Below are 54961 nucleotides of genomic sequence, written 5' to 3' on the forward strand. Positions count from 1 at the left end.
GCCGCGTCGCCGTCGCCCACGGACCCCGCGCCCGGCCCGTCGCCGTCACCGAGTCCATCGCCTACCGACCCGGTAACTTCGACGCCTTCGCCATCGCCTTCGCCGACCGACCCGGCAACTCCGACGGCCTCGCCCAGCCCGTCGGCGAGTGATCCAACTGCCTCGCCCAGCCCGACGCCGTCGCCGACTGACCCGGCAACTTCAACGTCAAGTCCGACGGCCTCACCCAGCCCGACGCCGTCGCCGACTGACCCGGCAACTTCAACGTCAAGTCCGACGGCCTCACCCAGCCCGACGCCGTCGCCGTCGCCCAGTGACCCTGGTCCAACTCCGACGCCGACTGAACCATCGCCCACCGCTCCAGCGGCCGCTACCCCGACCCCAACCCCGAGCCCCACTCCGACCCCGAGCCCCACGCCAACCCCAACCCCGAGCCCGGCGCAGACAACCCTCGAACCGACCCCAACCCCGAGCCCGGCGCAGACAACCCTCGAACCGACCCCAACCCCGACCCCGACCCCGACCCCGAGCCCCACGCCAACCCCAACCCTGGCGCCTCCGCCGGCAGAACCCGAGCCCACGGCAACCACCTCGTCAACCATGACGCCAAGCGCGACGGCCACCACCCCGCCGGCCTAGGAAATCTTCACTTTGGACCCGTACGGTGGGACCTCGGCAACGAACTGTCCATATGAGCAACCTTCCGCAGACCCGACGGCATGCGCCGCTGTATCCCATCCCGCTGGTCCTCAACGACGGCACCCGGACGGACTTCAGCCAGTTCAAGGGAAAAGTGGTGTTGGTGGTCAACGTGGCCTCCAACTGCGGCTTCACCCCCCAGTACGCCGGACTGGAGGCCCTTTACGAGAAGTTCCGGGACCGCGGATTCGAGGTCCTGGGCGTTCCGTGCAACCAGTTCGCAGGGCAGGAGCCCGGAACCGACCGCGACATCGCGGAGTTCTGCGAACGCAATTTCGGGGTCACGTTCCCGCTCACCGCCAAGGCCGATGTCCGGGGCAGGAATCAGCACCCGCTCTACACCGAGCTCACCAAGTTCAAAACGGGGCTGCTGCCGGGGCTGGTGAAGTGGAATTTCGAGAAGTTCCTGGTTAACCGCGACGGCGAGGTGGTGGCGCGCTTTGCCCCCACCGTTGAACCGGACTCGGCCGAGGTCATCGACGCGGTCGAGCAGGAGCTCGGATAAACGCGGTCTGGCCGAACCGGGTCTGCAAAAGCGCAGTTCTTCCAACTTTTTCCACATCAGCTCCGGCGATTTACCCCAAGTTTGCCAAATGTCTGATTGGATAAATATTACTGAAGGGTACAAGGGAAGAACGGCTTCCCACCGACCATAGAGGTAGCAATGGAGCACATCGAGGCCGAACACCCCCGGCCACGCCACTTCCTACTCCACCTGAGCGATCCCCACCTGTTGGGAGGTCCAGACCCCCTCTACGGAACTGTCGACAGCGAAGCCAGGCTCATCCAGCTCTTCGACGAAGTCAAAGCATCCGGCGCAAGGCCGGAGGCCGTCATCTTCACCGGCGACCTCGCTGACAAAGGCGATCCCCGGGCCTACGTGAAACTGCGGGCCATTGTGGACCCTGCCTGCAAGGAGCTCGGCGCCCAGGTCATCTGGGCCATGGGAAACCACGATGACCGGGCCAACTTCCGCAAGGGCCTGCTCGACCAACCCGGCAGCGACGAGCCGGTGGACCACAGCTACTTCATCAATGGGCTGCGCGTCATCACGCTGGACACCACTGTGCCGGGCTTCCACCACGGCGAACTGAGCGGCGCCCAGCTGGACTGGCTGGCCCGGCAGCTGGAAACCCCTGCCCCGGACGGCACCATCCTGGCCCTCCACCACCCTCCGGTCCCGTCCGTGCTTGACCTTTCCGTGCTTGTGGAACTGCGCGACCAGGCCTCGCTGGAGGCAGTGGTCCGCAACTCGGACGTCCGCACCATCCTGGCCGGCCACCTGCACTACTCCACTACGGCTAGCTTCGCCGGCGTCCCCGTCTCGGTCGCTTCCGCCTCCTGCTACACCCAGGACCTGAACGTCCCGGTAGGAGGCACGCGCGGGCAGGACGGCGGCCAGGCCTTCAACCTGGTGCACGTCTACGAGCACACCATCGTGCACTCCGTGGTCCCGCTGGGCGCTTCACCAACGGTGGGCGAGTACGTGTCACCCGAGGAAACGGCCCGGCGGCTGGAGGCTGCGGGGATCCGGATCCCGGAGACCACCAAGCAGCGCGGCAACGCCAAGCTCGGAGCGTCCACCAGGCGGTGACTACAGCCTGGACCGGGCTACTTCTCCCAGGGCGCCTTGATGGGGAAGTACCTTTCCAGGAAGTCCGTGACCACTTCGGCGCGCTCGTCCGCGCTGATCTCCGGGAAGCTCCCGTCGTTCAGGCAGAAGAAGTCCATGTTCCGCTTGGCCAGCAGCTTGGGCAGGTATTTCAGCCCTGAGCGCATGGTGGTGTCAACGTAGCGGACCTTGGCGGCTGTCTGTGTAACGGCCCGGCCGGTGAGCAGTGCGTAGTAGTGGTAGAACGAGTTGGTCACGGAGATGTTGTCCGCAGCGCGGAAGCGGCTGGCTGCCGTCTTGCTGAACTCCGCGGGGAACTCCTCCTCCATCTGGGCCACCACGCTGCGCCGCAGCGGCGCGGCGGTGTGCTCCAGGTGGCGGGTGGTAATCCGGCCGAACCGGTTCCACAGGAGCTTGCGGTTCACCCTGGCGGCATTCTCAAACCCGCTGCGCTCAGCGGCGTTCTCACCCAGGCCGATCCTGGTTTCCGCCTCGATGAACTTGGTGATGCCGCCGGGCGTGAAGAACATGTCAGGGCCCACGGGGCGGCCAAAGAACATGTCGTCATTGGAGTAGAGGAAGTGCTCGGACAACCCTTCGATGTGGTGCAGCTGGCACTCCACGGCCTGGGAGTTGTGGGTGGGCAGCACGGAGGGGTCCGCGAAGAACTCCTCGCTGCGGACAATGGTGACCGACGGGTGCTCTGCCAGCCAGGCAGGCGCGGGGGAGTCGGTGGCGATGAAGATGCGGCGGATCCACGGCGCGAACATGTACACGGACCGCAGCGCGTACTTGAGTTCATTGATCTGCCGGAACCGGGCCTCGTGGTCGTCACCTTCGCCCAGGACGACGCCCTGCTGCTGCGCGCGGCGGGCAGCAATGTATTCCGGGGAGCTTCCGTCCACCCAGGAGAAGACGAGGTCGATGTCGAAGCTGATGTCGCTTGCGTGGTCGGCGAACATGTTCTCGATGGTGGGCCAGGTGTGGCCGTAGCGTTCCACGGTGCCGCGGACGGCGTCCTGGCGCAGCAGGGTCCTGCGGGTCAGCGAGTTTTCGATGGGAAGGATGAGTTCCTCGCCCTCGAAGGACCAGAGTTCGATCTGCACCCCGGCAGAGGCGCCGAACTCGAAGCCGCCCACCGGCTCCACCCGGGGCCGGTACAGGCGGAAGATGCGGCCCTGCCGGTTGGGCGAGAGCTCCCCGTCGGCCACCAGGACAGACGTCTTCTTCTTGGCGTCCACGGTCATGGAATAGAAGGGCTCGTCCCGGCACGCCTCCACCAGGGCGGCCCGGAGCTTCTTCCGGTCCTTCCAGTCCAGGGCCAGGACAGGGCGGTCGTTGTTGCCACGGACCAGCAGATAGTTGAGGCCCGCGTTCGCCAGGACATTGCGGAGGAACAGCAGGTCCTCCACCATGGCCTGGTACGGAGTCCTGGTGTCATTGATCAGGGCAAAACGGCCCTTGTGCCGGATGACATCGGGGCGGTGCCTGAGCCGCTGCTCTGCCGCCGGAGACGTGATCTCGGCGTGAAATTGTTCCTCCACGGACGCCTGGCCGCCGTAGTAGACCTCGTCCTGGACCGGTGCTTCTGTAATGGTTGTCTCCGAGCTGGTGGAAGTGGGCATTCTTAACTGCATGATAGTCCTGCTGGAGTAACGGAAGGTTTCGGGGCCCGGTTGAAGCCCCTTGGCGACGTTTCGACGGCGGCCCGGCAGGGGCTCAGGCGTCCAGCGCCTCACGCCAGCTGCGCAGGAAGGCCCCGCCGGCGTCGTCGTGGATCACTGTTTCCTCCAGCCCGAGGTCCGCTGCGGTCAGCACCGGATAGGGCTTGGCCGGCACACCGTCCGCCGGCCGCACATCCACGTGCTTCACCGGGTGGTCGTTATGGTGCAGCCAGTCCGCCATGGCGTAGTCGGTGCGGGAATCGCCCACCGTCCGCCACGCCTGCGGCGTGATGCCCTGGGCCGCCAGCAGCTCCACCGCCCGGCTGGCGCCAAGATCCTTCCCCAGCCGCACCGACTCGATGTCCGTGGAAATGATGGTGGGGTCCACGCGGTAGTCCACCTCGTCGTCGGAGTTCGGTGCGTGGTGGTCCAGGCGGACAACGCCCAGCCCGTGGCGCCCCATGAGCGCCATGGCCTCGGCGTCGAAGAGCTTCTGCTCGGCCAGGTAGTCCGCGCTGGGCACATCGATGTGCTGCTCCACGGACACCATGGCGCGCTTGGTTTCGTCGAAGAACATGTGGGCTGCATAGTCCTCCGCCACCAGCCGGCGGATGTCGTCGCCGTACGCCGCCGGAACGGCAAGCTCCCGGTCCACGTGGATGGGGCCGGGGCCGGCAGAGGTGTAGCTGAACCAGACCGCACCCTTTTCGCAGACGGCATGGATGACAGTTCCGGCTGGAATGCCGGCGGCGATCATCGGTTCCATGACCTGCTCGCGGATGAAGGCGTCGGAACGGCCGGTGTTGAAAATGACGGGGATGCCGGCTGCGGCCAGCGCCACCAGGTCCAGGATGATGTCCGGTTTGACGTCCCGCGTCAGCGGGCTGGCCACGGGGCCGTCCACGTCAAGCAGGAGCGCCAGCGGCGGCGCGGACGGCTGGCGGATTCCGGGCACGGGCGCGGCAGGGGACTCGGATACTGTCATGGTTCCATTCTGTCAGCACGGCAGGCGCTGCCGCTGTGTGTCCGCCCTACGGCCGGGGCGCATGGCATATGGTCACTGTTTGGCTACAACCTGGCGCCGGTCCGCCCTGCCACTTTCGCTGGGGCAGCGCGGTGCCTACTGTGGCATGGTGATATTCAAAGCTGTGGGCGAGGGCCGCCCTTACCCCGACCATGGTTACAGCACCCCCAAGCAGTGGGCGTCGCTGCCGCCGCGACCGGTCCGGCTGGACGAACTGGTCACCACCAAGCGCACCCTTGACCTGGAAGCGCTGCTGGCGGAGGATTCCACATTTTTCGGCGACCTGTTCCCGCACGTAGTGCAGTACAAGGGGACCCTCTACCTCGAGGACGGCCTGCACCGCGCGGTCCGGACCGCCCTGCACCAGCGCACCGCGATCCACGCCCGGGTCCTGGTGCTCGATGGCTAGGGGGCGGCCGAAGGACCCGAGTGTCCTTCATGGCCACCATGTTGTTTCCGGCCCTGAGCTGCGCGCCGCCATGGAAGCGGCCGCGGATGCCGATGAGACCGCCCGGGTCCGCCGCCGCGTGCTGCACGGGGTGGTGCTGGTCCTCCTGGCAGGCCTGATCGCCGCAGGCATCATCGTTGCCATGGCCATCATCAACGGCCGGTTGAAGATCCCCGCCGCCGAGCCCGCCCCGGCACCGGTTTCCTCCTGCCCGGCCTCCATGTTCGACTACGTACCCAACGACAAGATCAACCTCAACGTCTACAACTCCACCACCAGGGCCGGGCTGGCGCGCTCGGTGGCGGACGAGTTCCTGGCGCGGAAGTTCGTGGTGGGGAACGTCTCGAATACCAACGCCGGCTACCGGGGTGTGGCGGCCGTGGTGTCAGGTGCGGGCGGACAGTCGGCGGCATTCACCGTGCAGCGCAACGTGCCGGGGTCGGACTACTTCCAGGACGGCAGGACCGACGCCAGCGTGGACGTGATCCTGGCGCAGGACTACAAGGCACTGGTCCCGCCGGATCTGGTGGACCAGACGCCGGGAAAGCTCAGCTGCCCCCGGGAAAGCCGGCGCATAGCGGACACCAACAGACTGCCTGTCACCCCCGCGGCCTGACCTCCAGCCAGCCGGTCCTTAGCCGGCCACTGCGGGAAGCTGCGCCACTGCCGAAAGCTGCGCCGCTGGCGGAAGCTGCGCCACCCGGATGGGCCGCCCGTCGTCGTCGAACCGCGCACCCGCACCCAACTGGATGAAGCGCACCGTCCTGGCCACGCGGGCTTCCAGCTCGGCCGGCTCGTCGCTGCCCCTGGCCGCACTGGAGGACAGGGTCCCCAGGATCAGCTGGGACTGCTGGCCCACGTCCGCCACCGGCAGGTACCCCTGCTCCATGCCGTCGCGCAGGATGTCCTGCAACAGGACGCTCAGCTCGCCTACATGGTCCGAGAGCTTGGCAAAGGACGACGGCGACAGCACCGCCCCCATGGCAGGTCCGGGCGGGAGGTGGCGGCGGCTGAGGTCAACCACCTGGGCGCGGACGTACAGGGCCAGCCGTTCCACGGGGTTGTCCAGCCGGGCCAGCGATTCACGCAGATCGGAAAGGAACTTCTCGGTCTCATCCAGGGCGTAGGAGATCAGGAGTTCTTCGATGTCTGCGTAGTAGTTGTAGACGGCCGTGCGGCCCACCCCGGCATGCCTGGCCACGTCTGTCATGGTCAACCCCGGGAGGCCATGGGTGAAGAGGAGTTCCCCAAAAGCGGTGAGGATGCGCCGCTGGGTGTCCGCGCGTTGTTCGGCATTGCTGGCCGCTGAAATCCTGGGCATGCAGACACTTTACCGCGATGTGTCAGTAAAAGGCGCTACACCGCGCAGCCGTCGGGGCCGCAGGCGCCGCCGTCGGAGGAGTTGACCAGGACCAGCGGGTTGGCAGCCTGCCAGGCCTGGGTGAGGGCGGCGGTGAACGTCTCCGCCGGCTGGGCTCCGGACAGCCCGAACTTGCGGTCGATCACGAAGAACGGAACGCCGCTGATGCCCAGGCCCTGTGCCTCCTGGACGTCGAACCGGACCTCGTCCGTGTACTTGTCCGTGGTGAAGAGCTCCTCCACCTCATCGGACGGCAGGCCAAGATCGTTGCCGAGGGAGGACAGGTAGTCCCGGCTGCCGATGTCCTTGCCGTGCTCGAAGTGGTCGCTCAGGAGGCGCTCCTTGGCCGCATCCTGCCGGCCGTGCGCCGCTGCAAGGTGGATCAGGCGGTGCGCGGTGAAGCTGTTGGCCACCACCACTTTGTCGAAGCGGTAGTCCAGGCCTTCGCCTTTTGCCTGCTCCGCCACGTGCTCAAACATCTGCGCGACCTGCCGTGACGGCATGCCCTTGCGGCTGCTCAGGTACTCCAGCTCGGTCCCGTCGTAGTGTTCCGGCAGGGTGGGATCCAGCTGGTAGCTCCGCCACACCACCTCAACGGCGTCACGGTGAGGGAATGCTGCCAGGGCCGCCTCGAACCGGCGCTTCCCGATGAAACACCACGGGCAGGCAACGTCAGACCAGATCTCAATCTTCATGCCTTGCACAACCGGGCCGCGCCTGCGGCCATTCCGCCGGCACCTTATGAGATGGCACACATCCGCTCTTGTGGCCGGGGCAATCCTGGGCAATAGTCGGAGTTAGGTGAAGCAGACGCCAAACAAAATGAGAACACCACGGGACCCCAACGGTCCCGCGGGTTGATGCGCCTGGCGGCTGGGGAGCTCGGGCCCCTTCCTTGGAGGCCAGACATGCGAATTGGACTGATTGCGGGACCCTGGATTCCCATCCCTCCGTTGACTTACGGCGGCATCGAAAGGGTGGTGGACACCCTGGCGCGTGGCTTCGCGGCGGCCGGACACCAGGTCCTGCTCGCCGCCCCTTCCGAAAGCACATGCCCCGTGCCGCTGGTGCCGGGCATGCGGCCGGCGTCCCGGGACGAGCTTGGCTCAACCATGTCCGAACTCAGCCACGTGATCCGGGCCTACAAGGGGCTGCAGGACGTGGATATCATCCACGACCATACGCTCGCCGGCCCGCTCTACGCCCACCGTCCGGCCAAGGTTCCGGTGGTCACCACCATCCACGGCCCGCTCCACAAGCAGGCAGAGGACCTGTACCGGGCCATGGCGCCGGATGTGGCAATCGTGGCGATCTCCCGCGACCAGGCTTCACACGCTCCCGAGGTTCCCGTCACCCAGGTGATCCATCACGGCATGGACGTTTCCACTGTCCCGGTGGGAAGCGGCCGCGGCGGTTACCTGTGCTTCGTGGGGCGCGCATGCCATGACAAGGGGCTGCTTGAGGCCATCACGATCGCCCGCAGGGTGGGCATGCACCTGAAGATAGCGGTCAAGATGCGGGAGAAGGACGAGGTCCGCTACTTCCGGGAGGTCATCGAGCCCATGCTGGGCCCAAACGAGGATTTCGTGGGGGAAGTGGACGATGCCGCCAAGTACCGCCTGATGGGCGAGGCCACGGCCTTCCTCAACCCCATCCAGTGGTCCGAACCGTTCGGCCTGGTGATGATCGAGGCGCTGGCCACGGGCACTCCCGTCGTCGGGACGCGCGTCGGTTCAGCGCCCGAGATCGTGGAGCATGGCCGGACGGGCTTCCTGGGGCAGACAGAGGATTTGCCCGGATTCGTTGAGGCAGCAGCCGGCTTGAGCAGGGAACGGTGCCGGGCATCAGTGGAGGAGAGGTTCAATGCCCAACGGATGGTGGCGCAGCACCTGAGGCTCTTTGATGAACTGCTGGCGGGCAGATTGCCCGGAGGGGTTCCGGATGCCGCGCCCGTGCACCAAAATCGTTAAGGGGGCGGGCGGCCTTCCGGCTCCCCGGCAGCAAATCGCCTGAGAAGGGAGTCCTTCATGACCGCCTGGAACGAAGACAACGAGGCCTCCGGGTCGGACGTCGGCGCCGTCACCGTCCTGGAGGGTTCTTCGTTTTGCATATCGGCCGGAACCGGTGACATCAGCCCAGACGCCGGCACGAACGGCGCGTTCTTCCAGGACACCCGGATCATCTCCTGCTGGGTGCTGCGTATCAACGGCTCGATGCGGGAGCCGCTGTCTGCCCAGCGGCCGCATCCGTTCGAGGCCACGTTCGTTGGCCGTGCCGCGTGGCCCGGGGGCAGGTTCGACAGCCCGTTGGTGGTCCGTCAGGTCCGCCACATCGGGCCCGGCCTGCAGGATGACATCAGCCTGGAGAATTACGCGGCGGAGCCTGTTGAGTGCGACATCGAACTCCTCGTGGATGCGGATCAGGCCGATCTCTTCGACGTTAAGGGCGGGCGGACCACCGGCCCGGACGATACAACGCGCACCGTGGTGGATGGAAAGCTCATCATCGAGGCATCACGGCATGGCCAGCAGCGGGGCTCCGCCATCGGGGCACGGGGTGCAGAGGTGGACACAGACGGGTTGCGTTTTCACATCACCGTCCCTGCCCGGGGCAAATGGGCCACCAGCGTGATTGTGGTGCCGCTGGTGAACGGGGAGGCGCCGGAAAAGCCCTTCAAGGAAGGGCAGCTTCCGCACCACCGGGAAGGTGTGCGGCGGCATCTGGCCTGGGAAGAGAACGTCCCGCGGATCAGCGTCGAGGACGCAAGCTTCCAGAACGTGCTCAACCGGAGCCAGAGCGATCTTGGTGCCCTGCGGATCTTCGACGCCCATCACCCCGACCGCGCCGCCGTAGCCGCAGGTGCGCCCTGGTTCATGGCGTTGTTCGGACGGGATTCGCTGCTGACTTCCTACATGAGCCTGATGGTCAACCCGAACCTTGCGCTGGGCACGCTGCAGACCCTGGCCGGGATCCAGGGGAAGAAGGTTGACCCGGATTCAGAGGAGGAACCCGGCCGCATACCGCACGAGGTCAGGCTTGGTGTCACCGCCGGCCTGTCGTTGGGCGGCACCGCGTATTACGGCACCGTCGACGCAACCCCCCTGTTCGTCTCCACCCTTGGCGAGTTGAGCCGGTGGGGGCTCTCCCGGGATGCGATCCAGCCCTTGCTGGCGCACGCGGACCGGGCCCTGGAATGGATCGAAAAGTACGGCGACCGCGACGGCGACGGCTTTGTGGAATACCTTCGTCCCAACGACCATGGCCTGGTGAACCAGGGCTGGAAGGACTCCTGGGACGGGATCAACTTCGCGGATGGGACCATCGCGGAGGCGCCGATCGCCCTCTGCGAGGTCCAGGCTTATGTGTACTCCGCCTACCTGGGCAGGTCCTTGCTGGCCCACTGGAGCGGCGATTCGGGGCTGGAACAGCATTGGGCCGGAAAGGCGGCAGCTTTCAAGGAGGAGTTCAACAAGAAGTTCTGGCTGCCGGACAAGGGGTACTTCGCGGTGGCACTGGACAAGGACAAACGGCATGTTGATGCGCTGACCTCCAACATTGGCCATTGCCTATGGACGGGGGTGGTGGACGAGGACAAAGCCACGTCCGTCATGGAGAACCTGATGTCCCCGCAGATGTTCACGGGCTGGGGCATCCGCACGCTGGCGTCGGACATGGGCGCCTACAACCCCGTCAGCTACCACAACGGCTCGGTGTGGCCACACGATACCGCGCTGGTGGCCACCGGGCTGATGCGCTACGGATTCGTGGACGAAGCCAGGCGGGTGGCCATGGGCATCCTCGACGCTGCCGAGCACTTTGACGGCCGGCTGCCGGAACTGTTCTGCGGCTTTGACCGCGGCGAATTTCCCGGCCCCGTTCCGTATCCCACCGCTTGCTCACCGCAAGCCTGGGCTGCGGCCGCGCCGGTGCAGCTCGCCCGGATCCTGCTCCGGTTCGACCCCGTCTTCACCCGCGGGGTGGTGCACCTCGCACCGATCCTGCCGGAGTCCGTGGGCTCGTTCCGGGCGGAAAACGTCCTGCTGGACAGCAGCCGGGTGACCATCAGCGCCGCCGGATCCACCGGCACCATCGACGGTCTCCCGCCGGGGCTGAAACTCCTGGACGAACCGCGTCCGCCGCTGGCCTACCCGGTGGAAAGGGTGGGCGCCGGCGCGAACGCCAGCAGGCTGCACTGACAGCGGCGCTGCTAATCAAGGACCTGGACCGCTACGGCAGTGCGCGCTCCAGCACGAAATCATGCTCCACTGTGCTGCCCAGCCGGAAGGATTTGGTACCCACCCTCCGGAAGCCGGACTTTTCATAGAAGCGGATGGCGCGGGCATTCTGGCTGTTGACACCCAGCCATGCCCCGGCGCCGCCGGACCCTGCGGCAGCCGCCAGGCTGGCATGCATGAGTTCGGCGGCGGCGCCCAGTCCGTGGTAGTCCGGGTGGACGTAGCATTTGCTGATTTCCACGGACGGCAGCAGGGTCAGGACGGACGCCACATCCGGATCCGCGGCTGGCCGGTCCACCAGCAGGCTGTAGCCGTTGAGCCGGCCGTCCGCGTCGATGACCAGGATGGTGGTGTCCGGGTCCGCGAGGTATCCCTTGAAGTGTTCCTCGCTGAGCGTGTTGGCCAGGTGCGCGGCGATGTCGGCAGGTGACGACGACGGCGGGCAGGCCAGCGGAAAGGTGACGGAAGCCAGGGCGGCGAGCGGGCCGGCGTCGTCCGTTGTTGCCCTGCGGATGGTGTGGGTCATGCGTTTCTTCCAGGTCAGGCGGTGAGGGTCCGGATGGGGGCGCCGGCGAGCCAGGCGGTGATGTCCTCAAGGGCGCCGCCGTAAAACAGCCGGTAGCTTTCCTGGGTGACGTAGCCCAGGTGGGGGGAGAGCACGGTGTTCGGCGCGGCCAGGAGCGGATGGCCGGCCTGAAGGGGCTCCTGGTCGAAGACGTCCAGGGCGGCGCCGCGGATCCACCCCTGGTTCAGCGCCGTGACCAGCGCGTCCTGGTCAACCAGCGGGCCGCGGGCGGTGTTCACCAGGATGCCGTCCGGGCCCAGCAGCCGCAGCTCGGCCTCGCCCACGGTGTTCTCGGACCGCGGGGAGAGCCGCAGGTGGAGGGTGGCGACGTCGGCTGCCGTGAAGAGCTCCTCCTTGGACACCAGCCGGGCGCCGGCCTGTGCGGCGTCCTCAGCCGTGAGGTTCTGGCTCCAGGCCACCACGTCCATGCCGAACGCCTGCCCGTAGGCGGCCACCCGCCGGCCGATCTTCCCCAGACCCACGATGCCCAGGGTTTTGCCGGCGAGCTCCACCCCCACCGTCGACTGCCAGGTACCCGCCCGGAGCGAGTTTTCCTCCGCCGGCAGGTGCCGGGCGATAGCCAGCAGCAGGGCCCAGGTCAGTTCCGGCGCAGCGGAGGGCGAACCCGGCGTACCGCACACCGTCACCCCGTGGTCAGCAGCTGCCGCCAGGTCGATGGAGGCGTTCGCCATCCCGGTGGTGACCAGCAGCTCAAGCGCCGGCAGTTTTTCGAACACCTCACGGGGGAAGGCCGTCCGTTCGCGCATCGCGATGACCATGGTGGTGTCTGCCAGCGCCGACACCAGCGCATCCGGGGATGTGAAGGGCTCCCGGTAGGACGTCACGGTGACACCCTTCGCCTCCAGGGCCGCGAAGTCGGCGAAGCCGTGGGCCACGTCCTGGTAGTCGTCGAGGATGGCAAGGCGGTGCGTCATGGCTGTCCTTCGCGGTGTCCTACGTCCTTGGGTCACGTTCATCGTATGGCAGGGTGCCTGAAACTCCCGTCACGCCGGGCATGATAGCAATGGGAGTGATGAATCCACGCCCATTCCCGATTTTGCCCCTGTGAGCGGCCACGTCCTCTCCCGCGTCCCGAAGAGCTGGGTCCTGCTGGCCTGCATCGGCCTGCTGGCGCTGAACCTCCGCGGCCCCTTCGTCGCCGTCGCGCCCCTGGTGGACCCCATGCAGGCGGAACTGCACTTTTCGCCGGTCCTGCTGGGACTGCTCACCAGCATTCCGGTGCTCTGCTTCTCGCTCGCGGCTCCGCTGGCGTCCCTGGCCGCCCGGAAATTCGGGGCCGAGTTCGCGGTCACGCTGACCATCCTGGGCGTACTGGCCGGCGTGCTGGTGCGCTCCGCCGGGGGCCCGGTGCTGGTGGTGGCCGGCACGGTGGTCATCGGGTTGGCCATTACCGTGGGGAACATCGCGGTGCCGCTGATCATCCGCCGTGATTTTGCGCCGCGCCGGCAGGGGACAGCGATGGGAATCTACACCGCCGCCCTGAATATCGGGTCCTTCCTGACCTCGGTGGCCATGGCCCCGCTGGCGGCCGTGACGGGGTGGAGGCTGGCCCTGGCCGCCGTCGCCGTCCTGGCAGTCGCCGCGGTGGTGGTGTGGGTCCTGGCCGTGGGACCGCGGACGGCGTTCCTGGTATCGGGGGACGACGGCGGGGACGCGCCGCTGCCCCGGGCGGCCGGTTCGGGCTGGACCACCTTCGGCCTCACGGCCGGCTTCGGCGGCCAGGCGTTCTCCTACTACGGCGTCACGGCATGGTTGCCCAGCTACCTCCACGACGAGCTCGCCATGTCCACGTCCGAGGCGGGCGCCGCGTCCTCGATCTTCCAGATCCTGGCCATCGTGGGCGGCCTCGGCGTGCCCTTCGCGGCCAAATACATGAGTACGACGGCGGTGGCGGTCACCCTGGGTACGTTGTGGCTGGCGGTTCCCCTCGGGCTGCTTTTGCTGCCTGAGCTCTGGTGGCTGTGGTCCACGGCCGGCGGCATTGCGCAGGGCGGCGGCATTACCCTGATCTTCATCGCCATCATCAAGCTGGCACGCGACCAGGCTTCCGCCGGCCGGATGTCCGCCACCGTCCAGGGCCTGGGCTACTGCCTCGCCGCAGTGGCCCCGCCGCTGGTGGGCTTCGTCCACGACAGCTCGGGATCATGGACTCCCGCACTGCTGGTCATCCTGGTGTCGGTACTGGCCTTCTTCGTCAGCACTACCCTGTCTGTGCGGAAGGTGCCGAAAGGGCGCTGAGGCGGGCGTCCGCCGTCGAACGTTCCGCCACTCAAACGCCCGCCCACTTTCTTTGGGAAAGCGGGCGGGCGTCTTGGTTTTCCCGCACCAAGTGAGCGGGGGTGTGGCGGTTGCTCCGTCGCCGGGCCGGCGCCCCGGATTTCGGGGGGCCTGTTGCGGAGGGCGTGCCGGCCCGGCGGACGGAAGTGTGTGGTGCTGGTCCCTGGCTAGGCTGCGGCCAGCTCCTCGACGGTGGCCTTTTCGCGGGCCTCGGTGAGGTAGCGGGCGTAGGCGGGGAGGGTGAGGAAGGACGGGAACTCACGGGCCAGCGTTACTTCTTCGAAGATGTCCCGGGCGTCCTCGAAGCGGTCGCCGTCGAAGCGCTCCAGCCGGGCGAATTCCTCGTCCAGGAGTTCCTCCACCCATTCGTGGCTGATGATCTCGCCGTGGTCCGTGATGGCCCGGGCGTAGATCCACTGCCAGAGCTGGGACCGGGAGATCTCGGCGGTGGCGGCGTCCTCCATCAGGTTGTGGATGGCCACCGCGCCGTTGCCGCGCAGCCAGGACTCGATGTAGCGGATGCCCACTTCGATGTTGTTCCGGATGCCCTGTTCGGTGATGGTGCCGGTGGTGGCGGCCACGTTAATCAGGGCGCGGTCATCGGGGGTGACGTCCTCGCGGAGCCGGTCCAGCTGGTTGGGCTTGTTGCCGAGGACGCCGTCGAACACTTCGCGGCAGACGGGCACCAGGTCCGGGTGGGCTACCCAGGAACCGTCGAAGCCGTCGTTGGCCTCGCGGGTCTTGTCCGCACGGACCTTTTCGAGTGCGTTGGCGTTGGCTTCCGGGTCCTTGCGGTTGGGAACGGCCGCGGCCATGCCGCCGATGGCCATGGCGCCGCGCTTGTGGCAGGCCCTGACCAGCTGTTCGGTGTAGGCGCGCATGAACGGCTGCGTCATGGTGACCTGGCCGCGGTCCGGGAGGACGAAACGGGGGCCGCGGGTGCGGAAGTTCTTGATCAGGGAGAAGATGTAGTCCCAGCGGCCGGCGTTCAGGCCCGAGGCGTGGTCGCGCAGTTCGTAGAGGATTTCCTCCATTTCGAAGGCCGCGGTGATGGTTTCGATGAGCACCGTGGCGCGGATGGTGCCCTGCGGGATGCCGAGCAGGTCCTGGGCCAGGATGAAGATGTCGTTCCAGAGCCGGGCTTCGAGGTGGTTCTCGATCTTGGGCAGGTAGAAGTACGGGCCCTTGCCCTGCGCCAGGAGGCGGCGGGCGTTGTGGAAGAAGAACAGGCCGAAGTCCACGATGCCGCCGGCGACGGGCTGGCCGTCGATGAGCATGTGCTTTTCAGGCAGGTGCCAGCCGCGGGGGCGGACCACGATGGTGGGCAGGTCACCGGCGGGGCGGAGCTTGTATTCCTTGCCTTCTTCGCTGGTGAAGTCGATCCGGCGTTCCAGGGCGTCGGTGAGGTTCAGCTGGCCCTTGATGACGTTCCGCCAGGTGGGGGTGGAGGCGTCCTCCATGTCCGCGAGCCACACCTTCGCGCCCGAGTTCAGGGCGTTGATGGTCATCTTCTTGTCCACCGGGCCGGTGATCTCCACACGGCGGTCCTCCAGCCCGGGTGCCGGGGGAGCCACCCGCCAGGACGGATCATTCCGGATCTCCTCGGTCTCCCGCAGGAAGCGGGGGTCCGCCCCGGCGGCAATGTCGGCCCGCCGTGCCCGCCGTGCCTGCAGCAGCTCCTGCCGCCGCTCAGCGGTGGCCCGGTGCAGCTTGGCAACGAACGAGAGGGCGTCCGGAGTCAGCACCTCGTCCTGCCGGCAAATGGGCTGGGCGGTCAAGGTAATGCCATTGATCGTAAAGCTGTCAGTAAAGCTGTTCATCTCAGTCTCCTTAAAGACGAAAGGGAAGTTCGACGGCGGGTAGCAGCAGGGTGGCGACCGAGGCACGAGGCCGAGGAGCCGGTGTCGCGGCAGCCTGCGTAAAAGGGGCCCTGCGTCCGGCCTCGGCGAGTTCTACGAGCCCAAGGCCGGACGTGGGGAATAGCAGGCAGAGCGATGCCGGTCCGAAGGCCGGACGGAAGCGCCGCCGTCGTAAGCGTTAGTGGAACTGGCCCTCTTCGGTCGATCCGACCAGGGCGAGGGTGGAGGCGTTGGGGTTGAGCGCCGTGGAGATGGTGTCGAAGTAGCCGGTGCCGACTTCGCGCTGGTGCTTGGTGGCGGTGTAGCCGCGGGATTCGGAGGCGAATTCCTTTTCCTGGAGCTCGACGTAGGCGCTCATGCCTTCACGGGCGTAGCCGTGGGCGAGGTCGAACATCGAGTAGTTCAGGGCGTGGAAGCCGGCCAGGGTGATGAACTGGAAGGTGAAGCCCATGGCGCCGAGTTCGCGCTGGAACTTGGCGATGGTGGCATCGTCCAGGTGCTTGCGCCAGTTGAAGGACGGCGAGCAGTTGTAGGAGAGCATCTGGTCCGGGAACTCGGCCTTGACGGATTCGGCGAACTTGCGGGCCAGCTCCAGGTCCGGCGTGCCGGTCTCCATCCAGATGAGGTCGGAGTACGGGGCGTAGGCCTTGGCGCGGGCAATGCAGGGTTCGATCCCGTTGCGGACCTTGTAGAAGCCCTCGGCGGTTCGCTCCCCGGTGATGAATTCCTGGTCGCGTTCGTCGACGTCGGAGGTGATCAGGGTGGCTGCCTCGGCGTCGGTGCGGGCAATGACGACCGTGGGGGTGCCGGCGACGTCGGCTGCCAGGCGGGCGGCGTTCAGGGTGCGGACGTGCTGCTGGGTGGGGATCAGCACCTTGCCGCCGAGGTGGCCGCACTTCTTCTCCGAGGCGAGCTGGTCCTCCCAGTGAACGCCGGCCGCGCCGGCCTGGATCATGGATTTCATGAGTTCGTAGGCGTTCAGCGGGCCGCCGAAGCCGGCCTCGGCGTCCGCGACGATCGGCACCATCCAGTCCTCGACCGTCTGGATGCCCTCGGAGAACTCGATCTGGTCCGCCCGGAGCAGGGCGTTGTTGATGCGGCGGACCACCGTGGGAACGGAGTTGGCCGGGTAGAGCGACTGGTCCGGGTAGGTGTGGCCGGAGTTGTTGGCGTCGGCCGCCACCTGCCAACCGGAGAGGTAGATGGCACGCAGGCCTGCCTTGACCTGCTGCACGGCCTGGTTGCCCGTCAGGGCACCAAGGGCGTTGGTGTAGCCGCCGGTCTTGTGCTCCTCGGTGAGCTGCTTCCACAGCTTCTCCGAACCACGGCGGGCCAGGGTGTGCTCTTCGGAGACACGTCCCCGGAGACGGACGACGTCGGAGGCTGAGTAGTCCCGGGTCACACCTTCCCAGCGGGGGTTGGCGGCCCACTCGAGCTCCAGGGCGGCGGCCTGCTGTTCGGGCGTCTGCTGGGTGGGCTCAAATGCTGCAGTCATCGTTGATCTCCTTGATTGAGCTCCGGATGGGGTAGGTGGGAACCGCGCCGTTGCGGTTCCCACCGGCTTTTCCGGTGCGGTGTTTCTTTCCGTAGCAACTACTTTTCAGCACTTCCAACCCCCTTTCTAGAGAAAAAGGGTGGAAAGAAATGCAGTTCTTCACGTATTCTTCAGAAATGTCACCTTCAAGCTGGAATAGGGACGTTTCCCAGCCGTCGTCCACCGCCGCCCCGGAACTGGACGTCATTGCCCTGGGTCGCCGCGTCCGCCATCTGCGCAAACAAGCCAGGCTCACGCTCGATGACCTGAGCGCCGCCGTCGGCACCGCTCCCAGCCAGCTCAGCCTGATCGAAAACGGCAAGCGTGAACCCAAGCTGACCCTGCTCCAGCACCTCGCGGGGGCGCTCAATGTCACCATCGACCAGCTGCTGGGGGCCGAGCCGCCCAGCCGCCGCGCCGCCCTGGAAATCGAGCTGGAACGGTACCAGCGCGGTCCGCTCTACGAATCCCTGGACCTGCCGAAAATCCGCATCAGCTCAAGGCTGCCGCTGGATGTGCTGGAGGCCCAGGTGGGGCTGCTGCATGAGCTCGAACGGAAGATGAACGAGCAGGTGGCCACCCCCGAGGAAGCCCGCCGCGCCAACGGGGAACTGCGGGCCATGATGCGGGAACGTGGGAACTACTTTCCGGAGTACGAAGCCGAGGCCCAGAAGGTCCTCAAGGAGGTGGGCTACACCACCGGTCCGCTGAGCCAGCACGTCATCGCAGACATCGCCGCGCACCTCGGTTTCACCCTGCACCACGTGGGTGATTTGCCGCACTCCACCCGCTCAGTGACGGATTTGAAGAACCGCAGAATTTACCTGACCCAGAGCCAGCGGCAGGACCACGACCCCCGCTCCGTGCTGCTCCAGGCTCTTGGCCACTACGTCCTGGGCCACGAAACGCCCCGGAACTACGGCGACTTCCTGGCCCAGCGGGTGGCCACCAACTATTTCGCCGCCGCCCTGCTCCTGCCCGAGCAGGCCACCGTGGAATTTCTGCAAAAAGCCAAGGCGGCCAAGGAAATCGCCGTCGAGGACATCCGGGACGCGTTCGCTGTGTCCTACGAGACCGCCGCGCACCGGTTCACCAACCTGGCCACCAAGCACCTGGGCATCACCACGCATTTCCAGAAGACACACCAGAGCGGCATCATCTACAAGGCGTATGAGAACGACGGCGTGAACTTCCCGCAGGACCATACCGGCGCCATTGAGGGCCAGCCGTCGTGCAAGGCGTGGACGTCGAGGGCGGTGTTCGACGTGCCGGACAAGTTCAGCGCGTACAGCCAGTACACTGATACGCCGTCCGGGACCTACTGGTGCACCGCCCGTACCGAGCGCTCGGCCGCCGGGGAGTTCTCCCTGAGCATCGGGGTCCCGTACCAGCACGTGAAGTGGTTCCGCGGCCGGGAGACCACTGCGCGGGCCACATCCAACTGCCCGGATCCCACCTGCTGCAAGCGGCCACCAGCCGAACTGGCCACGCAGTGGGCCGGCAACGCGTGGCCCTCAGCGCGGGCGCACTCGCACCTGCTCGCCGCCATGCCTCCGGGAGCCTTCCCGGGCGTGGACGAAACCGAGGTGTACAGCTTCCTGCAGGCCCACTCGGGGAGCTGAACAACGCCCGCTCACTTCTGGCAGCTTGTCGCTGAACGCCCGCTCACTTTCTTGACCAAAGTGAGCGGGCGTCGGCGTAAGTGCTGCCAAACGTGAGCGGGCGTCGCCGTAAGTGCTGCCAAATGTGAGCGGGCGTTTGGTTAGCCGTGCAGCGCCCGGTACGCGTCCGCCGCGGCCGGGTGCAGGGGGACCCCGGCGGTGTTGATGAGGCTCTCGGCGCTGAGGAACTGCACGCCCAGGCTGGACTGGGGGATCAGCTCGGCGGCCGAATGCACCAGCAGCTGCACCGTCCGCTCCACGGTGGCATTGTCCAGGTCCCGGCGGCACAGGAGCAGGTTGGGAGCGCCCACCGTCCACACCTCCGGCACTCCGGGATAGCTGCCCTCCGGGATGAGCACGCGGTCGTAGATGCCGCCGTACCGCCGCCGCAGTTCCGGCAGCAGGCCGGACAGGTCCAGAAGGCCCAGGGCCACCTCCTGCTGTGCCGCGGCGATGGCGGCAGTGGGAACGCCACCGGACCAGAACAGGGCGTCGACGGCCCCTGCCTTGAGGGCGGCGATGCCGTCGTTCAGGCCAAGGTTTTCGACGGCGGCGCTTCCGGCCGGGGGCGCCGCGGCACCCGTTGAGGTACCCAGTCCCGCCGCTTCGAACAGCCGCGGCGTGGTCAGCGACGTGCCGGAGCCGGGCTGGCCCACGGCGACCCGGCGTCCTGCCAACCCGGAAATTTCCCGGATGCCGCTGTCCTTCCGCACTACACAGTGGACATAGTTTTCATACACTTTGCCGACCGCGGCGATCCCGGCGGCGTCAGCGCCCGGCTCCTGGTTCGCAGCATCCGCCAGGGCCACAGCAAACGCTGCCCGTCCGGCCCGCAGTTCCGCGATGTTGTCCAGGCTTCCCCCGGTGGTCACGGCCCTGGCGTGCTGCGCCAGTCCGTGCCGTTCCAGGGCAGCGGCCAGCAGGGTTGCGAACTCAAGGTAGAAACCGCCCGGTTCGCCGCCCGCCACAATGAGGCTCTCCGGCCGGTCCCCGCCGGTGCAGGCACTGAGCGCAGGCGGCAGGCATGCGGAGAGTCCGACGGCGAGGGCTGACTTGAGCACGGAACGCCGCCGCGGGTGGGGGGCAGCACCGCCCGGGGCGCCAGGTTCACGCACGGGCACCATCCCTGCCGGACCCGGCTGCCAGCTGGGCCGCCGATGGGGTGGGGAACCGGATCCGGGCCGCGAGACCGTGGGGGGCCGCTTCGGCCAGCACCAGCCGGGCCCCGTTCGCGGCGGCAAGCTCGCCCACAATGGTCATGCCCAGTCCGGTCCCCGGAACCGAAGAGTGCCTCGGAGACCGCCAAAACCTGGTGGCAGCCGAGGCGCGCTCGGACTCCGAAAGCCCCGGCCCGTCGTCGGAAATCTCCACCACCACCGCGTCCTTTTCCGTCCGCACGGCAGCGGTGACGGTGGCACCCGGGGCGTACTTGATGGCGTTGTTGAGCAGTTCGCCAGCCATCTGCGCCAGTTCTGCCGGGTGGCAGGCAACCAGTGCCGCCGGCTGCGGCGCCGCGGCAAGGACCAGCCGGCAACCGGCCTGCTCCGCCAGCGGTGCTGCCCGCTCCAGCTCCCCCTGGAGGATGGGAAACGGGTCCACGGGCTGGGCGGCCGCATGGTCTGCGGGAGTGCCGGACGCCCGCAGGTACCCTTCGGATGCCCTGTGCTCCGCGGCGGCGAGCTTCAGGACCCCGTCCAGGATCTCCTCCACCCGCTCAAGCTCCGTCAGGGCGCGCTCGGCGGCGTCGTGCTCGCGGGCGGTCTTCAGCTCGAGCTGGAGCAGGTCCAGCCGCAGCCGGAGTGCCCCCACTGGGTTCCGCAGCTGGTGCGACGCGTCCGCAATCAGCTGCCGCTGGGCCGCCATGCTGGCGCTCACGGTCCGTGCCATCGCCGTGAAGGACCGGCTCAGTTCCCGCAGTTCGGGCGGTCCGTCGTCCGGTAGGCGCCCGGCCCGCCCGGTCCGCTCCAGCTCGTGTACCGCTGAGTCCAGCCGCAGGACGGGCCGCAGCACCCAGCCGGTGACCCGCGCGGCGCCCACCAACAGCACGGCGGCCAAGGCAAGCGCAGCGATACCCACCGCGAGCCACCGCTCCCGGAGCTTTTGCTGCGCCGTGCCGGCGCGGACGTCAAGGACCACGGCGCCCAGGACCTGGCTGGCACTGCCGAAGGGCCTGAAGATGACGCGGGAACTGGAACCGAAGGGCTCCAGCGGTTCCAGGGATGTGTTGCTCACGTTCAGCCGGGCAAGGGACAGGGCATCCTGCACGTCGGACCGCCCTGCATCCAGGCCGCCGGACGCCAGCGTGTCCTGCTGGACCCGTACTACGATTCCTTCCCCGTAAAGCCCGGAATAGGTGTCCATCTCCCGCTGCAGCCGCACGGTGTCGCCGTCGCCTGCGGCATCAAAAGCGACCTGCGCCAGCCGGTTCAGGGACGCCGCCCGGTTGATCTGGAGTTCCTGCGTCAGCTCGCGGGAGGCAGACCCCAGGATGGTCCCCGAAATCAGGAAGACCACCACCAGGCAGAGCACGCTGAGGACGCCCAGCACCCGGAGCCTCATGCGCCGGCCGCCTCCACCCGGTAGCCCACCCCGCGGACATTGATGATGAAACCGGGTTTCTGCAGTTTTGCCCGCAGCCCGGTGAGGTGCACGTCCAGGGACCGGGAAGAGGCCAGGAACGCATCGCCCCACAGGGCGTCCAGGATCTGCTCACGCGTGACCACAGAGCCGGCATGCCGTGCCAGCAGTGCGAGGAGTTCGAATTCGGTGGCCGTGAGGGGGAGCGGGTCACCGCCCTTGGATGCGGTGCGCCGGTTGAGGTCGATGGCAAGGTCGTCCAGGACAATAACGTCCTCCTGCGGTGTCCCGCTGCTCCGTCCCGCCCGCCGCGTCACGGCTTCAATCCGGGCCAGCAGCTCCACCAGCTTCACGGGCTTGACCAGGTAGTCGTCGGCGCCGGAGCGGAGCCCGAGCACCACGCTGCGTTCGTCGTCGCGGGCGGTCAGGATCAGGATGGGCACGTCGGTGACCTGCCGCAGCTTGCGCAGCACCTCCAGCCCGTCCATGTCCGGAAGCCCCAGGTCCAGGAGGATCACCTGGAAGTTCCGGTGCGAGAGCAGCGCGTCCGCACCCCGGGACAGCCGCTGCGGGTGATGGCCGGCGCTTTCGACGGCGGCGGTCAGGGCACCGGCCATGGCGTCGTCGTCCTCGACGATCAGCACGTCCATGGCCATCTTCCTTGCTGTAGTGCGGTGTCCGGTTCACCCCCGCTTGGTGAGATTACCGCGTGCCGGCCCGATTTGCCCGGCTGCAGCGGGCAGAACAGCGGAGCCGGGCGCCGAATCCTAAGGAAGTGTTAGGAAATGCCCCACAACGTTGGTTGTGCGGTGGATCACCCATACCGTGGATGAGGCCCTCCGCTGCCGGAGGCCGCCGTCACTACAAGGAGGAACTCGCCGATGAGCACCCAACAGACCGCACCCCCATCGGAGGCAGCCCAGACCCGACGGGCCGTGGGCAATATCCTGAAGGGCTCCGCCGGCAACCTTGTGGAATGGTATGACCTCTACGTCTACACCGTCTTCGCCGCCTACTTCCAGGCCCACTTCTTCAACTCCAAGGACGAGCTCCAGGCGGGCCTCGAAGCGATGGCCGTGTTCTCGACGTCGTTCCTCATGCGCCCCATCGGCGCCTGGTTCTTCGGCCGGTACGCGGACCGCAAGGGCCGCAAGGCGGCGCTCACGCTCAGCGTCACCATGATGTCCGCCGGCTCATTCGCCATCGCGGTGCTGCCCACCCAGGACGTGATCGGCCTGTGGGCCATGATCCTGCTGGTGCTGGTCCGCGTGATCCAGGGCTTCTCCGTGGGCGGCGAGTACGGCACCAGCGCCACCTACATGTCCGAGGCCGCCACCAGCCGGCGCCGCGGCTTCTTCTCCAGCTTCCAGTACGTCACCCTGATCGGCGGCCAGATGCTGGCCCTGCTGGTCCTGGTGATCCTGCAGAACGCCATGCCCAAGGGCGACCTCAACGAGTGGGGCTGGCGGATCCCGTTTGCCATCGGCGGCGTGGCGGCCCTTATCGTCCTGTGGCTGCGCCGCTCCATGGAGGAGACCGTCTCCGCCGAACAGATCAACGCCGCAAAGACTCCCGCCGTGGCCGGCCAGGCCCAGCCGGGCACCATGAAGCTGCTGTTCACCGGCTACTGGAAGTCACTTCTGGTCTGCATTGGCATCACCCTTGGCGGCACCGTGGCCTTCTACACCTACACCAACTTCATCCTGAAGTTCATGAACGATACGTCCGGCATCGCCAAGACCGACACCTCCGTGATCAACTTCTGGGCCCTGTTTATCTTCATGCTGCTGCAGCCCGTCTACGGCATCATCTCGGACAAGGTGGGCCGCAAGCCCCTGCTGCTCTGGTTCGGCATCACCGGTGTGCTGTTCACCTGGCCGCTGCTGTCCACGCTCGCCGGCACCAAGGATCCGTTCACCGCGTTCCTGCTGATGATGGGCGGCCTGCTGATCGTGGGCGGCTACACCTCCATCAATGCCCTGGTGAAGGCCGAGCTCTTCCCGGCCTCCATCCGTGCCCTGGGCGTGGGCCTGGGCTACGCGATCGCCAACTCCCTCTTCGGCGGAACCGTGCCGCTGATCGGTGCCGCCTTCCAGAAGTCCGGACGGGAGGACCTCTTCTTCACGTACGTCACGGTGGCGGTCGCCATCTCGCTGGTGGTCTACATCTTCGCCCTGAAGAACAAGAAGGCCACGCACCTTGACGCCGAACAGGGCCACGCATGGGCATCCAACGCGGCCGACGGCGAAGAGCGCGTGGGTGCCGGACGGTAGCCTTTAGCGGCACCCGGGGGCCAGCTCCCCAAGGAGGCGTACGACGGCGGCTGCCAGGCCGCCGTCGTACGCCTCCTCTGCATGCCCGTCAGGTGCCAGCCCAGGTGGGCGGACTATATTGGGCCATGTCAGCCACCACCACAAACGCGGGAGTCTGCACCCATGGCCAAGGAACTTGCCACCCAGCTCATCGAACAACTCCAGGCTGCCGGCGTGCAGCGGATCTACGGGATTGTGGGTGACAGCCTCAACCCGATCGTGGACGCCGTCCGCCAGACGGGTGGCGCCGCGAAGGGCGGCATCGACTGGATCCACGTCCGCCATGAGGAAGCGGCCGCCTTTGCCGCGGCTGCAGAGGCGCAACTCACCGGCAAGCTCGCGGTCTGTGCCGGATCCTGCGGCCCCGGGAACCTGCACCTGATCAACGGCCTCTACGACGCCAACCGGTCCGGCGCGCCGGTGCTGGCCATCGCCTCGCACATTCCCAGCAAGCAGATAGGCAGCAGCTTCTTCCAGGAGACCCACCCGGACCGGCTGTTCAACGAGTGCTCGGTGTATTCGGAGCTGGTCAGCACCGCGGAGCAGGCGCCCCGCGTGATGCACAGCGCCATCCAGCACGCGCTGGGACTCGGCGGAGTCGCCGTCGTGACCCTTCCCGGCGACATCGCAGGACTGGAAGCCGCAGGCCCCACGCCGCTTCCCGCCACGTTCCGGCCGGCCAGCCTGGTCCCGGACCCGGCCAGCGTCCAGGCCCTCGCGGACGCCATCAACGACGCCGGGAAGGTGGCCATTTTCGCCGGTGCCGGCGTGGAAGGCGCCCACAGCGAGCTGATGGCGCTCGCCGAACTGGCCAAGGCGCCGGTGGGGCACTCGCTCCGCGGCAAGGACTTTGTCCAGTACAACAACCCGTTCGATATCGGCATGACCGGTTTGCTGGGCTACGGTGCCGCTGCGGAGGGGATCGAGGACGCGGACCTGCTGATCCTCCTCGGCACGGATTTCCCGTATGACCAGTTCCTGCCCGACACCAGGACCGCGCAGGTGGACCGGGCGGCGCACCGGCTGGGCCGCCGGACGGACGTGGACATCGCCGTCCACGGCGACGTGCTCCCCACCCTGCGCGCCCTGCTGCCGCTGGTGAAGGCGAAGAAGAGCCGCCGGTTCCTGGACCAGATGCTTAAGAAGCACGACCGGCTGATGAACAAGGCGGTGGGCGCCTACACCCGCAAGGTGGAGAAGAAGCAGCCCATCCACCCGGAGTACGCGGCCTCGCTGCTGGACCAGGTGGCGGCGGAGGACGCCATTTTCACGGCCGATACCGGCATGTGCAACGTCTGGACCGCGCGCTACATCAACCCGCTGGGCACCCGCCGGCTGATCGGGTCCTTCCTCCACGGCTCCATGGCCAACGCCCTCCCGCATGCCATCGGGGCCCAGCTGGCCAACCCGGGCCGCCAGGTCATCTCGGTTTCGGGTGACGGCGGGCTGTCCATGCTGCTGGGCGAGCTGATCACCGCGGCCGCGTACAAGCTGCCGGTCAACGTGGTGCTGTTCAACAACTCCACCCTGGGCATGGTCAAGCTGGAGATGCTGGTGGACGGGCTGCCCGACTTCGGCGTGGACGTGCCGGACGCCAACTATGCGGCCGTGGCCAAAGCCCTGGGCTTCCATGCCGTGCGGGTGACCGATCCTGCGCAGATCGAGTCGGCGTACCGGGAGGCCTTCGCCCACCCGGGCCCGTCACTGGTGGAGCTGATCACCGATCCCAAGGCGCTGTCCATCCCGCCCAAGATTTCCGGCTCGCAGGTGATCGGATTCGCCACCGCCATGTCCAAGGTGGTCCTGAACCGCGGGGCGGGCGAGGCCGTGAGCATGGCCCGCAGCAACCTGCGCAACATCCCCCGGCGCTAGCCACACGTCGAGCTCGCCGGGAACTGCCGGGTTCGCCGGGAACTGCCGGGTTCGCCGCAAATTCCCGGCGATCTCGAGGGTTTCCGGCGAACCCGGCGCGGGGAGATCGGTTCTACCGGGCGCCGCCCTGCCAGAGGGCGTCGAACGGGGCGCCGGAGGCAACACGGTTGCGGATGCCGGCGGTGACGAAGTCCTTTGCGGTCCGTGCAGCCTCCAGCGGGCCGGCGCCCTTGGCCAGCTCCGCGGTCACGGCCGCGGCGAGTGAGCAGCCGGCACCGGAGACGGCAACTTCGCCCACCTTCGGGGCGGTGAGGACTTCCAGGGTTTCGCCGTCGTAGAAGACGTCGACGGCGTCCGGGCCTTCCAGCCGAACCCCGCCCTTGGCAAGAACTGCCGCGCCGCTGAGTTCGTGGATGCGGACGGCGGCGGCCTTCAACGACTCGATGTCGGTGATTTCCAGGCCGGACAGGGACTCCGCCTCGAAGTGGTTGGGCGTGACGAACGTTGCCAGCGGCAGGATCTGCGCCTTCAGGGCCTGGTCCGTGTCCAGCGCGTGCCCGGGCTCCTGGCCCTTGCAGATCAGCACCGGATCCAGGACCACGTTGGCGAAGCTGTTCTCCTGCAGGGCAGACGCCACCGTGCTGATGGTCGCGGGGCTGCCCAGCATGCCGATCTTCACGGTGTCCAGGGCGGAAGGGGCGCCCGACGCCGGACCGTACGCCGCCGTCGTCGCCTCCAGTTGGTCGGCAATCACCTGTTGGTCCACCGGCACGAAGCGGTGGTTCCAGCTGTCCTTGGGGTCGAAGGACACGATGCAGGTCAGGTTGGCGATGCCGAAGACGCCCAGTTCCTGGAAGGTCTTCAGGTCCGCCTGCGCGCCGGCGCCGCCGGTGGCTTCGGAGCCGGCGATAGTGAGGACGACGGCGGGGCCGGCGGCGGACAGCGTTGCGTCAGGGGTAGCGGAAGTCATGCACCCATCCTGCCACCCGCCGTCGGACGCATTCCATGTGGTGCCGTACAGGGCGCCGGGACGTCATATGGTCAGGGTTCCAGCGGTGGGCCGGGCTTCTGCGCAGCCACGGGTCCCGCGCGGGCGCGTCATGGATTGTGACGAGGCCGGACACAGCTGCCCGCCCCAGCGCCGCGCAGCACCCCGTCCACAGGACCATGCCCCGCATCGCGGACCAGTGGCTGCCTGTGATGAACATGAGCGTAAGCATCCCGGTTGCCAGCCCTGCCACGCCGACGGCCAGGACGTGCAGCAGCTGGTTGCGGACGGTCCGCATGCAAATCCCGGCAGCCAGCGCCAGGGGCATTCCCAGAAGCAGTGCGGCGAGCGTTCCGTAGAGATAGCCGGGGAAGCCCAGGGGGAACCCGAAGACCAGGACCGTAAGGCCCGCGCCGGGAAGGAACGCGCCAGGACCGAAGGTGACGCGGAGCGGGCGGCTCATTCCCGGCCCTTGGCGATCTGCAGCAGTGCCCGGCCCAGCTCCGGCTGGCTGTAGACGAAGCCCGCGTCGAGGAGTTTCTGCGGCTGGACCCACCTGCTTTTGAGCACAAGCTCGGTTTCGGTGCGGATCAGGACGGCCCCTGCACGGAGGAGCCACGCAGGGGTGGGGAGCCCGAAGCGGGCGCCGTAGGCGCGCCGCACCAGGCGCATCATTTCCCGGTTGCTCACCACGTCCGGCGACGCCACATTAACGGGTCCGGTGACGTCGGTCCGCATATGCAGGAAGCGGATGCTGCGGTACAGGTCCTCCACGTGGATCCAGCTGAACTTCTGCCTGCCGTCGCCCATGTGGCCGCCCAGGCCCAGCCGCGCCAGGTTCTTGAACGGCGCCAGCGCGCCGCCGCCGCGGCCCAGCACGATGGCAATCCGCAGCGGGATCTTCCGGGTGGCCGGCGTGGTGGCCGCCGCGAGGGCGGCCTCCCACGCTTTGGCTACGTCCACGGAGAACCCGGAGCCAAGCTCGCCGTCTGTTTCAGGCTGGGGGCGGTCCCTGGCATCGCGGTAGATGGTGCCGGTGCTGGCATTCAACCAGGTCGACGGCGGCTCCGGGCATTGTGCGATGGCACGCCCGAGCGCCTGGGTGGTGGCCACGCGCGAGTCCATGATGATCGTCTTGTTCCGCCGGTTGTAGCGGCAGGAGACGGACCGTCCGGCGAGGTTCACCACCAGCCCGGCGCCGTTGAGCACCCGGGCCATGCCGGCGTCGTCATCCCATCCGGCTGCGGCGCTGCCCGTTCCCTTGCGTCCAATGGTGCGCACGGTCCATCCGTCTTCCTGGAAGCGCCGGCGAAGGTACGTGCCGATGAAGCCGGAAGCCCCCGCCACCACAACGGTCTTTGTGCAGCCCATCTTTTCCCCCAATGTTTCTTCTCTAATCGCGGATGCTGCGGCCCAGGTCCAGGACGTCGTCCAACACCTTGCTGACTCCCGGGATGCGGGCCAGAGCGAGACCGCGGGCAATGAGTGGGGCCGCGCCGTCCACCAGCCTCCTGGTCCGCCTCTGGCTCTCCGAGGCGTCATAGACCCAGAAGAGGGTGATGCCCATGTAGCAGAGCCACAGCAGCTCCGGCAGGTCGGTCCGCAGTTTCTTCGGTACGCCGGGCCGGGCCCCATCCACAGTGCGCCTGAAGATGTCCAGGGAGGCCTCGCGCGCAGGCGTGGACCGTGCTGAGAAGGGGTTCACCGGTGATGTTGGCCGGATTGCGGTGGAAACGAAGTCCGCACCGAACCGGTGGTAAGGGGCCATGACGTCAAGGCCGGCATGCAGCGTGGCCTTCAGGCGCTCAGCCAGGGAAGCGGTCCCGTCCAACGCTTCCGAGGCCCGCGCCGCGTGCTCTGCCTGCACCTGGATGTACAGCTCGTGGACCAGGTCATCCTTGGACGCGAAGTAGTAATAGGCGTTGCCGACGGAGACGCCTGCCCCGGCGGCGATGGCGCGCATGGTGGTCTTCTCGAACCCGATATCTCGGAACATGCGCAGCGCCGTGTCCGCCACCAGCTGCCTGGTCTGTTCGCTCTTCGCTGCCATCGGCATCCCCATTCTTTGAACATGTTCAAAAGCAGTGTGCCACAATAGTTGAACATGTTCAAAAACTGTCGGGGCTAATCAACCCTTCTCCTTGGGGAGCTTTGCCACGCGGCCCGGTGCGAGAATGGCACGAGTGCTAATACAACCGGCCGCCCAGTACGGCAGGCCGGCCAACCACTCCTGAACGGATCCCTCGATGACCTCCGCCCCCGGCCACAGTGCCCTGCCCCAAACCGTCCAACCCACTGCCGCAGGTCCCGCCGCCAGATTCGCGGACATCGGTTCGCCCTACTTCGGGATCATGCTGGCAGCCATGGCAGTGGTGCTGATCCTGTCAAACATCGGAGCGTCCAAGGGGGTGGCATTCGGCCCCATCGTCACCGACGGCGGCTTCTTCCTCTTCCCGCTGGCTTACATCCTCGGCGACGTGATCAGTGAGGTCTACGGCTTCAAGGTGGCCCGCAAAGCCATTTTCACCACATTTGCGCTGTCCGTCTTCGCTTCCCTCTGCTACTGGGTAGTCATTGCGCTCCCCGGATTCGACGACGAGTACGGTGCCGCCAAGCAGTCCGCCCTGGAAGGGGCGCTTGGCCCCGTGCCACAAATCGTCCTGGCCTCCCTGCTGGCATTCCTGGCGGGGCAGACCATCAATTCCTGGATCCTGGTCCGGATGAAGGCCCGCACCGGGGAGAAGTCCCTATGGGCGCGGCTCATGGGATCCTCGGGCGCCGGGGAGTTTGTGGACACGCTGATCTTCTGCAGCATCGCCGCACCCGTCATCGGCATCGCCGACCCCGGCAGCTTCGTGAACTACGTGCTGGTGGGTTTCGTCTACAAGACCGTGGTGGAGTTCCTCTTCGTCCCCGTGACCTCGCTGGTCATCAACTGGGTCAAGCGTCGCGAGCCCAGTTACGGCGTCGCGGGCCACGCCGCGGAAGCGGTGACAAACGCCGCATAGCTGCCGCCCGGCGTCGTACGTTCCAACTGCTGATCGCGTGGGATCGCCGGAAAGCTGCCGGATCGCCGGAAATTACCGGCGGCCTGGTCCCGTTCCGGCGATTTGGCGCTCCGGCGGCGTGGCTAGGGCCGGAGCGCAGCAAGGACACGGGCTTTGAACTCATGTTCACGGAAAAGGTCGGCCCATGTCAGGCGAAGGAAGGTCCAGCCATTCTCGGTGAGGGCCTTCTCCCGCTGCCGCTCCTGAAACAGCACCTCAGCCGTTGGCCCGTAGTCGAAGTACTTCGTTTTCCCGTCGAATTCGAGTGCCACCTTCTTATCCTTCCAGGCGAAATCCAGCCGGTACCGGCCAGCACGTGTTGCCACCAACACTTGAGGCTCCGGCAGGGGAAGTCTCAGCCGCGTCAGGAGTTCGCGGGTTAGTGTTTCACCAGCTGACTCCGAACGTGGATCGGCGTGGGTAAGGGCGCGCCGGAGGGTCCGGACCCCGCGGCGTCTCTCCAGGCCCTCGGCCATGCTTTCCAGGAGGGCTTTGTCGGCCCCAAGCCGGAGGGCGTGATCGGTGAGCACCAGGGCCTGCCGGTAACCCAGCATCATGGCGCAATCCACTACCGTCCGCTCCAGCGAGGTCGCCCTGAGGCCGCCGAGGGTTACCACCTCCGACGCTGTCCACGGCCGGGTATGGCCCCGGACATCCTTGCCGAGCCGCTCGCTGGAAGGGTTCCCCGGCAGCAGAAGGTGGATCGTGTCATCGACTGCCCACAAGTGCAGACCGTGCAGCCGGGCGGCAGAGGTATGGCTGTACACATAGCCGCCCGCAGACCTGGTCAGCGTCCCGTGCGCGTGGGCGCGAATCAACTGCTTGCTGCGGACGGGACTTGTCTGCTTCTCCCACAGCTCAGCGCGGATGTAGCAGCCGTGGCGAAGACGTACCAGCTTCCCGTGGAGGACCAATGCCTTGATGGCCCGGGAATTGAGGCCCCTCTCGTGCAACTGCCCCGTCCGCCACAGGTTGCCGGTGCTCGGAAGGGAGGGGAGGCGGACTGGCGGCTGGGGTGTCATCCCGACAGGATCCTGCCGCTGCGACAGCTCAGGAAGGCGCCGCCGTCGTCATGTGGAAAACCTGCCAGGACCGTCCTGTCTCCCGGGGTCGCCGGAACCCGTCCGGCTCGCCGCAACGTTCCGGCGATCCGGCAGCTTTCCGGCGAGTTCGACGGCGGCCGGGTCAGCCCTTCAGTGTCCCGTCCAGGAGGGCACGCAGCTCACGGAAATGGCGTTCGGTGGCATCAGGGTGGAAGGCCGACGTGTCCGCCATCGTGTACCCGTGGGGCGCCCCTTCATAGATGACGTTGGACGCCTCGAGCCCCGCAGTCTGGAGCGCCTTGCCCAGCCGGGCGACGGCGTCGGGAGCCATGCTCCGGTCATGGTCCGCGTGGCCGAACACGAACCGGGCCCGCGCCTTCCCGAGCCCAAGGTGCGGGCTGTCCGGCTCGTCAGTGGCCAGTCCGCCGGCGTGGAAGCCGCCGCAGGCAGCCACCACTTCAGGGTGGGAGGTGGCGGTGCGCACAGCCAGCCGGGCGCCCATGCAGTAGCCCACGGTGCCGATGGGGCCGGGGGCGACGCCGTCCAGTGCCGCCAGCGCCGAAATCCACGCGTCGATGTCCGGCAGCGCCTTGTCAGGAGTCAGGCGGCCAATCCGCGGGAAGGCGGCCCTGCCCGCCGCTTCCCGGCCTTGCTGGGTGGTCATGTCCGTGGCGGGGGCGAGTTCGGCGGCCGTTCCGTCCCGGTAGAAAACGTTGGGGGCCAGCACCACGTAGCCCCAGTCGGCGATGCGCTGGGCCATCTCCTGGATGCGGGGGCGCAGGCCGAAGGCGTCCATGTAAAGGATGACGCCGGGAAAAGGACCGGTTCCGGTGGACGGGCGGGCCACCAAGGCCTCTGCAGTACCTTCCGCGGCAGGGATATCAATGAGCATCCGGCCAGCCTAGCGGACGTGCCTAGGAGTAATACCGGCCCAGGGTTTCCGCCTTGAAATCGAAGAAGGTGCCGGACTCGATGGCCAGCCGGGCGTCATCCACCATCTTCACCACGAACCGCTCGTTGTGGATGGAGATCAGGGTGGCGGACAGCATCTCCTTGGCCTTGAACAGGTGGTGGATGTACGCCCGCGAGTAGTTGGCGCAGGCGTAGCAGTCGCAGCCTTCCTGCAGCGGCCCGAAATCGCGCTTGTACTTGGCGCCCGAGAGATTGAACCGGCCGTCCGGGGTGTAGAACGCGGAATTCCGGGCCACCCGGGTGGGGGAGACGCAGTCGAAGGTGTCGGCACCGTTTTCGATGGCCGTGAAAATGTCATCCGGCTCGGAGATCCCCAGCAGGTGGCGTGGCTTGTCCTCCGGCAGTTCCTCGTTGCACCACCGCACGATGGTGCCCAGGTTCTCCTTCTCCAACGCCCCGCCGATCCCGAACCCGTCGAACGGCATGGCACCCAGGTCCCGGCAGGCCTTCCGGCGAAGGTCCTCGTACTGGGCGCCCTGGATCACGCCGAACAGTGCCTGGTACGGCTTGCCGGCCCGTGCCTCCGTGAGGCGGAAGTGCTCCTCGAGGCACCGCTCCGCCCACAGGCGCGTGCGCTCCAGCGACTCCTCCTGGTAACCGCGTGAGTTCTGCAGCGTGGTGAGCTCGTCGAACGCGAACATGATGTCCGCCCCGATCTGGTGCTGGACCTGCATGGAGATCTCGGGGGAGAACCGGTGGCGGTCCCCGTTGAGGTGGCTCTTGAACCAGACGCCATCGTCGTCGATATGGGCCAGGCGTTCCTTGCCGGGGGCCACGGCATCGTCCGGTCCGGGCGCGCCCGCGGCGGCCACAGTCTTCATGTCGATGACCTTCTTGAACCCGGAGCCCAGGCTCATCACCTGGAATCCGCCGGAGTCCGTGAAGGTGGGGCCCGGCCAGTTCATGAAGGCACCCAGGCCGCCGGCCTCGTCCAGGATGTCCGGCCCCGGCTGCAGGTACAGGTGGTAGGCGTTGGCCAGCAGCGCCTGGGCGCCCAGGTCTGCCATGGATTCCGGCAGTACGGACTTCACCGTGGCTTTGGTCCCGACGGCGATGAACGCCGGCGTCTGGATTTCACCGTGCGGCGTGGTGATGGTGCCGGTGCGGCCCAGGAACTCCCCGCCGTTTTCAGCCGTCCGGGCGGCAGCGGACGGACAGGTCTCCGCCAGGCGGGTGCCCACCGTGAAGGAAAACTGTGACCGGGTATCAGGCAGGGCAAAGGCGGGATCGGCAGGCACGGTACCAGTGTGCCAGCAATTGGCGCTGCCTCAATAAACCAGCCGGCGCCGTCAGCTGACTGGTTCCGAGTCCGGGTAGTTCCTGGAGCGCCACGAATCCCAGGCGGACCGGATGGCGTCAACCTTGCCGGCGCCCAGGTCGTAGGTGGAGGCGATGACCAGCGACCCTTCACCCTCTGCCCGGACGTCCTTGATGGCGGGATGGTCGGCCACCACCAGCAGCCCCTCGCCATGCTCTGCGTAGCCGTGCACGGTGAGTCCCACCTGGTGGCTGGTCCGGTACCAGACCTTGCCGCTGATTTCCTCTCCGGTATCCAAGGTGATTTGGTACGGCTCGCCCGGGGCAGGGAGGTCGGCCAGCCCCAGTTTCTCGATCGCGGAGCCCTTCCCCTCTGTCAGGTGCAGGAACAGGGTGTGCCGCTTGCCGTGCGGGTGGCGTTCCAGGGCAAAGCGGAGCTGCTGCAGGAAGGTCAGCCAGCCCTGGGTGATGTCCTCGTCCCAGGCAGCCCACTCGGAGTCGTGATCCATGGCCCCGCGGGTGACGCTGACCCGGGTTCCGCCGGCCACCGGGTGAAGCTCGAACGTGTCCCCGCCGTGGACGGTGAGGCTGGTATGGTCCGCGGATTCCTCCACGTCGCTGGAAAAGTAGATCTCCTTGATCTCGGACTCCAGGTCCTCGGCCTGCCAGCCGTGCCACTGGGCTACCTTGGACGGTTCACGCAGCATGGTCCAGACCTGCGGCGCGTCGGCGTTGATCACTACGCTGAGATTGTTGGTCATAGCCCCGAATGTACAACTCCGGCTACGCCCCGGGTAGGGGTAATTTCCCCCGCCCCGAAGCCGGTCCTGCGGTCAGGACCGGACAGCCTCCAGCTCATTGCTGATCCGGCGTTCCAGCTCGGGCATCCCGATGGTTTCCGAGCCGCCGTGGGCCCGCAGGAACAGCAGGCTTTCCAGCCGCAGCAACCGCCATTCACGCTCGGCATCGTGGTTGGAGTTGTCGATGGAGCGGAAGATTTCCTTGTCGTACAGGTTGGGTTCGTTGAGTGAGCGCTGCCGCACCTTGGCGGCCATGCGTGCCTTGAACGCATCCGTTTCCTGGTTTTCCGGGGTGCGGATCAGCTTCTCATAGACCTCGGCGCGTTCGTCCTGGCCGTCCTGCCGGCAGATGTAGCTGGCCAGGGCGAGGGAGGCCTCCACCGAGGTCCACCGGCCGGGGTTCCCGTCATAGGGCAGCACGGTGAGGAGGTCAGCCACGGCCAGAGCCCCGTCGGCATCCTTGAGCGTGATGAACAATTCGTGCGCCAGGTCGGTAAGGTCCTTCAGGCAGCTTCCGGACTTGAAGTTGACGCCCTTGGAGAGCCGGTCGGCCAGGAGCAGGACGCCCTCGGCATCCGGGTGGGCCTCGGCGGCGGCTTCCACCACGGACTCAGGGGTGCCGGCCGGAGCCGGGATGAGGGCGAGTTCCTCCTCGCTGGGTCCGGTCGCCGCGGGCGGTACCGGCGGCAGGGGAGGTACGACGACGGCGGGCGCCACGGTGATGGGCCCGGTCCCGGCGGTTTCCACCGGGGGTGTGGCTTCCGGGAGGTCAGCCGGCAGCGGCAGCTGGGTGACGTCGTCGTGCGTTCCGTCCACAACGGTGACGGTGGCACCTATGGCGACCCGCAGCGTCCCGCCGCCGGAGAGGCTTGCCAGCACCAGTGCCGGGGAGCCGAAATCGTCCCGCTCAAGCTCCACCTGGTCGATTTCGGCGGTGCGGTGGCCGTCCGGAAGGAGGATGTGGGTGCCGGTGGTCAGAGATCCAGCCTGCTGTTCACGGTGGTGCCTGGCGGCTGGTGATTCGGTCATGGGAGTCCTTAAGTTCTCTTGCGGTCCGCCCTACAGTCTACAAAGGCGGGCGCCTAAAACCGGGGACCCCCAGGTCCCGGCGCGGATGTCAGAAGCCCACACCTGCGAACGCCAGGGCCTGCCGGATGAGGCCGCCGCGGCCTCCTGCGAACTCCATCTGGACGCCAGGGCTGAGGACTTCCTCGGGGGTCATCCATGTCAGTTCCAGGGCGTCCTGGCGGGGTTCGCACTCGCCCGTGACCGGGATGATGTAGGCCAGGGACACGGCGTGTTGCCGCTCGTCGGTGAACCCCGTCTGGGACGGTGCCGGGAAGTATTCGGCCACCGTGAACGGCACGGGGCTGAGCGGCAGCTGCGGAAACGCCAGGGGGCCCAGGTCCTTCTCCATGTGCCGCAGCAGGGCGGCGCGGATGGTTTCGCGGTAGATGACCCGGCCGGAGACCAGGGACCGCACCATGGTCCCGTCGGCGTCGGCCTGCAGCAGCGTGCCCACCTCGTTGACGTACCCCAGCGGATCCAGCCTGACCGGCACGGCCTCCACGTACACCATGGGCAGCCGCCCGCGGGCCTCAAAGAGGTCTTCTTCAGAGAGCCAGCCGGGATTCGGGTCAGGTGTGCGCACGTTCATGGTTAAGTTCTACCCCATGGGGCGGTGCTGGGAGATCCAGAGCGTGGCGGGCGCGTTGGGGCTGCCCACGTCCGGATTGGCCACGTGAAGGGTGCTCCCAAAGGCTTCCTCGGTCAGGCTGGCCGAGAAACCGGCACCGGCGAGGCGCTCCCGCAACGGTTCCAGCCCGCCGTCGTATTCGAAGCCCAGGCCTGAGCGCGGGGGCCCCGACGCCGGGCGCACCAGGAGGACGCCGCCGTTCTTGGCCGTGAAATCGGCGGTTTCGTCGTTGTCCGGCACCGGCCGGGGACGCGCGCCGGCGTGCAGCAGGGTGCGGATGGCTGCCTCCGGGTCCGGGGTGTACCAGACGCCGGCGACGGCCAGTGCGGGATCGGCATCGGCGCACTGGGCGCCGTGGACGGCCTTGTCCGCCAGGAAGCTGAATCCGTCCGGCGCGGTGACCCGGCAGGCCTCACCGTGGTCCGTTGCGACGAGTTCGGCCGGCTGCGTTGGTTCCTCTTGCGTTCCGTCCGCCTGCGGTCCGCCCTCCTGGGCGGACAGGTTGGTGCGGCGGGCGAACTCCGCCACGTCGCCCACTTCCACCCCAAACACGGTGCGGCCGTCCTGGCCGGACCCTGCCTCGGCGCCGTGCAAAGCCAGGCGGCCTGACGCGGAGTCGAAGACCTGCCACCCGCCGTCGTCCTCTGTCTGGACCATTCCCAGGGCGGTGAGGAACTGCTTCCAGGGCTCGATGCGGGACGTGAAGTGGACGGGACGGACTCGGAGCATGGCATTGTCCTTGATGCTGGTTGACGGGCGGCCGTGGGTGACGGCTGCTGTATGGCCATGATGCCACCGGAAGCGCCGGCGCACACAGGGCTTGTGGCCTGGGATTCTCCGGGCAGAATGGGGCCATGGCCGATGACCTCGAGGAACTGCTGGTACCTGACGCTGCCGCCTGGCGTGCATGGCTGGAAGAAAACCACAGGACCAGCCCGGGAGTGTGGCTGGTCCTGCACAAGAAGGGCGGCACGGTAACCGGCCTGGACTACCCGGCGGCGCTGGACGAGGCACTCTGCTTTGGCTGGATCGACGGGCAGCTGCGGCGCCGGGATGATGAAAGCTCCTTCCAGCGGATGACGCCGCGGCGTCCGCGGAGCGTCTGGTCCGCCCGGAACGTGGGGCATGTTGCGCGCCTGGAAGAGGAGGGGAAAATGACCGACGCCGGCAGGGCAGCGGTGGAGGCGGCCAAGGCGGACGGCCGCTGGGACGCAGCGTACGGCGGGCAGGCCGACGTGGAGGTTCCGGCAGACCTGGCTGCCGCGATTGCCGCGAATCCGGCGGCCCAGGCGATGTTCGACGTCCTCACTAAAACCAACCTGTTCGCCCTGGTGTACCGGACCAATTCGGCCAAGCAGGCAGCCACCCGGGAACGCCGGATCGCGGGGTTCGTGGAGATGCTGGCCCGGGGCGAAACCCCGTTTCCGCAGAAGAAGCGCCCTGCCGGCCAGGACCGGCAATAGTTCATGACGCTCCGGGATTCGGTTCCCGGGCGCCGGGCCGGTAAAATTGACGGTTCACTTGCGCTGGTGCCGTTCCCCGAACCCGGGGGACGGCACTTGTGCGTTCAGCGACGGATCGACACAACATGCCATCCACCTTTTTCAGAACCGCGTTTGCAGCCCTTCGGCGGCGGCCCCTCCTGTGGTCCGTGGTGGCCGCGGTTGCAGCCCTGGCCCTGGCCGGTTCGCTGGTGCTCGTGGGAAATGCCCAGCGTGACGACAGCCGGCCGGCCGGGCAGCCCACGGCCGCACCCACGGAATCTTCTCCGGCTCAGGATCCCGGCTACCGCCCCGCCTACCACCTCAGCCCGGACCAGCGCTGGATGAACGATCCCCAGCGGCCCTTCCTCCTGGACGGCGTCTGGCACTATTACTACCTCTACAACGCTGACTACCCGGACGGAAACGGCACCGAGTGGTTCCACGCCACCAGCACGGACCTGGTGCACTGGAAGAACGAGGGCGTGGCCATCCAGAAGTTCCGCAATGGCCTGGGCGACATCGAGACCGGATCCGCGGTGGTGGACACCGAGGGGACGGCCGGGTTCGGCAAGGGGGCGGTGGTCGCCGTCCTCACCCAGCAGCACGACGGCGTCCAGCGCCAGTCCCTGTTCTACTCCACGGACAAGGGCTACAGCTTCCAAAGCTACGGGCAAAACCCCGTGATGGAGAACCCCGGCGCCGAGCACTGGCGGGATCCGCGCATCGTCCGGGACGACGCCAACAACCAGTGGCTGATGCTGCTTGCCGAGGGTTCCAAGATCGGCTTCTACACCTCGAAGGACCTGTTGCAATGGACCTATGTGTCGGGTTTCCAGAAGGACGGGCTGGGCATCCTGGAGTGCCCGGACTTCTTCCAAATGGATGTCGACGGCGACCCCGCCAAGCGCACCTGGGTCCTGGCGGCGAGCGCCAACGGCTCCGCCGAGGGCCGCAGCACGGGGCTGGCCTACTGGACCGGCGGCTTTGACGGCAAGGCCTTCACCCCCGAGGGCAGCCATCAGTGGCTCGACGGCGGCCCGGACTTCTACGCGGCCGTCACCTGGGAGGATCCGCGCCTGGACGACGGCCGGCGGACGGCCTCCCGGCACGCCATCGGCTGGATGAACAACTGGGCCTACGCCCGGCAGCTGCCCACAAAGGACTGGCAGGGGGCCGCCTCGGTGGTGCGGGACATCAGCCTCACCTCCGAGGGCGGCCGCCCGGTGCTGGCGTCATCGCCCACCGCCGGGCTCCGGTCGCTGGAGGGGGACCCGGCGCACCTGCAGGCCGGCAGCATCGGGGACGGGCAGCCGCTGCCGGTTCCCGAGGGCGGCGCCTTCAAGGTCGACGTCGAACTGGAGAAACCCGGGAACGGGACCGGTGAAGCCCGGCTGCTCCTGCAAAGCGGCGGGAGCACCTACGCCACCATTGGCTACGACTTCACTGCCGGGCGGGCCTATGTGGCCCGCGACGGTGACACGGTGGCAGGCGGCCAACGGAAGGCCGCCGACCCGGCAGCCGACACCGAGTACCGGCAGCCGCGTTCCGTCCAGGTCCGGCCCACGGGGGACACGGTGCACCTCACGGCATACGTGGACCGCTCATCGATCGAGGTCTTCGTCGGCGGGCAGTCCCTGACCTCCCTGGTGTTTCCGCCCGCGGGCCCCAGGGAGGCCCGCCTGGCGGCCGACGGCGGGGTGCTGCTTGGGGCCGGCACCGTCACGCCCCTGGCCGGCATCCGTTAGCCAGCGGTTGGCGCGCTGCCGTCGGGACTTGCCGCGGCAACTGCCGCGGCAGCCTCCAGCGTCATCCACGCCTGCAGCTGCGTGGAAAGCTCGACGGCGGCGCCCGGGGGATACGCCTCAGCGGCCGGGTGGGCGGCATGGATGGAGAAGATGCTGGTGCCTTCAAGCCGTGCCCTGGCCTCCCCGGCGCCGACGGAGCGCCGGCCGGACCAGAACGCCTCCGCGGTGTCCGTCACCAGCCGGGCAGCCGTGGCACGGGTGGCTGCGGGCAGCCGGGTGTCGGCTGCCGCGAGCGCCAGGTAGCGGCAGAGGATCCCGGTGAAGAGGCCGCCGTCGCCCGTTCCTTCGCACCGGAGCACTGGGCTGTCCACGGCGGTGAGCTTCATGTTTACCGCGTCCACCAGGGCTGCCGCCCGTGCGAGGTTGGCGTCGCCGCCCAGTTCCAGGAGGGCCCCCAGCACGGGACCCTGGTTGTAGGTGTACACGGCGCGTTCGACCACCACGCCGCCGGCGGGGTCCGGGCGCACACCGTCCAGGTACAGGCCCTGGTCCCGGTCGAAGAGGGTGGCGTCCAGCCAGTCCAGCAGCGCCTGCGCCTTGCCGCGCTGCCCGGTGCGGGCGTAGAACAACGCCACGGGGGCCGTGGCAGGGGTGTTCTTGAAGTCCCGCTTCTTGCTCCAGAACGTGCCGCCGCCCAGGTCATCGGTGCATGCGGCGTCGAACTGCAGCGTCAGCGATGCGCGGACCGTGGCGTTGCGGCGGCGGCCGGGGCGCCGTGTCTCCTCAGCCAGCCCGTCCAGCCTCAGCGTTGCCAGCGCCAGCCACGCCATGTCGTCGTAGTAGCTGTTCACGAAGGTCAGGGCGTTGCGCAGCCTGATGCCGGTGACCAGGCGCGAGGCCAGGCGTCCGGCGCTGGGCCGGTCCGGGCCGTTGAACCGGGCCGCGGGGGTGGCTCCGCCGCCCAGCTCCCGCCAGCCGGTATCCACCAGGCAGTCCACGTAATGGGCCTGCCACCAGTAGTGCCACGGGAGGACCAGGCCCGCGGCCGGCCGGACGCGCCGGAGCGCCGCGAGCCACCGTCCCAGCCGCCGGACGCCGGGCTCCTGTCCCTGCCCTGCCGCAGGCTGGTCCTGCCCCGCCGGGTGCTTGCCCTGCCACAGCACGGCGCCCAGGTGGGTTCCGGGCAGCAACAGCAGTTTCCGGCCGAACAGCGCGGTCACCGACCGGGCCGCGTGGTTCGCCCTGTCCTGCCAGGCGGTCAAGGAGGTGCTGCTGGAGGTCATGCCGTCCACCCTAACGGGGCACACGCAGCCCGGGCGCGTGCGGCGGTGGCGCATTTCAGTTAACATTCATTAACTGTTGCTCGAGGCCGCGCCGCGGCATGGGGACACGCATCAAGGAGGATGTATGGACATCAAGGGCTGCGTCGCACTGGTGACAGGCGGTGCCTCCGGGCTGGGAGCTGCCACGGCGCGGAGGTTGTTCGACGGCGGGGCCTCCGTAGTGCTCGTTGACCTCCCGTCTTCCAACGGGCAGGCAGCCGCGGACGAACTCAACGGCCGGGCCGAAGCCGGCCAGTCCGCCGTCTTCGCCCCCGCTGACGTGACCAGCGAGGCGGACGTGCGGGCCGCCGTCGGGACCGCCGCAGGGATGGGCCCGCTCCGGATCGTGGTGAACTGCGCCGGGATCGCCACCCCCGGAAAGGTCCTGGGACGCGACGGCGTGCTGCCGCTGGAAACGTTCAGCCGTGTCATCCAGGTGAACCTGATCGGCACCTTCAACGTCCTGCGGCTGGCGGCCGAGGCGATGGTGGCCACCGAGCCCGCCGTCACCGCGCTGGGCGGCCCGGAGCGCGGCGTCATCATCAACACCGCCTCCGTGGCGGCCTTTGAAGGGCAGATCGGCCAGCCTGCATATTCCGCGTCCAAGGGGGCGGTGGCCGCCATGACGCTGCCCATCGCGCGGGAGCTGGCGCGCTCGCTGGTCCGCGTGGTCACCATTGCGCCGGGAATCTTCGAGACCCCCATGATGGCCGGCCTGCCCCGGGAGGCCCAGGACTCGCTGGGCGCCCAGGTTCCGCACCCGTCCCGGCTGGGCAAGCCGGCGGAGTACGCCAACCTGGTGGCGCACATCGTGGACAACGCCATGCTGAACGGCGAAACCATCCGCCTTGACGGTGCCATCCGGATGGGGCCGAAATGAGCGCGCCTGACGTGTCACAGCTGCCCGCGGCGGACTTCTTCGCCGTCGAATCCCTGCTGGGCCAGGCCGAGAGGAACAAGCTGGCCGAGCTGCGGGACTTTCTGGCCGCCGAGGTGGCGCCGTACGCCGGGGACTGGTGGAACAAGGCCGAGTTCCCCGCCCACATCCTGCCCAAGCTGGCTGCGCTGGAACTGAGCACGCCCGCCCACCGCGGCTACAGCCACCTGTTCGCCGGGCTGGTCATTGCGGAGATGACCCGGGTGGACACCTCCATCGCCACCTTCTTCCTGGTCCACCACGATCTCTTCGTTGAGTCCCTGCACACCTTCGGCAGCGAGGACCAGAAGCAGCGGCTGCTGGCTGACGCCTCGGAGCTGCGCACCACGGGCGCCTTCGCCCTCACCGAACCCCTGCACGGGTCCGACGTGGCGGGCGGCATGGAGACGCGGGCACGGCGGATATCGTCCAGCACCGGGGAGCCGGACGGCGGCGGCGACACCTGGGTGCTCAACGGCGCCAAGCGGTGGATCGGCAACGGGACATTCTGCGACTACATGCTGGTGTGGGCACGGGACGAGGGGGACGGTTCCGTGCGGGGCTTCGTCGTGGACGCCACCCTGCCGGGGGTAAGCCGGAGCAGGATCGAGAACAAGATCGCGCTGCGCACTGTCCAGAACGCGGACATCGTGTTCCGGGAGGTCCGGGTACCGGAGGCGGACCGCTTCAGCGGGATCAGCAGCTTCGAGGACACCAAGGAACTGCTGCGCAGCTCGCGGATCATGGTGGCCTGGCAGACGGTGGGCCAGCAGCTGGCGGCGTTCGACGTCGCCCGGCAGTACGCCGTGGAACGCGAGCAGTTCGGCCGCCCGCTGGCACACTTCCAGCTGATCCAGCAGCAGCTGGTGACCATGCTGGGCAACGCCGTGGCCAGCATGGCCATGATGGCCGGGATCGCCAGGCTGCAGGACCAGGGTGCTGCAGACATGCCGCAGGTGGCGCTGGCCAAGTCCTACCTGAGTGCCAGGATGCGGGAAACCGTGGCGCTGGGCCGTTCCATCCTGGGCGGAAACGGCATCGTCACCGATTACCGGATGGCCAAGATCTTCGCCGACGCCGAGGCCATCTACACCTACGAGGGATCGTTCGAGGTGAACACCCTGATCGTGGGCCGGGCCATCACCGGGATCTCCGCCATCTCCTAGGCAGGGTACGGCTGCTTCTCGCCTGCCTCCACCCGGATGTCCAGGCTGTTGTTCCTCACCGGCATGGGGCAGGTGCCGTAGGGCGTGAAGGCGCTGGGGTAGTTGATGGCCCGGTTGAAGTCCAGCACCACGGTCGTCCTGCCCGAGGCATCGTGCCGGGGCCTGGGCATGGAGAGTTTCCGCCATTCGTCGGTGGTGTCGCCGTTGGTCTCGTCATGGAACGTGACGGTCAGGGCGCCGAGCTTCTCTTCCTCCGCCTGGAGCCGGAACTCATGGTTGCTGCCGGGCAGCCTGAACACCACTTCCCCCACGCTGCGGTGCACGCCGTCCACCAGGGGGTTCGCGGTGCTGATCGGCACGTCCACCGGGGCCGGGTAGGGCTCAAACCGGCCCGCCACCTCCCAGTCCGGGTTGTACGGGTAGGTGGGGACGCCGTCAAACCCGGTGAAGGCCGGAGATGCAGAGTCCCGGGTGCGGATGGCGTACCGCCCGCCGCGCATGGCCAGTTCCACCACCACCTGGTCCCCATTGGGGCCGCCGAACTGCACCCACATCAGCGACTCCTCGTCCGCCAGGACGGCGGACACCGTGCCGTCCACCTTTTCCCCCGTCTCCACCAGCGTGAGCCCGTCCGGCGGAGCAGCGGTGAGGAACGCCGCGGTGCCTCCGGGGTCCGTGGACCACAGGCCCGGGGCCAGGTCGACGGCGGCGGGGGCGTCTTCGAGCCACTGGAACGAGGTGAGGGTGAGCCAGCCGTGCGGCGCTGCCAGGGCTTTGTCCCGGCTGGTGCGGAAGCGCTGCCAGCGCTCGACCTTGGCGGCGGGAATGGCGGCGGGGGCGTTAGCGGGGGTGGCTGGGGTGGTGGCCATGGTTCCTTCCGGTTGCGTTGCCCCCGCTACAACCGCAGGCATGGACGGTTCATTCCGCCGGACGGACGCCGGCAACCCGCTGGGCATCCCGGATTCCAGCTGCACGGTGGTCCGCCGGGGTTGAATGGAGGGGTGGACATCCTTGCCGGAGTGAATCGGGAGTGGCTGGCGGCGCTTACGTGGCTGGCGGCGCTGGTTGCCGGTGCCATGGTGCTGGCATGGCGACGCAGGCGGGCCGACCTCGCCGCGCTCGCCGCCGTCGTCGTCTTCATGGCAGCCAATGTTGGCGCCGGCATCTACGTCCTGAACCACCTGGCGGACGGGCGCTGGGGCGGGGACGCGCAAGCCAAGCTCGTTCCGCCGCCGCTTTCCGGGACCCCGGTGGTGGGCCGGTTCCTGGAGCCGCTTGACGGGGCCCTGGCGGGCATGGCCGGCGGGGTCAACGACTTCATCGACTTCCGCGCTGCGCTGCCTGTGGCCCTGGACTTCTTCGCAGCCGCCGGCTGGGCCCTGGCCGTTTCGGTGCCGGTGGGGCTGGCGGCCGCCGCCGTTCAGGCGGGGAGGGCCCGCCGTCGTAAGGCTGACGATGCCGCCTGGCGCAGCGAGGTGGAGCAGCTCCGCGTGGAACTGGACGCCGTGAAGCGCCATGTGGGGTACCGCGACATCTTTTGAGACGGATTCCACTGCTGCACCGCACCGGGGGTAGCATCTTTAGCTAGTAACGTGGCTCACAGTATCCAGCGCAGTGTACGAGCCAAGTCCATAACCCTCGAAAGATTGCTTCAATGGCACACACTGCAACAGCGCCCGAAACAGATCTCGCCTCCGAACTGCGCGCGGACGTCCGCCGCGTTTCCACCCTTCTGGGGGAATCGCTGGTCCGCCAGCACGGACCCGAACTCCTGGACCTGGTGGAGCAGGTCCGGCTCCTGACCAAGGAATCCAAGGAAGCAGCCCGCGGCGGTGCACATGCCACCGGCCCCTGGAGCGCGCACGACGTCGTTGCCCAGGTCCGTGAACTGCTCGGATCCCTGCCCATCGAGCAGGCAACCGACCTGGTGCGCGCCTTCGCGTTCTACTTCCACCTGGCCAACGCCGCCGAGCAGGTCCACCGCGTTCGCGGCCTGCGGACCCGGGCCGAGAAGGACGGCTGGCTGGCCAAGACCGTGGCGGAGATCGCCACCCAGGCCGGCCCCGGGGTGCTGCAGGAAGTGGTCAACGGGCTGGACGTGCGCCCCATTTTCACGGCGCACCCCACCGAGGCCTCCCGCCGCTCCGTCCTGGACAAGATCCGCAAGCTCTCCGACGTCCTGGCCCAGCCCACCGCCGAAGGGTCCACCGCACGCCGCCGGCAGGACCGGAAGCTGGCCGAGATCATTGACCAGATGTGGCAGACCGACGAGCTGCGCCAGGTTCGGCCCACCCCTGTGGATGAGGCCCGGAACGCCATCTACTACCTGGGCGGCATCCTCACCGATGCCATGCCGGAGATGCTGTCCGAGCTCTCCGAGCTCCTGGGCGAACACGGCGTCACCCTGGCGTCCAAGGACGCCCCCATCCGGTTCGGCTCCTGGATCGGCGGCGACCGCGACGGCAACCCGAATGTCACCGCCGCCGTGACCCGCGAAATCCTGCAGATCCAGAACCAGAGCGCCATCCGGATCAGCATCGGCATGATCGATGAGCTGATTTCCATCCTGTCCAACTCCACGGCACTGGCAGGCGCGGACGAGGCATTGCTGAAGTCCATCGATGAGGACCTGAAGAAGCTGCCCGGCCTGGACAAGCGGGTCCTGGAGCTGAACGCCCAGGAGCCGTACCGGCTGAAACTCACCTGCATCAAGGCCAAGCTCATCAACACCGGCAAGCGGGTGGCCGCAAACTCCAACCACGAGCACGGCCGCGACTACAACGCAACCGATGAACTCATGGCGGACCTGCAGCTGCTGGAACTGTCGCTGCGCAACCATTCCGCCGCCCTGGCCGCGGACGGGTCCCTGGCCCGCGTCCGCCGCGCCATCGCCTCCTTCGGCCTGCACCTGGCCACCCTGGACATCCGCGAACACGCGGACCACCACCACGACGCCGTGGGGCAGCTGATGGACCGGATCGGCGGCCCGGGGCTCCGCTACGCCGAACTGAGCCGCGAGGAACGCTTCGAGGTCCTGGGCTCCGAGCTGGCCTCCCGCCGCCCGCTGTCCGGCCACCCGATCAAGCTCGACGGCGCCGCGGACGGAACCTATGACGTCTTCCGCGAGATCCGCCGGGCCCTGCGCATGTACGGCCCGGACGTCATCGAGACCTACATCATCTCCATGACCCGCGGCGCCGACGACGTCCTGGCCGCCGCCGTGCTGGCCCGCGAAGCCGGCCTGGTGAACCTTTTTGGCGACAAGCCCTACGCCAAGCTCGGCTTCGCGCCGCTGCTGGAGACCGTCGAGGAGCTGCGCGCCTCGGCCGAGATCGTGGACCAGCTGCTGTCCGACCCCTCCTACCGCGAACTGGTGCGGCTGCGCGGGGACATCCAGGAAGTGATGCTGGGCTACTCGGACTCCAACAAGGAATCCGGCGTGATGACCAGCCAGTGGGAGATCCACAAGACCCAGCGAAAACTGCGCGACGTGGCCGCCAAGCACGGGGTGCGCGTCCGCCTGTTCCACGGCCGCGGCGGCTCCGTGGGCCGCGGCGGCGGGCCCACCTACGACGCCATCCTTGCCCAGCCGAACGGCGTCCTGGAAGGCGAAATCAAGTTCACCGAGCAGGGCGAAGTCATCTCCGACAAGTACTCCCTGCCGGAACTCGCCCGGGAAAACCTGGAGCTGTCCCTCGCCGCGGTGCTGCAGGGTTCGGCCCTGCACCGCGATCCGCGGACCTCGGAGGACCAGCGCGAGCGTTACGGGCACGTCATGGAGGCCATCTCGGATGCCGCCTTCGACCGCTACCGCAAGCTGATCGACCACCCGGACCTGCCCGCCTACTTCATGGCCTCCACGCCCGTGGAGCAGCTGGGTTCCCTCAACATCGGCTCCCGCCCCTCCAAGCGCCCCGACTCCGGCGCCGGACTCGGCGGCCTGCGCGCCATCCCCTGGGTGTTCGGCTGGACCCAGTCGCGCCAGATCGTGCCCGGCTGGTTCGGCGTCGGTTCCGGACTGAAGGCGGCCCGTGAGGCCGGACATTCCGCCCAGCTGGTGGAGATGATGGACCACTGGCACTTCTTCCGCTCGGTGCTGTCCAACGTGGAAATGACGCTCGCCAAAACGGACATGGACATCGCCGGCTACTACGTGGCCACCCTGGTCCCGGAGGAGCTGCACCACCTGTTCCGGAGCATCCGGGACGAGTATGAGCTCACCGTTGCCGAGGTCCGGAAGCTGACCGGCGAGAACCTGCTCCTGGACGCGCAGCCCACGCTGAAGCGCTCGCTGGAAATCCGCGACCAGTACCTGGACCCCATCAGCTACCTGCAGGTGGAACTCCTGCGCCGCATCCGTACCGAAGCCGGGATCAGCGGAGCGGAAATCGACGAACGCCTCCAGCGGGCCATGCTGATCACCGTCAACGGCGTGGCGGCGGGCCTCCGCAACACCGGCTAGGCACACGCCCGCTCACGTTTGGCGGCTTTCCATGGAACGCCCGCCCACCTCCCGCCCGGAAGGTGGGCGGGCGTTTCGGATCCAGGCGCAGGATGTGAGCGGGGGTTTGGATAGGGTTGGAGGCATGCCTTCCTTCCAGACCCGCCTCAAGATCACCGGGCTGCGGCCGGGCAATCCGCCGGAGGCTGTCATGGACGCGGCCGTGGAGGCGCTGGGCACGCGCCACCACGTGGAGGCGCACCAGCTCCAGCTCGCCGGCGGCGTGCCGCAGCTGAACCTGCGCTTCCTCGTCGAAGCCAGCGAGTACAGCGGCGAGAACCGGCAGGCGGTGGAGTCGGCAGCCATGATGCGCGACGCCGTCGAACGCGTTGCGCTGACAGGCTCGCTCAGCGTGCTGCGGCGCAGCCGCGGCACGTGGCTGCCCGTCTAGCCTGCGTCGGGGATCGGCTCGTCCTCCACCGGCGACCGGTCTCCGCGCCGCCGGGTGACGATGATCCCCACGACGGCGCCGATCACCAGGCCAACGGCCACGCCGATGAGTGAGCTGGCCCAGAACGGCAGCTTGGTGGCCGAACCGGTGAAGTAGCCCAGCCCCACCAGCCAGCATGCCCACAGGACCGCCCCCAGCCCGGCGCAGAGGCTGAAGCCCCGCACGGAGACGTTCGCGATCCCGGAGGCGGCCGATGTGGCCAGCCTGCCGCCGGGGATGAACCGGGCCCCGATGATGGTGCCGTAGGTGGATGAACGGCCCGCCTTGGCCAGTCCGGCATGGATGCCGGCGTGGACGCGGCGGCCCCATTTCCAGCGGTCCAGCACATGGCTCAGCCGCCGCCGGAAGAGCTGGAACACCACCATGTCTCCCATCCAGGAGGCCAGGGCGGCCAGGACAAGCACCAGGAACACGTTGGCCCGGCCGTCGGCGGACAGCGCGCCTCCGGTAATCACCACCATCTCCGACGGGATGGGCGGAAAAATGGCGTCGCCGATCACCACCGGGATGACCCAGAAATAAAGGGCCGCCCCCCAGCTGTCAATGCCGCCGAAGTCCATTGCCACAAGGTACCGCACTTGGGAAACTGGCGGCATGCGGATCTCGGTTCTGCAGGGCGACATTACGCAGCGGCGGGTGGACGTGGTGGTGAACGCCGCCGACCCTTCGCTGCTGGGCGGCGGGGGAGTGGACGGTGCGCTGCACCGGGCCGCCGGGCCGGAATTGCTGGCAGCGTGCCGGGAACTGCGTGTCACGGCGCTGCCGCACGGCCTCCAGACCGGGGCCGCCGTGGCCACGCCGGCGTTCCGGCTGCCGGCCCGCTGGGTGATCCATACGGTGGGACCCAACCGCCGCGCCGGACAGACCAACCGTGCGCTCCTGGTGTCCTGCTTCAGCGAAAGCCTGCGGCTGGCCGACAGGTTGGAAGCCGGGGAGCTTGCCTTCCCGGCCGTGGGGGCCGGAGCCTATGGGTGGCCGGCTGCGGCGGTGGCGCAGGCGGCGCTGGAGGCCGTTGATGGTTTCCGGGCCTCGCATCCGGCAAGCGGCCTGGAACTGGTGGAGTTCGTGCTGCACACCGCGGACGTGGAGGCGGTGTTCAGGGACGTGCTGGGGCCGCTTCGCTGAGTTCCAGGCTGCTGCGGTACTCCACCGGCCGGCCGGAGATCGGATCCACGAACCGTATGCCGCGTGCCAGCAGCTGCAGCGGTCTGGCGTAGTCGTCCGGGGCTTTGTCCAGCAGGTCCGGGTAGAAGGCGTCGTTCACGATCCCCAGCCCCAGCGAGGCCATGTGCACCCGCAGCTGGTGGGTCTTTCCGGTGTGCGGTTCCAGCCGGTACCTGGCCAGGCGCGGCCTGCCGCCGGCACCGGTGCCCGCGGCAACCGCCGCCGGGCCGCCGTCGAACGTTTCCAGCCGCTCAATCCTGGTTTCCGCGTTCGGCTCGCCGTCGATGACCTCCGCCAGCAGGTAGCTGCGGGACTTGGTCATCCGGTTGCGCACCACCACGGGAAAGTCGATGGCGGGGTACCCCTGCGCGGGCTCGGCGGCCGAGACGCACTCGTATTCCTTCTGCACCTGCCGCTTCTCAAAAAGCACCTGGTACCGGCCGCGGGTCTGCGGGTTGGTGGAGAAGAGCAGGACGCCGGCGGTCATCCGGTCCAGCCGGTGCATGGGGATCAGGTCCGGCAGGTCCAACTGGTTGCGCAGGCGCACCAGGGCCGACTCCTGGATGTACGTGCCGCCCGGGGTGGTGGGCAGGAAGTGCGGCTTGTCCACCACCAGCAGGTGGTTGTCCTGGTGGAGGATGCTGATTCCCACGGGCAGCCGCGTCTCCGGCGGCAGCGTGCGGTAGTACCAGATGAAGGTGTGGTCCTGCAGCGGAGTGGCGCGGTCCAGGGGGACGCCGCCCTCGCCAACGATCTCGCCGGCGTCGAACCTCTCCTCGATGCCCTGCGGATCGATATGTCCCCAGCGGTGCATCATGTAGTCCATTGCGGTGTGCCACGGACCCTCTTCCGGAAGGCGCAGGCGGGTGGCGTTAACGCCGTCGCGCACGGGAAGGGGGGATTGCATCACCCGCCCATTCTACCGGGGCCGCCGTGGCCCTCCGGGGCCGGGTCCAGCCACCACCGACGATAAAAAAGTTCTTGACAATAAAAGTTGTCGGTTGCGATAGTGGAGGCATGCAGGACATCGCCGTCATCGAGGACCCGGCCACGGCCGAGGTATCCCTGGACCCCATCCGCACCCGGATCCTGCGCGAGCTGGTCCAGCCGGCTTCCGCCACGCAGCTGGCCGTCCGTGTCGGCCTGCCCCGGCAGAAGGTGAACTACCACCTCAAGGCGCTGGAGCGGCACGGGCTGGTGGAACTGGTGGAGGAACGCCGCAAGGGCAATGTGACCGAGCGGGTCCTGCAGGCCACGGCGGCGTCCTACCTCATCTCACCTATCGCGCTGAATGAGGTGTCCCCGGACCCGCGACGGTTTGCAGACCGCTTCTCCGCCTTTTGGCTGCTGGCGCTCGCGGGCCGGATGGTCCAGGAGGTGGGCAAGCTGATTGCCGGCGCCGCCGCTGCCCGGCAAAAGCTGGCTACGTTCGCCATTGATGGCGAGATCACGTTCCGCACCGCGGCGGACCGTGCAGCCTTCGCCGAGGAGCTCGGCACCGAGGTCACCCGGCTGGTGGACAAATATCACGACGACGCCCAGTCACCACGGGGGCGGCGGCACCGGCTCGTCGTGGCGCTGCACCCGGCACTTAAAGAAACCGGTGCCCCCATGGCAACCAACGAATCCCATCCAGGCAAGGAGCAGGACAAATGACCGACAACCGCAACTTCGAAATCGTCTACGACACGGAGCTCCCCGGCACGCCCGAGCGGGTGTGGGAAGCGGTGACCAATGGAACGCCCGCATGGATGTTCCCCACGGACCAGTGGCCGGACGTCAGGACGGTGGAGGAGTACCCGCACCACCTGGTCTCCCGGATGGACGGGCCCGACGGCTGGTTCAACCAGCTGGAACATGTGCTGGAACCGCTGGACGGCGGCCGGGCCCGGCTCCACTACGTCCACAGCGGCATCTTCGCGGACAACTGGGACCAGCAGTACGACGGCGCCAGCCGCCACACCGAGTTCTACCTGCACACGCTGGGCCAGTACCTGCAGTACTTCGACGGCAGGCCTGTGGTGTTTACGGACGTCCAGGCACCGGCGGCATCCCAGGCCCCCGATGGTTTCATCCGGCTTCGCGAAACGCTGCGTGCCGGCGCGGCCGGGCAGGGCGCTGCGGTGGATGTGGAGCTCGACGGCGTGGGCCGGCTGACAGGCGAGGTGGACTTCTCCAATGAGCACTTCCTGGGCGTGCGCACCCCGGACGCCCTCTACCGGTTCTTCGGCCGCAACGCTTTCGGTGCCCCCGTTGGCATGACCGTGCACGACTTCAGCGGCACCGCCGATTCCGCGACCACGGCCAAGGCCTGGGGCGGTTTCCTGGAGCGCGTGTACGCGTAACTGCCCCTAACGTTCTGTGTGGCGCTCCAAATCGCCGGAACGGTGCGGGATCGCCGTACCTCTCCGGCGATTTGGCACCGTTCCGGCGATTCCGACGGCGGCCGGTCCGGGCCCGGCGTCAGGCGATGGCGACGGCGGGGGCATGGGTGAGCGAGCGCCGCAGCTGGGGAGCCGAGTCCAGCTTGTCCTGGGCGGCGCGCAGCGCCAGCACCGCCGTTTCGAGCTTGTCCGGTGGAAGGGCGAACGGCACCCGCAGGTTGCGTTCGAACGCGCCGCCGATGCCGAACCGGGGTCCCGCCGCCAGCCTGACCCCGAAGTCCGGCGCGAGCACTGTCAACGCCGTGCTGATGGGCGTGGGAAGCCGGCACCAGATGGACAGGCCGCCGGCTGCATGCGTGGTGCGCCAGGTGGGCAGATGTTCGGCCAGGAGGCCGAGAAGTGCTGCCCGGTTGCCGCGGAGGGTCTCCAGCAGCGCGGGCAGCGGTTCGTCCAGGGCCCGCACCAGGTGGGCGGCGGCGAGCTGTTCCATGACGGGTCCGCCCAGATCCAGGGTGGTGCGTGCCGCGGCAAACCGCTGGATCATCGTTTCCGAGGCCCGGATCCAGCCGGTGCGCAGGCCGCCCCAATGCGACTTGCTGAGGGATCCGATGGACACCACCGTGCTGCCGAAGGCGGCCAGTGGAGTGGTGGCGACGCCGTCCAGGTTCAGTTCACGGAGTGTCTCGTCCGCTACCAGCACGGTTCCGGCAGCGGCGGCGGCGCGGACCAGCCGCCGGCGCTGGGCGTCCGGCATGATCATGCCCGTGGGGTTGTGGAAGTCGGGGACAAGGTAGGCGAGCTTTGGCTTTTGCTGGGCCATGGCCGACTCCATGGCGGGCAGGTCCCAGCCGGACTTCGTGAAAGCCACCGGGACGGCACGGCAGCCGGCCGCCCGGATGGCATCCAGCGCGTGCGGGTAGCTGGGGTGTTCCACCATGACCCGGTCCTGCCGGCCTGCCAACGTGCGGATGATGATGGTCAGGGCATGCTGCGCGCCGGACGTCACCATGATCTGGCCTGCCTGGGTGGGCGCCCCGGCTGCCGAATACCTGTCCGCAATCGCCTGGCGCAGGGGCCTTAATCCCAGGGCGTCGTAGCCGAATCCCGGCAGCAGGGCGGGAAGCTCCGTCAATGCCGCGGCGAAGGCCCGGTGCACCACCTCGCCGCTGGCAGGCAAGGCCGAATAGGCAAGGTCGATCAACCCTTCCGGTGCGGTGAGGCCAGGTGCGGTAAACGGTTCGGCCGGCCGCGGCTGCGGACCGTAAAGCGCCCGGCCGAACGGCGTGAGTTCGGGGATGCGCGTCTTGCCGCGGCTGCCCTGGCCGCTGCTGAGGAAGCCTTGTTCCCGGAGGCTGGAGTAGGCGGCGGTAACGGTTGTCCGGCTGATGCCGAGGGCTGCCGAAAGGGACCGTTCGCTGGGCAGCGCGCTGTCCAGGGCTACACGGCCATCCAGGATCAGGAGCCGGACCACATCGGCCAGTTCCCGGTAGGCCGGGCCGGTGCCGTTGTGCCAGGTGCCAAGCAGGCGGGACAGGGCGGTGGCGCTCAAGGTGGTGGACATGTAGCCAGTATCTCAAACTGGCTATGTATTCCGATGCCAGTTGCATGGAATGGTTGTTTGCATGATGACCCGCAGACTCCTCCAGCTCTTCACCGGCCTCGCCATGTACGGCATCTCCCTGGCCATGTTCATCCGCGCCGGGCTGGGGCTGGACCCCTGGGACGTGTTCCACCAGGGGCTGGCGAACCGGACGGGTCTGAGCATCGGTGTGGTGGTCATCGCTGTGAGTTTCCTGGTGCTGCTGCTCTGGATACCGCTCCGGCAAATGCCCGGCTTCGGCACTCTCTGCAACGCGGTCCTGGTGGGCGTATTTGCGGACGTCGGCCTGGCCCTGATTCCTGCCGTACCCCACGTGGCCGGCCAGGCCGGGCTTCTTGCAGGGGCCGTCCTGGTGAACGGCGTCGCCTCAGCCTGCTACATCGGGGCCGGGTTCGGGCCGGGTGCCCGCGACGGGCTGATGACGGGACTGGCGCGCCGGACCGGGTGGTCAGTCCGGCTGTCGCGCACGCTGATTGAGGTGTCCGTGCTGGCCATCGGCTGGCTGCTGGGAGGCTCGGTGGGCGTGGGCACGGTGGTCTACGCCCTGGCCATTGGTCCGCTGGTCCACGTGCTGCTGCCGCGCTTCATGGTTCCTGCCGCCGTTCCGAAGACCGACGGCAAGGCACGGACCGCCATGGCTCCGGAGGGCTGCGCCTGACAGGACCACCTGCGCCTAAAGATCAACTGGGTACGGGCTGGCATTTCGGGCAGAAGTAGATGTCCCGCTCCTCCTCACCGTTTGGCTTGCCCAGGAGTCCGCGCTGGATGGGCGTGCCGCATTTCAGGCAGGGCTGGCGTTCCCGGCCGTACACCCAGTAGCCGGGCCTGCCTGCCATCCTGCCCACCGGCATGCCGCGGGCATTCAGGATGGTGACGCGGCGGCCGGGCCCGAGGTTCACTTCCAGAAGCTGTTTGGCATCGGTCATCAGGGTCCGCACGTCCGTGACCCCGGAAACCGGCGTGGCGGGATGCACCCCGGACAGGAAGCACGTTTCGCAGCGGTAAATGTTCCCGATGCCTGCGAGGTTCCGCTGGTCCAGCAGGGCAACCCCCACCGGCACCTCAGGGCGCGAACGGATGCGCCGTTCCGCCTCGTCCGGGTCCCAGTCCGGGCCCAGGAGGTCCGGGCCGAGGAATCCCACGATGGAGTCCTCATTGGCTGTGGCCACCACTTCCACAATGCCAAGGGAAAAGCCGACGGCGTCTGCCACGGCCGTGCGGAGCACGCACCGGGCGGTGAATCCCGGCTTCCGCCACCTTCCGCCAGGCGAATACACCTGCCAGGCGCCTTCCATCTTCAGGTGCGAGTGAATGGTCAGCCGTTTGTCCTCCGGGCTGACCACCCGCATCAGCAGGTGCTTGCCCCTGGGAACCACCTCGGCAACGGTCCAGCCGGCCAGGTTGAGGGTGGCGAACCGGGGCACGCGGAAGTCCGAGGCGAGCAGCGTCTGTCCGGCTAAAGCCTGGTGCAGCTGGCGGGCGGCCCGCCAAACCGAATCGCCCTCAGGCACGGATCCTCAATCCCTTCGGGGTGGAGTAGGCGCCGGCGGAGCTGAGGGCAGCGGCCACCGGGGTGTCCAGGATGCCGTGCCCGTTCACTTTCTCCATGATCAGCTTGTCCACCGCACCGCGGGTGACCACCCCCACCAGCGCGGCACCCGCCGCCGCCAGGACGGCCTCGTCATCGCTGAAGGCCAGCAGGGTCTTCCCGCCACGCTCGACGTACAGGACCAGCGCACCGTCCACCAGGACCACCAGCGCGCCGGCCTTCCGGCCGGGACGGTGGCCGGTTCCGGCGTCGTCCTGCAGCGCGGGCCAGGGGAGGGCCGCACCGTAGGGGTTGGCGGGATCGGTGGCGGCGAGGGCCAGGGCCACCGGTTCGGCCTTAGCCAGCTGCGTGTCTTCCGAGTAGGAGCGGAGCCGGTCCACGGTGGCCGGAACAGCGAACTGGGCGGCACCAAGATGTTCGATGAAGTACCCCCGGCGGCAGCGGCCCGTCTCCTCCAGCCGGGCCAGGACCTTGTACATCAGGCCGAAGCCACCCACGATCTGTTCGGCCATGACCGAGCCCCGGGTGACCACGCCATAGCGGTCCAGCAGGAGTTCCGCCGTGGCGCGGGCATGGATGGTGGGATCGAGTTCAGGCTCGGGAAGCGCCGACCACCGCCCGGCGGCGGTGGGCGGAGTGGCGGCACCCTGCGTTCCATACCGGCCGCCGGCCAGCCCGGGGGAGCCCATCAGGCCGGTGCCGTGGGAGCGGCCCAGCCGGCTGAGCCGCGGCGCCCTGGCACGTGGTGCCCTTGCCACCTGGCGGTGGGCCGTGTGGCCTCCCGCGATCAAGGCCCGGACCGGGGCGAACGTGTCACCGGTGATCCTGCCGGCCCATGCGAGGTCCCACAGCGCAGCCACCACCTCCTGGTCGCTCAGCACGGCGTCCATACCGCCCGCCACTTCGGTCAGCTGGCGGAAGAAATACCCGCCGCCGTTGTTCCGCAGGTGGTCCAGGAGCCGCTGGCCGGCGTCCCCCGGTTCAAACTCGGGCGATGGGTTGAGGGTCAGTTCCACCGAGTCCGCCAGGTGAAGGCTGATCCAGCCATCGTTTCCCGGGAGCGCCCCGGCCCCCGACCACAGGACTTCACCTGCAGCCATCAGTTCATCCAGCATCGCGGGCTGGTAATTGGATACCCGTGTGGCCAGCACCAGGG

The 54961-nt window shown here is 67.9% G+C and carries 53 protein-coding genes (2 of these 53 only partly in view); 23 read left to right on the forward strand and 30 right to left on the reverse strand.

The annotated features are described in order from the left end of the window. Window positions 1-356, reverse strand: the 5' portion of a protein-coding gene (locus LDO14_RS03065) for a hypothetical protein (RefSeq protein ID WP_223995358.1). 229 nt of this gene lie to the left of the window's left edge; the window shows 356 of its 585 coding nt (coding positions 1-356); it begins with the start codon at window positions 354-356; its stop codon lies beyond the left edge, outside the window. A 335-nt stretch (window positions 357-691) separates the two neighbouring features. Between LDO14_RS03065 and LDO14_RS03075 the strand changes: the two genes are divergently transcribed. Beyond that, on the forward strand, window positions 692-1204 hold the full coding sequence (locus LDO14_RS03075) for a glutathione peroxidase (protein ID WP_018771863.1): 513 nt from the start codon (window positions 692-694) through the stop codon (window positions 1202-1204). A 159-nt stretch (window positions 1205-1363) separates the two neighbouring features. Beyond that, window positions 1364-2293, forward strand: coding sequence for a phosphodiesterase (locus LDO14_RS03080; protein ID WP_018771864.1), 930 nt, complete (start codon window positions 1364-1366; stop codon window positions 2291-2293). 17 nt (window positions 2294-2310) lie between these two features. Here the strand turns inward: LDO14_RS03080 and LDO14_RS03085 are convergent, their stop codons facing one another. Then, entirely contained in the window at window positions 2311-3948 is a 1638-nt protein-coding gene (locus LDO14_RS03085; RefSeq protein WP_043425594.1) for a stealth family protein, read from the reverse strand. A gap of 82 nt (window positions 3949-4030) precedes the next feature. After that, window positions 4031-4960: a hypothetical protein gene (locus LDO14_RS03090; RefSeq protein WP_018771866.1), complete on the reverse strand. Its 930-nt coding sequence runs from the start codon at window positions 4958-4960 to the stop codon at window positions 4031-4033. A gap of 148 nt (window positions 4961-5108) precedes the next feature. On the opposite strand from LDO14_RS03090, the gene LDO14_RS03095 reads away from it, so the two are divergent. Together LDO14_RS03095 and LDO14_RS03100 are read left to right on the forward strand one after the other, a co-directional pair. Beyond that, window positions 5109-5408, forward strand: a complete 300-nt coding sequence (locus LDO14_RS03095) for a hypothetical protein (protein WP_026266165.1) — start codon at window positions 5109-5111, stop codon at window positions 5406-5408. Further along, window positions 5401-6063, forward strand: coding sequence for a LytR C-terminal domain-containing protein (locus tag LDO14_RS03100; RefSeq protein WP_026266166.1), 663 nt, complete (start codon window positions 5401-5403; stop codon window positions 6061-6063). The genes LDO14_RS03095 and LDO14_RS03100 overlap by 8 nt, the downstream gene beginning before the upstream one ends. An 18-nt stretch (window positions 6064-6081) precedes the next feature. On the opposite strand, the gene LDO14_RS03105 is transcribed toward LDO14_RS03100, so the two are convergent. Both LDO14_RS03105 and LDO14_RS03110 read right to left on the reverse strand, forming a co-directional pair. Next, window positions 6082-6768, reverse strand: a complete 687-nt coding sequence (locus LDO14_RS03105) for a TetR/AcrR family transcriptional regulator (protein ID WP_223993709.1) — start codon at window positions 6766-6768, stop codon at window positions 6082-6084. Between the two features lie 35 nt (window positions 6769-6803). Continuing rightward, the gene (locus tag LDO14_RS03110) at window positions 6804-7502 is read right to left on the reverse strand and encodes a DsbA family oxidoreductase (protein ID WP_144601219.1); all 699 of its coding nucleotides are present in this window, start codon (window positions 7500-7502) and stop codon (window positions 6804-6806) included. A gap of 213 nt (window positions 7503-7715) precedes the next feature. Here LDO14_RS03110 and LDO14_RS03115 point away from each other — a divergent pair, with 213 nt between their 5' ends. After that, the gene (locus tag LDO14_RS03115; protein WP_018771871.1) at window positions 7716-8777 is read left to right on the forward strand and encodes a glycosyltransferase family 4 protein; all 1062 of its coding nucleotides are present in this window, start codon (window positions 7716-7718) and stop codon (window positions 8775-8777) included. Between the two features lie 57 nt (window positions 8778-8834). After that, window positions 8835-11003 (forward strand): glycogen debranching N-terminal domain-containing protein, encoded by a 2169-nt coding sequence (locus LDO14_RS03120; protein ID WP_223993711.1) that lies wholly within the window; start codon window positions 8835-8837, stop codon window positions 11001-11003. A gap of 31 nt (window positions 11004-11034) precedes the next feature. Here the strand turns inward: LDO14_RS03120 and LDO14_RS03125 are convergent, their stop codons facing one another. Continuing rightward, a complete protein-coding gene (locus tag LDO14_RS03125; RefSeq protein WP_223993713.1) occupies window positions 11035-11568 on the reverse strand; it encodes a GNAT family N-acetyltransferase in 534 nt (177 codons plus the stop codon). Between the two features lie 14 nt (window positions 11569-11582). Beyond that, entirely contained in the window at window positions 11583-12542 is a 960-nt protein-coding gene (locus tag LDO14_RS03130) for a D-2-hydroxyacid dehydrogenase family protein (RefSeq protein WP_018771874.1), read from the reverse strand. A gap of 130 nt (window positions 12543-12672) precedes the next feature. Here LDO14_RS03130 and LDO14_RS03135 point away from each other — a divergent pair, with 130 nt between their 5' ends. Beyond that, the gene (locus tag LDO14_RS03135) at window positions 12673-13866 is read left to right on the forward strand and encodes an MFS transporter (RefSeq protein WP_223993715.1); all 1194 of its coding nucleotides are present in this window, start codon (window positions 12673-12675) and stop codon (window positions 13864-13866) included. Window positions 13867-14072: 206 nt separating this feature from the next. Here the strand turns inward: LDO14_RS03135 and aceB are convergent, their stop codons facing one another. Next, complete coding sequence (gene aceB, locus LDO14_RS03140; protein ID WP_223993717.1) at window positions 14073-15725, reverse strand: malate synthase A; 1653 nt, start codon at window positions 15723-15725, stop codon at window positions 14073-14075. A 217-nt stretch (window positions 15726-15942) separates the two neighbouring features. Continuing rightward, complete coding sequence (gene aceA, locus LDO14_RS03145) at window positions 15943-17259, reverse strand: isocitrate lyase (RefSeq protein ID WP_018770809.1); 1317 nt, start codon at window positions 17257-17259, stop codon at window positions 15943-15945. A 149-nt stretch (window positions 17260-17408) separates the two neighbouring features. Between aceA and LDO14_RS03150 the strand changes: the two genes are divergently transcribed. Next, window positions 17409-18920 (forward strand): helix-turn-helix transcriptional regulator, encoded by a 1512-nt coding sequence (locus LDO14_RS03150; protein ID WP_056392189.1) that lies wholly within the window; start codon window positions 17409-17411, stop codon window positions 18918-18920. A gap of 140 nt (window positions 18921-19060) precedes the next feature. On the opposite strand, the gene LDO14_RS03155 is transcribed toward LDO14_RS03150, so the two are convergent. Genes LDO14_RS03155 through LDO14_RS03165 form a run of 3 tightly spaced genes read right to left on the reverse strand, consistent with a single transcriptional unit; the run spans window position 19061 to window position 22186 of the window. Next, the gene (locus LDO14_RS03155) at window positions 19061-20083 is read right to left on the reverse strand and encodes a TAXI family TRAP transporter solute-binding subunit (protein WP_223993720.1); all 1023 of its coding nucleotides are present in this window, start codon (window positions 20081-20083) and stop codon (window positions 19061-19063) included. Further along, window positions 20067-21518: a HAMP domain-containing sensor histidine kinase gene (locus LDO14_RS03160; RefSeq protein WP_223993721.1), complete on the reverse strand. Its 1452-nt coding sequence runs from the start codon at window positions 21516-21518 to the stop codon at window positions 20067-20069. Before LDO14_RS03160 ends, LDO14_RS03155 begins: the two co-directional genes overlap by 17 nt. Beyond that, window positions 21515-22186: a response regulator transcription factor gene (locus LDO14_RS03165; RefSeq protein WP_134165156.1), complete on the reverse strand. Its 672-nt coding sequence runs from the start codon at window positions 22184-22186 to the stop codon at window positions 21515-21517. The genes LDO14_RS03160 and LDO14_RS03165 overlap by 4 nt, the downstream gene beginning before the upstream one ends. A gap of 231 nt (window positions 22187-22417) precedes the next feature. On the opposite strand from LDO14_RS03165, the gene LDO14_RS03170 reads away from it, so the two are divergent. Together LDO14_RS03170 and LDO14_RS03175 are read left to right on the forward strand one after the other, a co-directional pair. Further along, complete coding sequence (locus LDO14_RS03170) at window positions 22418-23809, forward strand: MFS transporter (protein WP_223993723.1); 1392 nt, start codon at window positions 22418-22420, stop codon at window positions 23807-23809. Between the two features lie 162 nt (window positions 23810-23971). Then, window positions 23972-25720, forward strand: coding sequence for a pyruvate dehydrogenase (locus LDO14_RS03175; protein WP_223993725.1), 1749 nt, complete (start codon window positions 23972-23974; stop codon window positions 25718-25720). A gap of 112 nt (window positions 25721-25832) precedes the next feature. Here LDO14_RS03175 and LDO14_RS03180 read toward each other — a convergent pair whose 3' ends face one another. The 4 genes from LDO14_RS03180 to LDO14_RS03195 are packed head-to-tail and all read right to left on the reverse strand — an operon-like array spanning window position 25833 to window position 28758. Continuing rightward, entirely contained in the window at window positions 25833-26690 is an 858-nt protein-coding gene (locus LDO14_RS03180; protein WP_223993727.1) for a hydroxymethylpyrimidine/phosphomethylpyrimidine kinase, read from the reverse strand. Beyond that, window positions 26671-27171: a hypothetical protein gene (locus tag LDO14_RS03185; RefSeq protein ID WP_223993729.1), complete on the reverse strand. Its 501-nt coding sequence runs from the start codon at window positions 27169-27171 to the stop codon at window positions 26671-26673. Before LDO14_RS03185 ends, LDO14_RS03180 begins: the two co-directional genes overlap by 20 nt. Continuing rightward, on the reverse strand, window positions 27168-28079 hold the full coding sequence (locus tag LDO14_RS03190; RefSeq protein ID WP_223993740.1) for a TIGR01777 family oxidoreductase: 912 nt from the start codon (window positions 28077-28079) through the stop codon (window positions 27168-27170). The genes LDO14_RS03185 and LDO14_RS03190 overlap by 4 nt, the downstream gene beginning before the upstream one ends. 22 nt (window positions 28080-28101) lie before the next feature. After that, window positions 28102-28758, reverse strand: coding sequence for a TetR family transcriptional regulator (locus tag LDO14_RS03195; RefSeq protein WP_223993742.1), 657 nt, complete (start codon window positions 28756-28758; stop codon window positions 28102-28104). 196 nt (window positions 28759-28954) lie between these two features. Here LDO14_RS03195 and LDO14_RS03200 point away from each other — a divergent pair, with 196 nt between their 5' ends. Then, entirely contained in the window at window positions 28955-29716 is a 762-nt protein-coding gene (locus tag LDO14_RS03200) for a queuosine precursor transporter (RefSeq protein ID WP_018770821.1), read from the forward strand. A 122-nt stretch (window positions 29717-29838) separates the two neighbouring features. Here LDO14_RS03200 and LDO14_RS03205 read toward each other — a convergent pair whose 3' ends face one another. The 7 genes from LDO14_RS03205 to LDO14_RS03235 all read right to left on the reverse strand — a co-directional run bounded on the left by LDO14_RS03205 (window position 29839) and on the right by LDO14_RS03235 (window position 36252). After that, window positions 29839-30777 (reverse strand): type IV toxin-antitoxin system AbiEi family antitoxin domain-containing protein, encoded by a 939-nt coding sequence (locus LDO14_RS03205; RefSeq protein WP_223993744.1) that lies wholly within the window; start codon window positions 30775-30777, stop codon window positions 29839-29841. Window positions 30778-30940: 163 nt separating this feature from the next. Next, window positions 30941-31690 carry a dienelactone hydrolase family protein gene (locus LDO14_RS03210; RefSeq protein WP_223993746.1) on the reverse strand — a complete coding sequence of 250 codons (750 nt, stop codon included), beginning with the start codon at window positions 31688-31690 and terminating at the stop codon, window positions 30941-30943. Between the two features lie 22 nt (window positions 31691-31712). Continuing rightward, window positions 31713-33008: a tRNA guanosine(34) transglycosylase Tgt gene (tgt, locus tag LDO14_RS03215; protein ID WP_134165148.1), complete on the reverse strand. Its 1296-nt coding sequence runs from the start codon at window positions 33006-33008 to the stop codon at window positions 31713-31715. 51 nt (window positions 33009-33059) lie between these two features. After that, window positions 33060-33788, reverse strand: a complete 729-nt coding sequence (locus LDO14_RS03220; protein WP_223993748.1) for an SRPBCC domain-containing protein — start codon at window positions 33786-33788, stop codon at window positions 33060-33062. A 72-nt stretch (window positions 33789-33860) separates the two neighbouring features. Then, the gene (locus LDO14_RS03225) at window positions 33861-34856 is read right to left on the reverse strand and encodes a DUF6707 family protein (protein ID WP_018770826.1); all 996 of its coding nucleotides are present in this window, start codon (window positions 34854-34856) and stop codon (window positions 33861-33863) included. A gap of 88 nt (window positions 34857-34944) precedes the next feature. Continuing rightward, window positions 34945-35484, reverse strand: coding sequence for an NUDIX hydrolase family protein (locus LDO14_RS03230; protein WP_018770827.1), 540 nt, complete (start codon window positions 35482-35484; stop codon window positions 34945-34947). Window positions 35485-35493: 9 nt separating this feature from the next. Beyond that, window positions 35494-36252, reverse strand: a complete 759-nt coding sequence (locus LDO14_RS03235; protein WP_223993756.1) for a VOC family protein — start codon at window positions 36250-36252, stop codon at window positions 35494-35496. 125 nt (window positions 36253-36377) lie between these two features. On the opposite strand from LDO14_RS03235, the gene LDO14_RS03240 reads away from it, so the two are divergent. After that, the gene (locus LDO14_RS03240; protein ID WP_223993758.1) at window positions 36378-36986 is read left to right on the forward strand and encodes a YdeI/OmpD-associated family protein; all 609 of its coding nucleotides are present in this window, start codon (window positions 36378-36380) and stop codon (window positions 36984-36986) included. Between the two features lie 125 nt (window positions 36987-37111). After that, on the forward strand, window positions 37112-38752 hold the full coding sequence (locus LDO14_RS03245) for a glycoside hydrolase family 32 protein (protein WP_223993760.1): 1641 nt from the start codon (window positions 37112-37114) through the stop codon (window positions 38750-38752). Here the strand turns inward: LDO14_RS03245 and LDO14_RS03250 are convergent. Then, window positions 38749-40035 (reverse strand): glycoside hydrolase family 76 protein, encoded by a 1287-nt coding sequence (locus LDO14_RS03250; RefSeq protein ID WP_223993762.1) that lies wholly within the window; start codon window positions 40033-40035, stop codon window positions 38749-38751. The genes LDO14_RS03245 and LDO14_RS03250 overlap by 4 nt on opposite strands. 124 nt (window positions 40036-40159) lie before the next feature. Between LDO14_RS03250 and LDO14_RS03255 the strand changes: the two genes are divergently transcribed. Then, window positions 40160-40954, forward strand: coding sequence for an SDR family NAD(P)-dependent oxidoreductase (locus LDO14_RS03255; RefSeq protein WP_018770832.1), 795 nt, complete (start codon window positions 40160-40162; stop codon window positions 40952-40954). After that, on the forward strand, window positions 40951-42156 hold the full coding sequence (locus LDO14_RS03260; protein WP_018770833.1) for an acyl-CoA dehydrogenase family protein: 1206 nt from the start codon (window positions 40951-40953) through the stop codon (window positions 42154-42156). Before LDO14_RS03255 ends, LDO14_RS03260 begins: the two co-directional genes overlap by 4 nt. On the opposite strand, the gene LDO14_RS03265 is transcribed toward LDO14_RS03260, so the two are convergent. After that, entirely contained in the window at window positions 42153-43025 is an 873-nt protein-coding gene (locus tag LDO14_RS03265) for a DUF1684 domain-containing protein (protein ID WP_223993764.1), read from the reverse strand. The genes LDO14_RS03260 and LDO14_RS03265 overlap by 4 nt on opposite strands. Here LDO14_RS03265 and LDO14_RS21555 point away from each other — a divergent pair. From LDO14_RS21555 to LDO14_RS03280, 4 genes are all read left to right on the forward strand, one after another. Next, a complete protein-coding gene (locus tag LDO14_RS21555) occupies window positions 43024-43149 on the forward strand; it encodes a hypothetical protein (protein ID WP_263422042.1) in 126 nt (41 codons plus the stop codon). The genes LDO14_RS03265 and LDO14_RS21555 overlap by 2 nt on opposite strands. An 8-nt stretch (window positions 43150-43157) precedes the next feature. Further along, window positions 43158-43697: a hypothetical protein gene (locus LDO14_RS03270; protein ID WP_018770836.1), complete on the forward strand. Its 540-nt coding sequence runs from the start codon at window positions 43158-43160 to the stop codon at window positions 43695-43697. Between the two features lie 113 nt (window positions 43698-43810). Next, window positions 43811-46618, forward strand: a complete 2808-nt coding sequence (ppc, locus tag LDO14_RS03275; RefSeq protein ID WP_144601233.1) for a phosphoenolpyruvate carboxylase — start codon at window positions 43811-43813, stop codon at window positions 46616-46618. Window positions 46619-46742: 124 nt separating this feature from the next. Then, window positions 46743-47048 (forward strand): hypothetical protein, encoded by a 306-nt coding sequence (locus LDO14_RS03280; protein WP_223993772.1) that lies wholly within the window; start codon window positions 46743-46745, stop codon window positions 47046-47048. Here LDO14_RS03280 and LDO14_RS03285 read toward each other — a convergent pair. After that, the gene (locus tag LDO14_RS03285; protein WP_043425249.1) at window positions 47045-47668 is read right to left on the reverse strand and encodes a VTT domain-containing protein; all 624 of its coding nucleotides are present in this window, start codon (window positions 47666-47668) and stop codon (window positions 47045-47047) included. The two genes, LDO14_RS03280 and LDO14_RS03285, sit on opposite strands and share 4 nt — an antisense overlap. Before the next feature lie 34 nt (window positions 47669-47702). Here LDO14_RS03285 and LDO14_RS03290 point away from each other — a divergent pair, with 34 nt between their 5' ends. After that, the gene (locus LDO14_RS03290) at window positions 47703-48233 is read left to right on the forward strand and encodes an O-acetyl-ADP-ribose deacetylase (RefSeq protein ID WP_018770840.1); all 531 of its coding nucleotides are present in this window, start codon (window positions 47703-47705) and stop codon (window positions 48231-48233) included. Here LDO14_RS03290 and LDO14_RS03295 read toward each other — a convergent pair. After that, window positions 48205-49179: an RluA family pseudouridine synthase gene (locus tag LDO14_RS03295; RefSeq protein ID WP_223995105.1), complete on the reverse strand. Its 975-nt coding sequence runs from the start codon at window positions 49177-49179 to the stop codon at window positions 48205-48207. The genes LDO14_RS03290 and LDO14_RS03295 overlap by 29 nt on opposite strands. Before the next feature lie 110 nt (window positions 49180-49289). On the opposite strand from LDO14_RS03295, the gene LDO14_RS03300 reads away from it, so the two are divergent. Continuing rightward, complete coding sequence (locus LDO14_RS03300; RefSeq protein WP_223993774.1) at window positions 49290-49928, forward strand: helix-turn-helix domain-containing protein; 639 nt, start codon at window positions 49290-49292, stop codon at window positions 49926-49928. Further along, the gene (locus LDO14_RS03305; protein ID WP_144601236.1) at window positions 49925-50617 is read left to right on the forward strand and encodes an SRPBCC domain-containing protein; all 693 of its coding nucleotides are present in this window, start codon (window positions 49925-49927) and stop codon (window positions 50615-50617) included. The genes LDO14_RS03300 and LDO14_RS03305 overlap by 4 nt, the downstream gene beginning before the upstream one ends. A gap of 118 nt (window positions 50618-50735) precedes the next feature. On the opposite strand, the gene LDO14_RS03310 is transcribed toward LDO14_RS03305, so the two are convergent. Then, on the reverse strand, window positions 50736-52217 hold the full coding sequence (locus LDO14_RS03310; protein WP_223993776.1) for a PLP-dependent aminotransferase family protein: 1482 nt from the start codon (window positions 52215-52217) through the stop codon (window positions 50736-50738). Window positions 52218-52278: 61 nt separating this feature from the next. Here LDO14_RS03310 and LDO14_RS03315 point away from each other — a divergent pair, with 61 nt between their 5' ends. Then, window positions 52279-52914 (forward strand): membrane protein, encoded by a 636-nt coding sequence (locus tag LDO14_RS03315; RefSeq protein WP_018770845.1) that lies wholly within the window; start codon window positions 52279-52281, stop codon window positions 52912-52914. A 22-nt stretch (window positions 52915-52936) separates the two neighbouring features. On the opposite strand, the gene LDO14_RS03320 is transcribed toward LDO14_RS03315, so the two are convergent. Then, window positions 52937-53767 (reverse strand): DNA-formamidopyrimidine glycosylase family protein, encoded by an 831-nt coding sequence (locus LDO14_RS03320; protein WP_223993778.1) that lies wholly within the window; start codon window positions 53765-53767, stop codon window positions 52937-52939. Further along, window positions 53760-54961: the 3' portion of an ATP-dependent helicase gene (locus LDO14_RS03325; RefSeq protein ID WP_223993779.1), read on the reverse strand. Its footprint extends 3820 nt past the window's final position; the window shows 1202 of its 5022 coding nt (coding positions 3821-5022); its start codon lies beyond the right edge, outside the window; its stop codon occupies window positions 53760-53762. Before LDO14_RS03325 ends, LDO14_RS03320 begins: the two co-directional genes overlap by 8 nt.

Source organism: Arthrobacter sp. NicSoilB11 (assembly GCF_019977375.1).
Classification (GTDB): Bacteria; Actinomycetota; Actinomycetes; order Actinomycetales; family Micrococcaceae; genus Arthrobacter.

Bases quoted from the DNA above. Each gene is read 5' to 3' on its own strand.
- LDO14_RS03250 (WP_223993762.1), bottom strand. From the start codon at position 40,035: ATGACCTCCAGCAGCACCTCCTTGACCGCCTGGCAGGACAGGGCGAAC.
- LDO14_RS03175 (WP_223993725.1), top strand. From the start codon at position 23,972: ATGGCCAAGGAACTTGCCACCCAGCTCATCGAACAACTCCAGGCTGCC.
- LDO14_RS03125 (WP_223993713.1), bottom strand. From the start codon at position 11,568: ATGACCCACACCATCCGCAGGGCAACAACGGACGACGCCGGCCCGCTC.
- LDO14_RS03285 (WP_043425249.1), bottom strand. From the start codon at position 47,668: ATGGACTTCGGCGGCATTGACAGCTGGGGGGCGGCCCTTTATTTCTGG.
- LDO14_RS03305 (WP_144601236.1), top strand. From the start codon at position 49,925: ATGACCGACAACCGCAACTTCGAAATCGTCTACGACACGGAGCTCCCC.
- LDO14_RS03290 (WP_018770840.1), top strand. From the start codon at position 47,703: ATGCGGATCTCGGTTCTGCAGGGCGACATTACGCAGCGGCGGGTGGAC.
- LDO14_RS03170 (WP_223993723.1), top strand. From the start codon at position 22,418: ATGAGCACCCAACAGACCGCACCCCCATCGGAGGCAGCCCAGACCCGA.
- LDO14_RS03080 (WP_018771864.1), top strand. From the start codon at position 1,364: ATGGAGCACATCGAGGCCGAACACCCCCGGCCACGCCACTTCCTACTC.
- LDO14_RS03205 (WP_223993744.1), bottom strand. From the start codon at position 30,777: ATGACACCCCAGCCGCCAGTCCGCCTCCCCTCCCTTCCGAGCACCGGC.
- LDO14_RS21555 (WP_263422042.1), top strand. From the start codon at position 43,024: ATGGTTCCTTCCGGTTGCGTTGCCCCCGCTACAACCGCAGGCATGGAC.
- ppc (WP_144601233.1), top strand. From the start codon at position 43,811: ATGGCACACACTGCAACAGCGCCCGAAACAGATCTCGCCTCCGAACTG.
- LDO14_RS03115 (WP_018771871.1), top strand. From the start codon at position 7,716: ATGCGAATTGGACTGATTGCGGGACCCTGGATTCCCATCCCTCCGTTG.
- LDO14_RS03085 (WP_043425594.1), bottom strand. From the start codon at position 3,948: ATGCAGTTAAGAATGCCCACTTCCACCAGCTCGGAGACAACCATTACA.
- LDO14_RS03120 (WP_223993711.1), top strand. From the start codon at position 8,835: ATGACCGCCTGGAACGAAGACAACGAGGCCTCCGGGTCGGACGTCGGC.
- LDO14_RS03310 (WP_223993776.1), bottom strand. From the start codon at position 52,217: ATGTCCACCACCTTGAGCGCCACCGCCCTGTCCCGCCTGCTTGGCACC.
- LDO14_RS03255 (WP_018770832.1), top strand. From the start codon at position 40,160: ATGGACATCAAGGGCTGCGTCGCACTGGTGACAGGCGGTGCCTCCGGG.
- LDO14_RS03295 (WP_223995105.1), bottom strand. From the start codon at position 49,179: ATGCAATCCCCCCTTCCCGTGCGCGACGGCGTTAACGCCACCCGCCTG.
- LDO14_RS03075 (WP_018771863.1), top strand. From the start codon at position 692: ATGAGCAACCTTCCGCAGACCCGACGGCATGCGCCGCTGTATCCCATC.
- LDO14_RS03300 (WP_223993774.1), top strand. From the start codon at position 49,290: ATGCAGGACATCGCCGTCATCGAGGACCCGGCCACGGCCGAGGTATCC.
- LDO14_RS03100 (WP_026266166.1), top strand. From the start codon at position 5,401: ATGGCTAGGGGGCGGCCGAAGGACCCGAGTGTCCTTCATGGCCACCAT.
- LDO14_RS03185 (WP_223993729.1), bottom strand. From the start codon at position 27,171: ATGAGCCGCCCGCTCCGCGTCACCTTCGGTCCTGGCGCGTTCCTTCCC.
- LDO14_RS03150 (WP_056392189.1), top strand. From the start codon at position 17,409: ATGCAGTTCTTCACGTATTCTTCAGAAATGTCACCTTCAAGCTGGAAT.
- LDO14_RS03160 (WP_223993721.1), bottom strand. From the start codon at position 21,518: ATGAGGCTCCGGGTGCTGGGCGTCCTCAGCGTGCTCTGCCTGGTGGTG.
- LDO14_RS03235 (WP_223993756.1), bottom strand. From the start codon at position 36,252: ATGCTCCGAGTCCGTCCCGTCCACTTCACGTCCCGCATCGAGCCCTGG.
- aceA (WP_018770809.1), bottom strand. From the start codon at position 17,259: ATGACTGCAGCATTTGAGCCCACCCAGCAGACGCCCGAACAGCAGGCC.
- LDO14_RS03315 (WP_018770845.1), top strand. From the start codon at position 52,279: ATGATGACCCGCAGACTCCTCCAGCTCTTCACCGGCCTCGCCATGTAC.
- LDO14_RS03130 (WP_018771874.1), bottom strand. From the start codon at position 12,542: ATGACGCACCGCCTTGCCATCCTCGACGACTACCAGGACGTGGCCCAC.
- LDO14_RS03225 (WP_018770826.1), bottom strand. From the start codon at position 34,856: ATGACCGAATCACCAGCCGCCAGGCACCACCGTGAACAGCAGGCTGGA.
- LDO14_RS03245 (WP_223993760.1), top strand. From the start codon at position 37,112: ATGCCATCCACCTTTTTCAGAACCGCGTTTGCAGCCCTTCGGCGGCGG.
- LDO14_RS03195 (WP_223993742.1), bottom strand. From the start codon at position 28,758: ATGGCAGCGAAGAGCGAACAGACCAGGCAGCTGGTGGCGGACACGGCG.
- LDO14_RS03280 (WP_223993772.1), top strand. From the start codon at position 46,743: ATGCCTTCCTTCCAGACCCGCCTCAAGATCACCGGGCTGCGGCCGGGC.
- aceB (WP_223993717.1), bottom strand. From the start codon at position 15,725: ATGAACAGCTTTACTGACAGCTTTACGATCAATGGCATTACCTTGACC.
- LDO14_RS03220 (WP_223993748.1), bottom strand. From the start codon at position 33,788: ATGACCAACAATCTCAGCGTAGTGATCAACGCCGACGCGCCGCAGGTC.
- LDO14_RS03110 (WP_144601219.1), bottom strand. From the start codon at position 7,502: ATGAAGATTGAGATCTGGTCTGACGTTGCCTGCCCGTGGTGTTTCATC.
- LDO14_RS03090 (WP_018771866.1), bottom strand. From the start codon at position 4,960: ATGACAGTATCCGAGTCCCCTGCCGCGCCCGTGCCCGGAATCCGCCAG.
- LDO14_RS03260 (WP_018770833.1), top strand. From the start codon at position 40,951: ATGAGCGCGCCTGACGTGTCACAGCTGCCCGCGGCGGACTTCTTCGCC.
- LDO14_RS03230 (WP_018770827.1), bottom strand. From the start codon at position 35,484: ATGAACGTGCGCACACCTGACCCGAATCCCGGCTGGCTCTCTGAAGAA.
- LDO14_RS03240 (WP_223993758.1), top strand. From the start codon at position 36,378: ATGGCCGATGACCTCGAGGAACTGCTGGTACCTGACGCTGCCGCCTGG.
- LDO14_RS03105 (WP_223993709.1), bottom strand. From the start codon at position 6,768: ATGCCCAGGATTTCAGCGGCCAGCAATGCCGAACAACGCGCGGACACC.
- LDO14_RS03210 (WP_223993746.1), bottom strand. From the start codon at position 31,690: ATGCTCATTGATATCCCTGCCGCGGAAGGTACTGCAGAGGCCTTGGTG.
- LDO14_RS03155 (WP_223993720.1), bottom strand. From the start codon at position 20,083: ATGGTGCCCGTGCGTGAACCTGGCGCCCCGGGCGGTGCTGCCCCCCAC.
- LDO14_RS03200 (WP_018770821.1), top strand. From the start codon at position 28,955: ATGACCTCCGCCCCCGGCCACAGTGCCCTGCCCCAAACCGTCCAACCC.
- LDO14_RS03190 (WP_223993740.1), bottom strand. From the start codon at position 28,079: ATGGGCTGCACAAAGACCGTTGTGGTGGCGGGGGCTTCCGGCTTCATC.
- LDO14_RS03180 (WP_223993727.1), bottom strand. From the start codon at position 26,690: ATGACTTCCGCTACCCCTGACGCAACGCTGTCCGCCGCCGGCCCCGCC.
- LDO14_RS03165 (WP_134165156.1), bottom strand. From the start codon at position 22,186: ATGGACGTGCTGATCGTCGAGGACGACGACGCCATGGCCGGTGCCCTG.
- LDO14_RS03265 (WP_223993764.1), bottom strand. From the start codon at position 43,025: ATGGCCACCACCCCAGCCACCCCCGCTAACGCCCCCGCCGCCATTCCC.